At 72.3% G+C, this 57442-nt stretch carries 52 protein-coding genes and 2 pseudogenes (1 of these 54 only partly in view); 31 read left to right on the top strand and 23 right to left on the bottom strand.

Annotated features, from left to right (window positions below; translation table 11 throughout):
* Both TOK_RS29245 and TOK_RS29240 read left to right on the top strand, forming a co-directional pair.
* On the top strand, positions 1-247 hold the 3' portion of the coding sequence (locus tag TOK_RS29245) for a UDP-N-acetylmuramate dehydrogenase (RefSeq protein WP_253258728.1). 773 nt of this gene lie to the left of the window's left edge; 247 of the gene's 1020 nt are visible here — the last part of the coding sequence; its start codon lies off the left edge, out of view; the stop codon is at positions 245-247.
* Between the two features lie 137 nt (positions 248-384).
* Positions 385-1572, top strand: coding sequence for an Ig-like domain-containing protein (locus TOK_RS29240; protein WP_098961204.1), 1188 nt, complete (start codon positions 385-387; stop codon positions 1570-1572).
* On the opposite strand, the gene TOK_RS29235 is transcribed toward TOK_RS29240, so the two are convergent.
* From TOK_RS29235 to TOK_RS29225, 3 genes are read right to left on the bottom strand one after another with little or no spacing between them, the layout of a single operon-like run.
* Entirely contained in the window at positions 1569-2582 is a 1014-nt protein-coding gene (locus tag TOK_RS29235; RefSeq protein WP_098961203.1) for an NADPH:quinone reductase, read from the bottom strand. The two genes, TOK_RS29240 and TOK_RS29235, sit on opposite strands and share 4 nt — an antisense overlap.
* 1 nt (position 2583) lies before the next feature.
* Entirely contained in the window at positions 2584-3330 is a 747-nt protein-coding gene (locus TOK_RS29230; protein WP_098961202.1) for an SDR family NAD(P)-dependent oxidoreductase, read from the bottom strand.
* 20 nt (positions 3331-3350) lie between these two features.
* On the bottom strand, positions 3351-3602 hold the full coding sequence (locus tag TOK_RS29225; RefSeq protein WP_098961201.1) for a DUF2530 domain-containing protein: 252 nt from the start codon (positions 3600-3602) through the stop codon (positions 3351-3353).
* Between the two features lie 189 nt (positions 3603-3791).
* Here TOK_RS29225 and TOK_RS29220 point away from each other — a divergent pair, with 189 nt between their 5' ends.
* Both TOK_RS29220 and TOK_RS29215 read left to right on the top strand, forming a co-directional pair.
* A complete protein-coding gene (locus TOK_RS29220) occupies positions 3792-5222 on the top strand; it encodes an NCS2 family permease (RefSeq protein WP_098961269.1) in 1431 nt (476 codons plus the stop codon).
* 55 nt (positions 5223-5277) lie between these two features.
* A complete protein-coding gene (locus tag TOK_RS29215; protein ID WP_098961200.1) occupies positions 5278-6588 on the top strand; it encodes an MFS transporter in 1311 nt (436 codons plus the stop codon).
* 295 nt (positions 6589-6883) lie between these two features.
* On the opposite strand, the gene TOK_RS29210 is transcribed toward TOK_RS29215, so the two are convergent.
* The 3 genes from TOK_RS29210 to TOK_RS29200 form a co-directional block, all read right to left on the bottom strand.
* Positions 6884-8065, bottom strand: coding sequence for a hypothetical protein (locus TOK_RS29210; RefSeq protein ID WP_098961199.1), 1182 nt, complete (start codon positions 8063-8065; stop codon positions 6884-6886).
* A complete protein-coding gene (locus TOK_RS32135) occupies positions 8062-8553 on the bottom strand; it encodes a hypothetical protein (RefSeq protein ID WP_141566605.1) in 492 nt (163 codons plus the stop codon). The genes TOK_RS29210 and TOK_RS32135 overlap by 4 nt, the downstream gene beginning before the upstream one ends.
* Before the next feature lie 809 nt (positions 8554-9362).
* Positions 9363-10871, bottom strand: coding sequence for a hypothetical protein (locus TOK_RS29200; RefSeq protein ID WP_098961197.1), 1509 nt, complete (start codon positions 10869-10871; stop codon positions 9363-9365).
* A gap of 161 nt (positions 10872-11032) precedes the next feature.
* On the opposite strand from TOK_RS29200, the gene TOK_RS29195 reads away from it, so the two are divergent.
* Together TOK_RS29195 and TOK_RS29190 are read left to right on the top strand one after the other, a co-directional pair.
* A complete protein-coding gene (locus TOK_RS29195; RefSeq protein ID WP_098961196.1) occupies positions 11033-11839 on the top strand; it encodes an RNA methyltransferase in 807 nt (268 codons plus the stop codon).
* Between the two features lie 312 nt (positions 11840-12151).
* Positions 12152-12718, top strand: a complete 567-nt coding sequence (locus tag TOK_RS29190) for a DUF2537 domain-containing protein (protein WP_098961195.1) — start codon at positions 12152-12154, stop codon at positions 12716-12718.
* Positions 12719-12733: 15 nt separating this feature from the next.
* On the opposite strand, the gene sepH is transcribed toward TOK_RS29190, so the two are convergent.
* The 3 genes from sepH to TOK_RS29175 form a co-directional block, all read right to left on the bottom strand.
* Positions 12734-14104 (bottom strand): septation protein SepH, encoded by a 1371-nt coding sequence (gene sepH / locus TOK_RS29185; protein ID WP_098961194.1) that lies wholly within the window; start codon positions 14102-14104, stop codon positions 12734-12736.
* A gap of 337 nt (positions 14105-14441) precedes the next feature.
* Positions 14442-15575 (bottom strand): phosphoserine transaminase, encoded by a 1134-nt coding sequence (gene serC / locus TOK_RS29180; protein ID WP_098961193.1) that lies wholly within the window; start codon positions 15573-15575, stop codon positions 14442-14444.
* A gap of 48 nt (positions 15576-15623) precedes the next feature.
* Positions 15624-16622, bottom strand: coding sequence for a GlxA family transcriptional regulator (locus TOK_RS29175; RefSeq protein ID WP_098961192.1), 999 nt, complete (start codon positions 16620-16622; stop codon positions 15624-15626).
* Between the two features lie 137 nt (positions 16623-16759).
* Between TOK_RS29175 and TOK_RS29170 the strand changes: the two genes are divergently transcribed.
* Positions 16760-18013, top strand: a complete 1254-nt coding sequence (locus TOK_RS29170) for an MFS transporter (RefSeq protein ID WP_253258727.1) — start codon at positions 16760-16762, stop codon at positions 18011-18013.
* Between the two features lie 59 nt (positions 18014-18072).
* Here the strand turns inward: TOK_RS29170 and TOK_RS29165 are convergent, their stop codons facing one another.
* Entirely contained in the window at positions 18073-19245 is a 1173-nt protein-coding gene (locus TOK_RS29165; RefSeq protein ID WP_098961190.1) for a citrate synthase 2, read from the bottom strand.
* Between the two features lie 261 nt (positions 19246-19506).
* Between TOK_RS29165 and pdxH the strand changes: the two genes are divergently transcribed.
* The 5 genes from pdxH to TOK_RS33625 all read left to right on the top strand — a co-directional run bounded on the left by pdxH (position 19507) and on the right by TOK_RS33625 (position 25618).
* A complete protein-coding gene (pdxH, locus tag TOK_RS29160; protein ID WP_098961268.1) occupies positions 19507-20178 on the top strand; it encodes a pyridoxamine 5'-phosphate oxidase in 672 nt (223 codons plus the stop codon).
* 271 nt (positions 20179-20449) lie between these two features.
* Complete coding sequence (locus TOK_RS29155) at positions 20450-21718, top strand: MFS transporter (RefSeq protein ID WP_374754946.1); 1269 nt, start codon at positions 20450-20452, stop codon at positions 21716-21718.
* Between the two features lie 131 nt (positions 21719-21849).
* A complete protein-coding gene (locus tag TOK_RS29150; protein ID WP_098961189.1) occupies positions 21850-23154 on the top strand; it encodes a citrate synthase in 1305 nt (434 codons plus the stop codon).
* A 210-nt stretch (positions 23155-23364) separates the two neighbouring features.
* A complete protein-coding gene (locus tag TOK_RS29145; RefSeq protein WP_098961188.1) occupies positions 23365-24753 on the top strand; it encodes a deoxyribodipyrimidine photo-lyase in 1389 nt (462 codons plus the stop codon).
* 55 nt (positions 24754-24808) lie between these two features.
* Positions 24809-25618: a hypothetical protein gene (locus tag TOK_RS33625; RefSeq protein WP_216362137.1), complete on the top strand. Its 810-nt coding sequence runs from the start codon at positions 24809-24811 to the stop codon at positions 25616-25618.
* Between the two features lie 60 nt (positions 25619-25678).
* Here TOK_RS33625 and TOK_RS29135 read toward each other — a convergent pair whose 3' ends face one another.
* The 4 genes and pseudogenes from TOK_RS29135 to TOK_RS29125 form a co-directional block, all read right to left on the bottom strand.
* Positions 25679-26866 (bottom strand): ABC transporter permease, encoded by a 1188-nt coding sequence (locus TOK_RS29135; RefSeq protein WP_098961187.1) that lies wholly within the window; start codon positions 26864-26866, stop codon positions 25679-25681.
* Positions 26863-27147, bottom strand: coding sequence for a DUF4162 domain-containing protein (locus TOK_RS35575; RefSeq protein ID WP_374754945.1), 285 nt, complete (start codon positions 27145-27147; stop codon positions 26863-26865). The genes TOK_RS29135 and TOK_RS35575 overlap by 4 nt, the downstream gene beginning before the upstream one ends.
* Positions 27148-27201: 54 nt before the next feature.
* A pseudogene (locus tag TOK_RS35570) lies at positions 27202-27765 on the bottom strand (ABC transporter ATP-binding protein); the annotation flags it as partial.
* Between the two features lie 42 nt (positions 27766-27807).
* Positions 27808-29661, bottom strand: coding sequence for a sigma-54-dependent Fis family transcriptional regulator (locus tag TOK_RS29125; RefSeq protein ID WP_253258712.1), 1854 nt, complete (start codon positions 29659-29661; stop codon positions 27808-27810).
* A 421-nt stretch (positions 29662-30082) separates the two neighbouring features.
* Here TOK_RS29125 and TOK_RS29120 point away from each other — a divergent pair, with 421 nt between their 5' ends.
* The 7 genes from TOK_RS29120 to TOK_RS29090 all read left to right on the top strand — a co-directional run bounded on the left by TOK_RS29120 (position 30083) and on the right by TOK_RS29090 (position 39017).
* On the top strand, positions 30083-31720 hold the full coding sequence (locus TOK_RS29120; RefSeq protein WP_172457856.1) for a methane monooxygenase: 1638 nt from the start codon (positions 30083-30085) through the stop codon (positions 31718-31720).
* 102 nt (positions 31721-31822) lie between these two features.
* Positions 31823-32878 carry an FAD-binding oxidoreductase gene (locus tag TOK_RS29115; protein ID WP_098961183.1) on the top strand — a complete coding sequence of 352 codons (1056 nt, stop codon included), beginning with the start codon at positions 31823-31825 and terminating at the stop codon, positions 32876-32878.
* Entirely contained in the window at positions 32875-34062 is a 1188-nt protein-coding gene (locus TOK_RS29110; RefSeq protein ID WP_098961182.1) for an aromatic/alkene monooxygenase hydroxylase subunit beta, read from the top strand. Before TOK_RS29115 ends, TOK_RS29110 begins: the two co-directional genes overlap by 4 nt.
* Positions 34059-34433 (top strand): propane 2-monooxygenase effector subunit MimD, encoded by a 375-nt coding sequence (mimD, locus tag TOK_RS29105; RefSeq protein WP_098961181.1) that lies wholly within the window; start codon positions 34059-34061, stop codon positions 34431-34433. Before TOK_RS29110 ends, mimD begins: the two co-directional genes overlap by 4 nt.
* A 133-nt stretch (positions 34434-34566) precedes the next feature.
* Positions 34567-36252 (top strand): chaperonin GroEL, encoded by a 1686-nt coding sequence (gene groL, locus TOK_RS29100; RefSeq protein ID WP_098961180.1) that lies wholly within the window; start codon positions 34567-34569, stop codon positions 36250-36252.
* Between the two features lie 79 nt (positions 36253-36331).
* Positions 36332-37474, top strand: a complete 1143-nt coding sequence (locus tag TOK_RS29095; RefSeq protein WP_098961179.1) for an amidohydrolase family protein — start codon at positions 36332-36334, stop codon at positions 37472-37474.
* A 190-nt stretch (positions 37475-37664) separates the two neighbouring features.
* Positions 37665-39017 carry an MFS transporter gene (locus TOK_RS29090; protein ID WP_098961178.1) on the top strand — a complete coding sequence of 451 codons (1353 nt, stop codon included), beginning with the start codon at positions 37665-37667 and terminating at the stop codon, positions 39015-39017.
* Here TOK_RS29090 and TOK_RS29085 read toward each other — a convergent pair.
* Complete coding sequence (locus TOK_RS29085; RefSeq protein WP_253258711.1) at positions 38989-39714, bottom strand: gamma-glutamylcyclotransferase; 726 nt, start codon at positions 39712-39714, stop codon at positions 38989-38991. The genes TOK_RS29090 and TOK_RS29085 overlap by 29 nt on opposite strands.
* A gap of 26 nt (positions 39715-39740) precedes the next feature.
* On the opposite strand from TOK_RS29085, the gene mtnA reads away from it, so the two are divergent.
* The 3 genes from mtnA (at position 39741) to TOK_RS29070 (ending at position 42350) form a co-directional block, all read left to right on the top strand.
* Positions 39741-40706, top strand: a complete 966-nt coding sequence (gene mtnA, locus TOK_RS29080) for an S-methyl-5-thioribose-1-phosphate isomerase (protein ID WP_216362144.1) — start codon at positions 39741-39743, stop codon at positions 40704-40706.
* On the top strand, positions 40703-41890 hold the full coding sequence (locus TOK_RS29075) for an MFS transporter (protein WP_098961176.1): 1188 nt from the start codon (positions 40703-40705) through the stop codon (positions 41888-41890). The genes mtnA and TOK_RS29075 overlap by 4 nt, the downstream gene beginning before the upstream one ends.
* A gap of 97 nt (positions 41891-41987) precedes the next feature.
* Positions 41988-42350, top strand: a complete 363-nt coding sequence (locus TOK_RS29070) for a hypothetical protein (RefSeq protein WP_098961175.1) — start codon at positions 41988-41990, stop codon at positions 42348-42350.
* Between the two features lie 110 nt (positions 42351-42460).
* Here TOK_RS29070 and TOK_RS29065 read toward each other — a convergent pair whose 3' ends face one another.
* The gene (locus TOK_RS29065; RefSeq protein WP_098961174.1) at positions 42461-43096 is read right to left on the bottom strand and encodes an MBL fold metallo-hydrolase; all 636 of its coding nucleotides are present in this window, start codon (positions 43094-43096) and stop codon (positions 42461-42463) included.
* A complete protein-coding gene (locus TOK_RS29060) occupies positions 43096-44181 on the bottom strand; it encodes an S-(hydroxymethyl)mycothiol dehydrogenase (RefSeq protein ID WP_098961173.1) in 1086 nt (361 codons plus the stop codon). The genes TOK_RS29065 and TOK_RS29060 overlap by 1 nt, the downstream gene beginning before the upstream one ends.
* A gap of 101 nt (positions 44182-44282) precedes the next feature.
* On the opposite strand from TOK_RS29060, the gene TOK_RS29055 reads away from it, so the two are divergent.
* Both TOK_RS29055 and TOK_RS29050 read left to right on the top strand, forming a co-directional pair.
* A complete protein-coding gene (locus tag TOK_RS29055; RefSeq protein WP_098961172.1) occupies positions 44283-45032 on the top strand; it encodes an enoyl-CoA hydratase/isomerase family protein in 750 nt (249 codons plus the stop codon).
* A 101-nt stretch (positions 45033-45133) separates the two neighbouring features.
* Positions 45134-46294, top strand: coding sequence for a fumarylacetoacetate hydrolase family protein (locus tag TOK_RS29050; protein WP_098961171.1), 1161 nt, complete (start codon positions 45134-45136; stop codon positions 46292-46294).
* Positions 46295-46490: 196 nt separating this feature from the next.
* Here the strand turns inward: TOK_RS29050 and TOK_RS29045 are convergent.
* The 3 genes and pseudogenes from TOK_RS29045 to TOK_RS29035 form a co-directional block, all read right to left on the bottom strand.
* Positions 46491-46724 (bottom strand): annotated as a pseudogene (locus tag TOK_RS29045) (oxidoreductase); the annotation flags it as partial.
* Between the two features lie 45 nt (positions 46725-46769).
* The gene (locus TOK_RS29040) at positions 46770-47189 is read right to left on the bottom strand and encodes a thioesterase family protein (RefSeq protein ID WP_098961266.1); all 420 of its coding nucleotides are present in this window, start codon (positions 47187-47189) and stop codon (positions 46770-46772) included.
* A complete protein-coding gene (locus TOK_RS29035; RefSeq protein WP_098961170.1) occupies positions 47182-47508 on the bottom strand; it encodes a cupin domain-containing protein in 327 nt (108 codons plus the stop codon). Before TOK_RS29035 ends, TOK_RS29040 begins: the two co-directional genes overlap by 8 nt.
* 110 nt (positions 47509-47618) lie before the next feature.
* Between TOK_RS29035 and TOK_RS29030 the strand changes: the two genes are divergently transcribed.
* Complete coding sequence (locus TOK_RS29030) at positions 47619-47831, top strand: hypothetical protein (RefSeq protein WP_246115450.1); 213 nt, start codon at positions 47619-47621, stop codon at positions 47829-47831.
* A 17-nt stretch (positions 47832-47848) separates the two neighbouring features.
* Here the strand turns inward: TOK_RS29030 and TOK_RS29025 are convergent, their stop codons facing one another.
* A complete protein-coding gene (locus tag TOK_RS29025; protein WP_098961169.1) occupies positions 47849-48562 on the bottom strand; it encodes a MerR family transcriptional regulator in 714 nt (237 codons plus the stop codon).
* 91 nt (positions 48563-48653) lie between these two features.
* Between TOK_RS29025 and TOK_RS29020 the strand changes: the two genes are divergently transcribed.
* From TOK_RS29020 to TOK_RS29010, 3 genes are all read left to right on the top strand, one after another.
* Positions 48654-49874, top strand: a complete 1221-nt coding sequence (locus TOK_RS29020) for an acetyl-CoA C-acetyltransferase (RefSeq protein WP_098961168.1) — start codon at positions 48654-48656, stop codon at positions 49872-49874.
* Position 49875: 1 nt separating this feature from the next.
* Complete coding sequence (locus TOK_RS29015; protein ID WP_098961167.1) at positions 49876-52035, top strand: 3-hydroxyacyl-CoA dehydrogenase NAD-binding domain-containing protein; 2160 nt, start codon at positions 49876-49878, stop codon at positions 52033-52035.
* A 138-nt stretch (positions 52036-52173) separates the two neighbouring features.
* On the top strand, positions 52174-52809 hold the full coding sequence (locus TOK_RS29010) for a DedA family protein (RefSeq protein WP_253258710.1): 636 nt from the start codon (positions 52174-52176) through the stop codon (positions 52807-52809).
* 16 nt (positions 52810-52825) lie between these two features.
* On the opposite strand, the gene TOK_RS29005 is transcribed toward TOK_RS29010, so the two are convergent.
* A complete protein-coding gene (locus TOK_RS29005; RefSeq protein WP_098961166.1) occupies positions 52826-53917 on the bottom strand; it encodes a glutamate--cysteine ligase in 1092 nt (363 codons plus the stop codon).
* 105 nt (positions 53918-54022) lie between these two features.
* Here TOK_RS29005 and TOK_RS29000 point away from each other — a divergent pair, with 105 nt between their 5' ends.
* Positions 54023-54796 carry an ANTAR domain-containing protein gene (locus TOK_RS29000; protein WP_098961165.1) on the top strand — a complete coding sequence of 258 codons (774 nt, stop codon included), beginning with the start codon at positions 54023-54025 and terminating at the stop codon, positions 54794-54796.
* On the opposite strand, the gene TOK_RS28995 is transcribed toward TOK_RS29000, so the two are convergent.
* Positions 54744-56108 (bottom strand): acyltransferase, encoded by a 1365-nt coding sequence (locus TOK_RS28995; RefSeq protein WP_098961164.1) that lies wholly within the window; start codon positions 56106-56108, stop codon positions 54744-54746. The two genes, TOK_RS29000 and TOK_RS28995, sit on opposite strands and share 53 nt — an antisense overlap.
* A gap of 135 nt (positions 56109-56243) precedes the next feature.
* Between TOK_RS28995 and TOK_RS28990 the strand changes: the two genes are divergently transcribed.
* Entirely contained in the window at positions 56244-56534 is a 291-nt protein-coding gene (locus TOK_RS28990) for a Dabb family protein (protein ID WP_098961263.1), read from the top strand.
* A gap of 91 nt (positions 56535-56625) precedes the next feature.
* The coding region (locus TOK_RS33065; protein WP_253258708.1) for an ATP-binding cassette domain-containing protein at positions 56626-57442 on the top strand (817 nt) is incomplete at its 3' end.

Here is a 57442-nt window from a genome sequence, read left to right as displayed (position 1 = left end):
GGCGTCCGATCGGGTGAAGCTCTCGGCCGCCTGGCTCATCCAGCATGCCGGGTTCGGCCGCGGACACGCCGGTCCGGGTGGGCGCGTCGCGCTGTCGGGCCGCCACGTCCTGGCGCTGACCAACCGCGGCCCGGGCACGACCGAGGACCTCCTGTCGCTGGCAGCGGAGGTGCGCGGCGGGGTCGCCGACCGGTTCGGCGTCGTCCTGCACCCCGAGCCGGTGCTCGTCGGCTGCCGCTTGCCCTGAGCCCTCGGCGGTCGCGCCCACTGTCGGCGCCGCCGCGTAACGTCGTGCACCGGGCCGGGTGACATCGCCGGCCGTTCCCCGACGCACGCAACCGCCCACGGCGGTCGTACGTCTTCTGGACGGGGAGGAAGGTCGCAATGGGGGAGCGAATGCGCAGAATCCTGCTCGTCCTGGCCATCGTGGTGGTCGGGACGGCGGGGGCCGTCACGGCGGCCACGGCGGCGGGACGCGGACCGGACGGGGGCGGTGGGGGACCGCTCGCGATCCTCGGGCCGAAGGCCGCCGTCAGCTACACGCCGGCGGCCGACGCGACGGGGGCCAACCCGGCCACGGCAGCGAAGGCATCGGTCGACGAAGGCACGTTCGACGAGGTCGGCCTCGTCGACGGCGCGGGCAAGGCGGTGAAGGGCGAGCTGGCAGCCGACAAGAAGTCGTGGACGACGACGGCGCCGCTCGACTACGCCACCAGCTACCGCTGGAAGGGCACCGCCACCGGCACCGACGGCAAGCAGGTCCCGCTCGCGGGCGGGTTCGCGACGCTGAAGCCGGCCAAGGAGGTCCGCGGCACCCTCAACATCGGGGACGGTCGCACCGTCGGCATCGCCGCGCCGATCCAGATCCAGTTCAACAGCCACGTCTCCGACAGAGCCGCCGCGGAGAAGGCGCTGTCGATCACGACGTCGGCGCCCACCGAGGGCGCCTGGGGCTGGCTGCCCGACGAGAACGGCGGCTCCCGGGTGCACTGGCGGCCCAAGGAGTACTGGAAGTCCGGCACCGAGGTCACCGTGAAGGCGAACCTCTTCGGTGTCGACTACGGCAACGGCGCGTACGGCGCGAGCAACGTGAGCTCGACGTTCACCATCGGCCGGGCGCAGGTCGTCAAGGCCGACGTGAACTCGTTCCAGATGGTCGTGATGCGCGACGGGCAGCAGATCGCCAGCTACCCGGCCTCCTACGGGCTGGGGACCGACCCGAACCGCAACACCCGCTCCGGCGTGCACGTCGTCAGCGAGAAGTTCACCGACAAGCGGATGGTCAGCGAGCAGTACGGCTACGACGTCGTCGAGAAGTGGGCCGTGCGGATCAGCAACAACGGCGAGTTCATCCACGCCAACCCGGCGTCGTCGGGGGCGCAGGGCTCGTCGAACGTGACCCACGGCTGCGTGAACCTGTCGATCGACAACGCCAAGGCCTACTACGACACCGCCATCTACGGCGACCCCGTCGAGGTCACGGGCACCCCGGTCCAGCTGTCGGCCAAGGACGGCGACATCTGGGACTGGACGCTGAACTGGAACCAGTGGAAGGCGCTGTCGGCCCTCTAGCAGTCGATCAGGACCTTGCCGACCGTGCCGGCCTCCACGGCGTCGTGGGCGGCGCCGGTCTCCGCGAGCGGGAACCGGGTGAGCGGTAGCCCGTGCTCGGCGCCGACGCGCAGTGCGCCGTCGGCGAGCGCGGCCGACACAGCGGCGACGGCGTCGGCCTTCTGCCGGTCGGTCACCGTGTAGGTCATGACGAACTGCAGCCGCATGTTCGGGACCATCGCCGGCCGCACGGGCATCGTCAGCGGCTGGTCGGTGTCGACCGCGTAGACGGCGACCGTGCCGCCGGGCGCGATCACCTCGATGTCGGTCGCGATGTTGGCGACGACCGCGACGTCGACGACCACGTCCACCCCGCGCGGGCTTACCTCGCGCACGGCGGCGGGAACGTCGTCGGTGCGGTAGTTGATCACGTGCTGGGCGCCGGCGCGGCGGGCGAGCTCGGCCTTCTCCTCGCCGGACACGGTCGTCAGTACGGTCGCGCCGGCCCAGCGGGCGAGCTGGATCGCCGCGTGTGACACCGCACCCGCACCACCGGTGACCAGCACGACCGTCCCGTCGAGCGCGCCGGGGGACAGCCGCGACGGGCCGTCCTCGTGCGCGGTCAGGGCCCGGTGCGCGGTGAGCGCCGGGATGCCCAGCGACGCCCCGGTGTCGAACGACTCGCCGTCGGGCAGGGCCACCACCCGCTCCTGTGGCACGACGACGAACTCCTGCGCGGTGCCCTCGTCGGTCTGCCAGGCGACGTCCCACAGCCACACCCGGTCGCCCGCGGAGAAGGCCGTGACCCCGGCGCCCACGGCGTCGACGGTCCCGGCGCCGTCCTGGTTCGGCACCTTCGGTGCCGCGAGCGGGGCCGCGGTCGCGCCACTGCGCGACTTCCAGTCGGTCGGGTTCACCCCGGACACCGCGACCCGCACCCGGATCCCTCCCGGGCCGGGCTCGGGCAGTGGGCGCTCCCGCACCTGGAGGACCGACGACGGTCCGGTCCGCTCGTAGACGGCTGCTCGCATCTCAGGACTCCCGGTGGGCGCGCATCGCCGACGCCTGGGCGCGCGGCTTGATGACGATCTGGTCGATGTTGACGTGCGAGGGCCGCGTGGCGGCGAAGACGATCGTCTCGGCGACGTCCTCGGCGGTCAGCGGCGTGATCCCCTTGTAGACGTTCTCGGCCTTCTCGGCGTCGCCGTCGAAGCGGACGAGGGAGAACTCCGTCTCGACCATCCCCGGCGCGACCTCGGTGAGCCGCACCGGTTGCCCGAGGAGCTCGCCGCGGAGGGTGCGGTGCACCATGGCCTGCGCGTGCTTGGCCCCGGTGTAGCCGGCGCCGTTGTCGTAGGCCTCCAGCGCGGCGATCGACGTCACCGTCACGATGTGCCCGTCGCCCGACGCGACCAGTGCCGGCAGCAGGCCCTTCACCATCCGCAGCGTGCCCAGGACGTTGGCCTCCCACATCCAGCGCCAGGCGTCCTCGTCGGCGGCGGCGACGGGCTCCAGGCCCTTCGCCCCGCCCGCATTGTTGACCAGCAGCCGGCACTCCGGGACCGCCGCGACGAAGGCGGACACCGAGTCGGGGTCCGTGACGTCGAGACGCACGGCGGTGCCGTCGATCTCGCGGGCGATCGCGGCGCACCGGTCGACCCGGCGGGCCCCGAGGACGACGTGGAACCCCGCGGTGGCGAGGCCGCGGGCGGTGGCGGCGCCGATGCCGCTGCTCGCTCCGGTGACGACAGCGGTCGGGCGCTCACTGGGGAGGCTCATGCCGTCACCTTAGGAGCGGATCAGCGCAGGCCCTCCTGCGCGGTGCGTGAGCCTCGTCGCGCCGCCGAGCGCTGCCACCGGAAGACGCCGTAGCCGATGGCGCCGAGCACGGCGCCGGCCGCACACGTCGTGAACCAGATGTCGAGCGGCCGGTGCGCGGTGAGGTGCGCGACGTAGAAGACCACTGCGCCGGCCAGCCACAGGACCGTGCCGATCGGGACGATGAGGGACACATCGGACAGTCGCTGCGGCAGCGCCGGCGGGTTGCGCATGACAGCAGTATCACGGATGGGAACGAGCACATGACGGATCGGGCGGGACGCCGTTCCCGGATCTACCGTGTCCGCGTGCAGCGTCCGACGCCGGATGACGAGCCGGCCACCCACGCCCCTGCCTCCGGCGAACCCGCACCGACCGACACCGACGCCGCCGCTCCCGCCTCCACCGGGCCGAGGTCGGGCATCGACCGCTGGTTCACGCTGACCGAGCGCGGGTCGACCGTCGGGCGCGAGGTCCGCGGCGGCGTGGTCACGTTCGTGACGATGTCCTACATCGTCGTGCTCAACCCGCTGATCCTCGGCAGCTTCAGCCCGACCGGCCCCGGCGCCAAGGCCGACGTACTGGGCAACGTGCTGTCGGTGCCGCAGGTCGCGGCCGCCACCGCGCTCGTCGCCGGCGTGCTGACGCTGCTGATGGGCCTCGTCGCGAACATGCCGTTCGCGCTGGCCACCGGCCTCGGTATCAACGCCCTCGTCGCGTTCACCATCGCGCCGCAGGTCAGCTGGCCCGAGGCGATGGGTCTGGTCGTCGTCGACGGCATCATCATCGTCATCCTCGTGCTCACGGGGTTCCGGACGGCCGTGTTCAACGCCGTGCCGCCCGCACTCAAGGCGGCGATCGGCGTCGGCATCGGGCTGTTCATCGCGTTCATAGGGCTGGTCGACGCGGGATTCGTCCGCCGCCTGCCCGACGCCGCCAACACGACCGTCCCCGTCGGGCTGGGCATCAACGGCTCCATCGCCTCCTGGCCGACGTTCGTCTTCGTCCTCGGCCTGCTGATCTCCGGCGCCCTGGTCGCGCTGCGGGTGCGCGCCGGGATCCTGCTGGGCATCGTGCTGACGACGGTCGTCGCGATCGTCGTCGAGGCCATCGCGACGGTGGGCCCGTCCAACGGCACCAACCCCAAGGGCTGGAACCTGGGCTACCCCGGGCTGCCCGGGTCGATCTTCGGGCTGCCCGACCTGTCCCTCGTCGGCGACGTGTCCTTCGGGGCCTGGACGCGGCTGCCCGCGATCACCGCGACGCTGCTCGTCTTCACGCTGGTGCTGGCCAACTTCTTCGACGCCATGGGCACCATGACGGGCCTCGGCAAGCAGGCCGGGCTCGTCGACAAGGACGGGAAGCTGCCCAATGTCGGGCGCGCGCTGTTCGTCGAGGGCACGGGCGCGGTGGCCGGTGGTGCGGCGTCGGTGTCGTCGAACACGGTGTTCATCGAGTCGGCCTCCGGCATCGCGGAGGGCGCGCGGACGGGGCTCGCCAACATCGTCACCGGTGTGCTGTTCCTCGCCGCGATGTTCCTGACGCCGCTCTACGCGATCGTGCCGGTCGAGGCGGCGGCGCCCGCCCTGGTGATCGTCGGCGCGCTGATGATGCGGCAGATCACCGACATCGACTTCACGGACTTCCGGATCGCGCTCCCGGCCTTCCTGACGATCATCGTCATGCCGTTCACCTACTCGATCGCCAACGGCATCGGCGCAGGCTTCATCTCCTACGTGTTCCTCGCCGCCGTCTCTGGCCGGGCGAAGACGGTGCACCCGCTGATGTGGGTCGTCGCGGTGGCGTTCGTCGGGTACTTCGCGGTGGGGCCGATCGAGGCGCTGTTCCGCTGAGGTGGGGGAGCGTCCGGAGGTGCTCCTGATTTAGTTGCTGTACGATAAGCAACAGATGAGCGCTGTCGTCGACACCCCTGGGTTCACCCCGCCGCCCGCTCCCGCGCCACCTCCCGGTGACAGGCCCCGCGGCGGGACCTTCGCGTCCCTGCGGGTGCCCAACTACCGCCTCTACGCGGGCGGGCAGGTCGTCTCGTTGGTCGGCACGTGGATGCAGCGCATCGCGCAGGACTGGCTGGTCCTCGACCTCTCCGGCGGCAGCCCCGCCGCCCTCGGCATCGCGACGGCCCTGCAGTTCGCGCCCACGTTGCTGCTGTCGCTCTGGGGTGGCGTGCTCGCCGACCGGGTCGACAAGCGGCGGATGCTGATGCTTCTGCAGATCGGCATGGGACTGTGCGCGCTCGTGCTCGGCCTGGCCGTCGTCACCGGGTTCGCGGCGCTGTTGCAGGTCTACATCTTCTGCGCCGTCCTCGGCTGCTTCTCCGCACTCGACATGCCGATGCGCCAGTCGTTCGTCTCGGAGCTCGTCGGCCCCGGCCAGGTCACCAACGCTGTCGCGCTGAACTCGATGACGTTCAACCTCGCCCGCATCGTCGGCCCCGCCGTCGCAGGCGTGCTGATCGCCGCCGTCGGCAGCGGCTGGGTGTTCCTGATCAACGCGGCGAGCTTCGCCGGCGTCGTCACCGCCCTGCTGCTCATGCGGCCCGAGCGGCTCTTCCGTTCCGAACGCGTCCGCCGCGCGCCCGGCCAGCTCCGCGAGGGGCTGCGCTACGTTCGTGCACGGCCGGACCTCGTCGGCGTGCTCGCCATGGTCTTCCTCGTCTCGGCCTTCGCGATCAACTTCCCCGTGACGATCCCCGTGCTCGCCCGCAACGTCTTCGGCGGTACGGCCGAGTCCTACGGCCTGATGACGACGCTCATCGCCGTCGGCTCGGTCGTCGGCGCCACCGTGGCGGCCCGCCGTACCTCCGTCCCGCCCGTGCGCTTCGTCGTGCTGACGGGGGTGGCGTTCGGCGTGCTGCTCGCAGTCGTGGGCCTGATGCCGACGTTCGCGTCCGCCGGCGTGGTGCTCGTCGCGGTCGGACTCTCGGCGCTGCTCTTCACGACGGCCGCCAATGCCTTCGTCCAACTCTCCGTCGCGCCCGAGGTCCGCGGCCGGGTCATGGGCCTCTACATGATGCTGTTCCTCGGGTCGACGCCGCTCGGGGCGCCGCTGCTCGGGATCGTGGCCGAGCAGTGGGGCGGACGCGCTCCGCTGCTGCTCGGTGGCGCGCTCACCGTGGTGTCCGTGCTGATCGTCGCCGTCGTCCTCGCCCTGCGCGGGAGGGCCCGCGTCGAGCGTTCCCAGGCGGAGGCTTGCGCATAAGGCAAGGCTAGGCTAACTTCATTCCCGTCGCTTCGTGGTGGGAGCGGCGCGTCAGTTCGGGACACACGGGAGCCCCGGCCCAAGTGGCCGGGGTTCCCGTGTGTCCGGGCTCTGTGTCGTTGCGGCCCGGCGGAAATCAGGGCTTGCGTAAAGGAGTAGGTGAGGCTAACCTAAGACACGTTGCTTCGTGGTGGGAGCGGCGCGTCAGTTCGGGACAACGTGGGCCCCGGCCATCAGGCCGGGGCCCACGCCGCTGTCCGGCGCCCGCTGTCCGGCGCCCGTTGTCGGGGCCCGTTCACCGGGTCCGGGGCGCGAAGTCCCGCACGTGGTCGACCTCCAGCGTCGCGACGCCCTGCCTCGCGCCCTCCGGCCGGATCGCCTGCAAGCACAGGTGCAGCGGCCCGCGTGGCAGCAAGGCCCGGGCGTCGGCGCGGAACCACTCCCGCCCGTCGACGAGCCCCACCGCCGACTCCGCCGTCCACTCGACCGTCCACACGTGCCAGGCCGAGCCGTCGACGGGTGCCGATCCGCGGGCGGTCCCGTCGTCGCCGCGGACGACGTACCGGGCCTGCGAGCCGGCCAGCTCGACGAAACGGACCTGGCCGGCGCCGGGGCCGGTGCCGACGAGCAGCGCGGAGCCCGCCGACGCCGGGGCCCTCATCCGCACCTCCCAGCGCCCGTACGTCCGTGCGCCCGTCCAGCAGAGCGCAGCGGCGCCCGAGGGGGACGACAGCGTGAGGACACCGTCGGCCACCGACACCCGCCCCGCCGAGCGCACATCGCGGGCGGGCGGAGCGGTGTCGAACTCCGCGGCGCGGATCGGGGCGTCCGGGGCCGGCTCACCGGCACGTCCCGAGGTGTCGCTGCGGGGCGTGCGGGGATCGTCGGTGCGGCGGCTGTCGGTCAGGCGCGTATCGGTCGTGCGGTCTGCCGTCGGGGAGGTGGTCGGGGGTGGTGGCCGGTGACCGGGATCGGGAGATCGGTCGGGTGGAGGGACGGGTGGCCGGGGTCGGACGGCGGTCGGTGTGACGACGGTCGGCCGGGCTACCGGCGGTTCGGCGGCCGGCGGCCTGGCGGCGGGCGGGTGGTCGGTCGGCGGGAGACCGGGCGGGAGGCCGGCCGGAGGGATACCGGGATCGACCGGCGCCGGGTCCGTGCGCGGCGGATCGGCCGGTGCCGGATGGACAGGTGCCGGGTCGAGGGGCCCCGGCTCGCGAGGAACCGGCTCGCGAGGAACCGGGTCGAGAGGAACCGGGTCCATGGGGGTGTCCGGCGGCATCCCGGTCCAGGGCATGCCGTCCCAGGGCATGCCGTCCCACGGGGCCGCGTCCCAGGGCAGGGTGGAGCGGGAATCCTCGGCGCGCGGGGGCGGGTCGGCGGGACCCGCCGGCAGGACGTGCCCGACGGACAGCATCACGCCGGTGATCCCCGCCGACACGGCACGGTGGATCAGGCCGACGAGGTCGATGGTGCTCACGACGGTCTCCTGGGCGCGGTCGGGTCGGGCTGCGCCGCGGGAGCAGCCGGTGCGAGCAGCTCTTCGTCGGGTTCGGCGACGAGACGGTCGCCGTCGTGGGTCACCGGGACGCTGACCCGCACCCACGACGCCGCCCGTCCCGCCCAACCGGCGCCGTCGGGTGGCGGCGCCGACGACGGTGGGCCAAGCGCGGGCGCCGGGGGCGTGGCGTCGGCGGCGGGGAGTGGCCGGCAGGCCCGGACGTACGGCGTGACACGGACCCGGACGTCGACGAGAAGGCGCCCGTCGTCGTCGGTGCCGACCGTTCCGGCCAGGCTGATCTCGGCCCGTTGCCGGCCCTCGCCCGTCCAGCCGGGTCCGGGCCCGCCGCGGGTGAGGTCGCGCAGGCGCTCGGGCAGGTGCTCGGCGAGGACGTCACCGCGGCGGGTCGGGTCGTCCTCGTCCCAGGAGAGGTAGTCGGCGGCGAACGCGGCTGCCAGGCATCGCACCTCCGCGATATCGACGGACCGGCCGCGGATCGTCGTCGGAGGGCCGGTGCCGCCGTGATCGTCAGGACCCAGCAGGCCGCTCGTGTACGGGACGACCTCGGGGCCGGAGCTCTGTGCCGGGAGGACGGGGATGCTCGCGGGCCGGCGGAGGGACCCGGCCGGCGACTCCCGGGAACCGGCAGCCGATCGGCGGTCCGGACGTGGGGCCGGACCGCTTTTGCCGGGTGGCGTCGGCATCCGGCTGACGACGGGGAGACCGAGCGGATCGGTCGCGGGACCGGAGGGGTCGAGGGCACGGCTCCCGCTCGGGGAGGGCCCGCGAACCGCGCCGTACCGGGCCGCGGGGGGAACGGCCGGGTGGACGGCTGGGTAGGCGGCCACCGCGGTGGAATCGCCCGGACGCGGGCCGGCCCCCGTGTCGGGTCGCGCTGCGGGGTCGGGTCGTCGGGACGGTCGGACGCCCCGGGGGCCGTCGACCCGCGAGCCCCCGGCTCGGGAGCTGTCGCCCACGCGGCGGCCGCTCCGGGGCCCGTTGCCCGGGGCGTCGTGAGCCCGGACCTCGGCGGCCCGGACCTCGGCGGCCCGGACGTCGTCGTCCCTGGGGCTGTCGGCCGGGCCCGGTGGCCCGACCCGGCCCGGGGTCCACCGGGGCTGTTCGTCCGGGCGCGCGAACAGCCGGAACCTGCCCACGCTCAGGCCTCGCCGGGAGAACCGGGCACGATCGTGCGACGCATGGCGCGGGACGCTACGTACCCCGCTCGTCCTCGCGGGCCGCTTCGGGCGATCCGTTCGCGCCCGCTAACCCCGGCTCAGGACGGCAGCGACCACGAGTGGACGGGCTCGTTGGCGATCGACTGCTCCAGGTAGCGCGCCAGCATGCCGTGCAGGGCGGCGTCGCGGTCGGCGCCGCGGGCCTCGAGGGCAGCGACGGCGTCGAGCTGCCACACGGCACCCGTCCGGCGCGTGACGCAGCGTCGCTCGATGACCGACAGATACCGGTCGACGACCTCCCCGCTGACGCCCCACCGGGCCAGGCCCTCCTGTGCCTGCGGGAGCAGCTTGCGCAGGACGAGCTCGTCGGGACGCATCCAGCCCGACCCGGGCCAGTACAGCGGACCGTCGAGGCCGTGCCGGGCGGCCGTCATGAAGTTCTCCTCGGCCGCCTCGAACGACATCGAGCTCCACAGCGGCCGTTCGGCCTCCACCAGCACCCGCAGCAGCCCGTAGAAGAACAGGGCGTTGGCCACCATGTCGACGGCCGTGGGCCCGGCGGGCAGCACCCGGTTCTCGACGCGTACGTGCGGGGTGCCGTCGGAGACGTCGTAGACCGGGCGGTTCCAGCGCCAGATGGTGCCGTTGTGCAGCCGCAGCTCGTCGAGCCCAGGCACGCGGCCGGCTTCGAGGTCGGCCAGCGGGTCGCTGTCGTGCGTGAGCGGCATGAGTCCGGGGAAGTAGCGGGCGTTCTCGGAGAACAGGTCGAGGATCGAGGTGATCCACCGCTCGCCGAACCACACCCGCGGACGTACGCCCTGGTTGTGCAGCTCGGGGCTGCGGACGTCGCAGGACTGTTCGAACAGCGGGATCCGCGTCTCCGCCCACAGCCGCGAGCCGAGCAGGAACGGGGAGTTGGCGCCGACGGCCAGCTGCACCCCGGCCAGGCACTGCGCCGCGTTCCAGTACGAGGCGAACGAGTCCGGCGACACCTGCAGGTGCAGCTGCATCGACGTGCAGGCGGCCTCGGGGATGATCGTGTCGAAGTCGGCGACCAACCGGTCGGCTGCGACGTCGTGGCGGCCGGAGGCGTCGTCACCGGTGATGTCGACGCGGATCGGCTCGCCCCGCGCGGTCAGCATCTGCTCGTTGAGCACCGTGTAGCGCTCGTCCTGCGAGATGGCCTCGGCGACCAGGTCCTCGCGGCGCAGCGTCGGCAGGATGCCGATCATCACGAGTTGCGACGCACAGTCGCGGGCCTTGGCGCGGGCAACGGCGAGCTCGTCGAGGAGGTGGTGTTCGAGGTGGCGCCATTCGTCGCCCGGCAGCGGACGGGGCGGCAGGTTGAGCTCGAGGTTCCAGCGGCCCAGCTCGGTCTGGAACTCGGCGGAGCCGATGGCGTCGAGGACGTCGCCGCCGGTGAGCGCGGGGCGCAGGTCGGCGTCGACCAGGTTGAGCTCGACCTCGATGCCGGTCATCGGTTCGTCGTGTGCGAACGGGTGTTCGCGCAGCATCGTCGCGAGCGCGTCGAGACAGCGATGGACTTTCACCCGGTATCGCTGCCGGTCCCGTCGACTGAACGTAGTCCGGTCGACGCCCTGGCCCATGCGGTCACTGCCTCCGATCCTCGGACCCGAGCAGCGCCCCACCAGCGCCGATCGTCGTCACGAGCGGTCATCCACCGTGTCACACGGTCGTGGACAGCGGTACCGGCTGACCGGATGACGGAGCGAGAGCGTTCGATGGCGACCTGCGACGATGGCACGCCGTGGCCACCATCACGAGGGTCGACGACCCCACCGACCCGCGTATCGACGACTACCGCGACCTCACGCACTCCGACCGCCGCCCCGACCGGCCCGGCGGCCGCGGCCTCGTGATCGCAGAGGGTGTCGTCGTGGTGCGGCGGCTGCTCGACTCGCCTTACCCGCTGCGGTCGCTGCTCGGCGTCCCGCGGCGCATCGCCGAGCTCGCCGACGACCTCTCCGGTCTCGATGTCCCCGCCTACGAGGCCGACGCCGACACGATGGCCACCGCCGTCGGCTTCCACCTCAACCGCGGGGTGCTCGCCGTGGCCGACCGCGCGCCCGAGCCCGACCCGGTCGCGCTGGTGCGGGACGCACGCGTCGTCGCAGTACTGGAGGGCGTGAACGACCACGAGAACCTCGGCGCGCTGTTCCGCAACGCCGCCGCACTCGGTGTCGACGCCGTGCTCCTCGGCCCCCACTGCTCGGACCCGCTGTACCGGCGGAGTGTGCGGGTGTCGATGGGGCACGTCCTGCGGGTGCCGTTCGGTCCGCTCACCGGCGACTGGCCGGCATCGCTGGACATCCTGCGGGCCAACGGGTTCCGCGTCGCTGCGCTGACCCCGGCCCCCGACGCCGTGCCCATCGGCGCGGCCGGGCTGGTGGGGGAGCGGGTCGCGCTGCTGCTCGGCGCGGAAGGTCCCGGCCTGACCGACGACGCCCTCGCCGCGGCCGACGTCCGCGTGAGCATCCCGATGGCGTCCGGGGTCGACTCGCTCAACGTCGCGACGGCCGCGGCGATCGCCTTCCACGCGGTCGCGGCTCCCTGAGCACGGCACGCCGCCGTCGGGGCCGGTCCTGGCGGGCGGCCGCGTGTCGGTGGGCGATCCCGATCGACGGTCTCGCGCGCGGGTTGACGATTCCGGCCCGGAACGGGCGGGGATGTCGGAGAAGCGTCAGGTGCTGGCCGCGATGGTGGGTCGGGTCGGTGGCTCGGGACCGGGATCCACTCGCCGGACGCAGCCGCGTCCACAGATGCCGATCGCGCCGGACCGCGGACCCGGATCCGGACGCGACCCGCACACGCCGCCGACCGGCTGACGGTGCGCCGCGTCGGAGTCGATGCCGCATAGGCTGATCCGGTGCGTCTGGCCGAGGGGGGAGAGGTCGAGATCGGCGGGCGCCGCCCCGACGACCCGGAGCTCCCTGCCGACCTCGTCGTCGCCCTGCGGGAATGGGGCGAGGTCGCGTCCCGGCCCGACGTCGCTCGCGGGCCCGACGAACAGGACCTCGTCAGCCGGCGGGGCCGTCAGCTCGCGGGGCGGTGTGCCGAGGCGCTGGGCCGCCCTGTCGACTTCCACGATCCCGTCACCGGCCGTGTGGAGATCGTCAGTGGCCGGCTCGCGGCGCGACGCCCGGCCGCGCCCGGGGCCGCACCACCACTCGAGCCGGTGCCGTGGGCGACCGGACTGCCGATCGCGTTGTTCTTCGGTGTGCTCGCCGCTGCGGTCGTGGTGGTGCTCTCGACCGCCGTCGACTCCGCGTTCGGGCTGCTCTGGCTGCCCGCCAACGTGCTCATCGGCGCGGGGCTGGCCCCGTCGCTGTGGCTGCTGCGGAGGGTACCGCTGTGGCGCTGGGTCGCCCTCGGCGTCGCGGCAGGCGTCGTCATCGCCTGGGTGTGCCTGCTCGCGAGCCTGTTGGGGCGCTGAGGGAGCGGCCCGGGGTCAGCGTTGGCCGCGGACCCCGAGAAGCACCTCGTCCCACGACGGCATGACCGGCTTGCCCTTCTTCGTCCGGCGCGAGGACGCAGACCGGGCGGCGGGACGTGCGGTCTCACCGTCGGCGGCGCTGTCGTCCTTGGCGGGGGCGTCGTCCTCGGACGCGTCATCGTCCTTGGAAGAGCCGGCGTCCTTGGAAGAGCCGGCGTCCTTGGCAGGGGCCTCGTCCGTGGAGGGGGAGTCGCTGCCGGAGGCGGACTCGGAGACGGCCGGCTCCTCCTCGACCTCGACGACATCAGGGGCAGTCGCGTCCGCGGACTCCTCGACGTCGGCGGTCCCGTCGGCGGCACCCTCGACGTCGTCGACCTGGACGGTCTCGACGGTCTCGGCCGCCGGTGCGCTCTCCCGCTCGACCCGCGGTGCAGCAGCAGCGGATGTGCCGGGACGTTCGGCGGGAAGGTCGGCAGGCGTCCGGGCCGCGCTGCGCTCGGCAGCGGGCCGGTCGGCGGGGGTCTCGGCAGCCGGCCGCTCGGGAGCAGCCGTCGGAGTGGGGCTGTCGGCGACCGGGCGCGCGGGCTCGGGGTGCCGCACAGGTGCGGTCTCGGCCGAGCGGCGCGGCTCGGGTGTCGCGGGCCGGGTGGGCCGGGAGTCGTGCCGGGGCTCGGGCGCGGCAGGCATCGACCGTTCCCGCAACGGGGCACCGACAGCGGCACGGACCACGGCGGGTTCGGCGTGGTCGGGCGCCTCGTCGGGACGGCCGTTGAGCTCGATGACGGGGCCGACGGTCCGCAGCGGGCGCGCGGGCAGGCCCTCGACGAGGTCGCTGGCGTGCTCGTCGAGCGCGGTCACGGTGCCGCCGTGGGCGCCGGGCTGGAATGTCCAGTGGGCCCGGTTGTCGGAACGGCCGGCGTGCCAGTTCAGGGCGACGACCCAGCGGCCGTCCTCACCGCGCCAGGAGTCCCACTCGGCTTCGAGGTACTCCTGCCCGCGCAGGCCGAAGGTGTGCGCGACGGTCTCGCCGAGGGTGCGCACGTCGGGCCCGTCGGCGCGCAGCGGGTGCGCGCCCTGGGCCATCTCCGCAGTCCGGGATCGCTCCAGGAGGACCGGGTAGGCGAAGCGTTCGATCTTCTGCAGCGGAACTCCGGCCGCGGCGGCGACCTGCTCCACGGACGCTCCGGCGCGGATTCGGGCCTGGATCTCACGTGGTCGCAACTGGCTCTCCAACTCGATCGCGATCTGGCCGAGCCGGGTCAGGTCGCCCCGGGCGGCAGCGCGCAACTGCTCGTCGGCGGCCACTGTGAACCGTTCGGAGCGACCGGGGTCTTCGAGGACGACCCCGCCGTCCTCGGTGATCCCGACGACCCGCAACGCCCGCATCGGCGGCCTCCCCCGTTCTCCGTTCTCCCCGTCCGGGTGACGGTAGTTGCCGAATCGCAACCGGCCGTGGAGGCGCGCCGGGCCTGAAATCTCCCAGGTCGACACCGGTTCCTGCCACGATGCGCCGTTCTCCCTGCGGGGTTCGTGATCAGCGTGTCATGCCGTGACCGTTTGGTAAAGCTGGGACTCATGTTGCTGATGTGACTACTCTGGGTGACGAAAGGTCGAGACGACCGTTCGGCGAATTCGGCTCCCACAGGGACACGCCGGCACCGGACACGACGATGCCGGGCGACCCTGTACGGGCCGCCCGGCATCGGGTCGGGTTCGGACAGGCTCAGCCGAGGCGCTCGACGACGTGGTCGATGCAGGCGGTCAGTGCCGAGACGTCGTCGGGGTCGACGGCCGGGAACATGCCGATCCGCAGCTGGTTGCGACCCAGCTTGCGGTACGGCTCGGTGTCGACGATCCCGTTGGCACGCAGGGTCTTGGCCACGGCGGCGGCGTCGACGGCGTCGTCGAAGTCGATCGTGCCGACGACCTGCGAGCGGTGCGCCGGGTCCGCGACGAACGGCGTCGCGAAGGTGGACTTCTCGGCCCACTCGTAGAGCCGGCCCGAGGAGTCGGCGGTGCGGGCGACGGCGGCGTCGAGCCCGCCGAGGCCGTTGAGCCAGTCGATCTGCTCGGCGAGCAGGATCAGTGTCGCCACGGCGGGGGTGTTGTAGGTCTGGTCCTTCACCGAGTTGTCGACGGCCGTGGCCAGCGACAGGAACGGCGGGATCCAGCGGTCGCCCGCGGCGAGCTCGGCGACGCGGTCCTGCGCGGCCGGGCTCATCAGTGCGATCCACAGGCCACCGTCGGCGGCGAAGCCCTTCTGGGGTGCGAAGTAGTAGGTGTCGACCTGGGTCGGGTCCAGCGGCAGGCCGCCCGCGCCGGACGTGCCGTCGATGACGACGAGCTGTCCGTCGGTGGTGCCCTCGGGGCGCACGACGGGGACGGCCACGCCGGTGGAGGTCTCGTTGTGGGCCCAGGCGATGACGTCGACGGACTCGTCGGTGCGCGGCGCGGGCGCGGTGCCGGGCTTCGACGGGACGACGATCGGGTCCTCGAGGAAGGGGGCGCCGGTCGTGGTGTCGGCGAACTTGGCCGAGAACTCGCCGTAGGCGAGGTGCAGCGAGCGCCGGCGGACGAGGCCGAACGCGGCGGCGTCCCAGAACGCCGTCGAGCCACCGTTGCCCAGGACGACCTCGTAGCCGTCGGGAAGGGAGAACAGCTCGGAGAGTCCGGCGCGCACCCGGCCGACGAGGGACTTGACGGGCTTCTGCCGGTGGGAGGTTCCCATGACCGAGCCGGAGTCGGCGAGGACGGCCAGCTGCTCCGGCCGGACCTTGGAGGGTCCGCATCCGAAGCGCCCGTCCTTGGGCTTCAGGTCGGCGGGAATCTGCAGGTCGTTGCTGGTCGAGGACGTCACGGTTCCCAAGTTTGGCAAGCGCCGCCCGGCTCCGGGGCGGCGGGGCCGTCAGCCGGCGGCTTTCGTGACCGACGACACCACGGGTGTACCGCGGTATACGCGGCGGTACGCGAGGGGCGCCATGCCGAGCGCGGTGTGCAGGTGCTGGCGCAGTGACGTCGTGGTCCCGAAGCCCGCGCGGGTGGCGACCTGCTCGACGGGCAGGTCCGTCGTCTCCAGGAGTCGCCGTGCGAGATCGAGGCGGCGGCCGACGAGCCAGCGCTGCGGGCTCTCCCCGGTCTCGTCGCGGAAGCGCCGGGTGAAGCTGCGGACGCTCATCCGGGCGTGTCCTGCCAGGTCGGCGAGGGTGAGCGGGTCGCCGAGGCGGGTCAGCGCCCAGGCCCGGGTGGGGCCGGTGTCGCCGTCGACGTCGGGGACCGGCGGCTCCTCGGCGAACTGGGCCTGGCCGCCGTCTCGCCACGGGGCGACGACGGTGCGGCGCGCGACCCGGTTGGCGACGTCGGCCCCGTGGTCGCGGCGGATGACGTGGAGCAGCAGGTCGATGCCTGCGGCGTTGCCGGCGGAGGTGAGGACGTCGCCGTCGTCGACGAACAGCACGTCGGGGTCGAGGTCGACCTGCGGGTAGAGGCGACGGAACCGCGCGGCGTGCAGCCAGTGGGTGGTGGCCGGGCGGCCGTCGAGGACGCCGGCCGCACCGAGCACGAACGCGCCCGTGCAGATGGAGACGATCCGCGACCGGCGGTGGGCGGCGGCGAGGGCGCTGCGCAGGGTGTCGTCGATGGGCTCGCCGCGCATGGCCGGGCCGCTGTAGTGGCCGGGGATCACGACGGTGTCGGCACCCTCCAGGATCGAGACGTCGAACCGGGGGAGCACCTCGAACCCCGCCGACGACATGATCGGCCCACCGTCGAGCGTCGCGACGCGGACCTCGTAGAGCGGGGTGCCGTCGTCGTCGACCGCGCTGCCCATCAGCCGGTGCGGCAGGCCGAGCTCGAACGCGACGACGTCGTGCAGGGCCAGCACCGCGACCTGATGAACTTGCGTCATGGCCGGATTCTTTCACAATGTGGCTGTCGGGCCACTGGTGTTCCGCGGCGGCGAACCGCAGGCTGTCCGACGTGAGCGACACCGTCCCCGAGGTCGGCACCGCCGGACCCGCCGCGCGCGACCCGCACCGCCACCGCATCCACCCCGCGTGGGGCGTCGCGGTCGTGACCTTCCTGGCGTTGCTCGGTGCCGCGGCCTTCCGGTCGACGCCGAGCGTGCTCATCGAGCCGCTGCACCAGGAGTTCGGCTGGACCGTCGGAACCATCTCGGCCGCGCTGTCGGTGAACCTCGCCCTGTTCGGGCTGACCGCGCCGTTCGCGGCGGCCCTCATGGAGCGCTTCGGCATCCGCCGGGTCGTCGCCTGCGCGCTGCTGCTGGTCGCGGTCGGCAGTGGCCTCACCGTCTTCATGACGGCGGCGTGGCAGCTCATCCTGCTGTGGGGCGTCGTCGTCGGGCTCGGTACCGGGTCGATGGCGATGGCACTGGTGGCGACGGTCGTCGGCCGCTGGTTCGTCGCCCGCCGCGGGCTCGTGTCCGGGCTGCTCACCGCCGCCAGCGCCGCGGGCCAGCTGGTCTTCCTGCCCCTCATCGCCTGGATCGCGACGTCGTCGGGCTGGCGCCCCGCCGCGCTGACGACCTCGCTCGTCGCGCTCGGCGTCGTGCCCCTGGTACTGCTGCTGATGCGGGACCGGCCGTCCGACATCGACGTCCTGCCCTACGGCGGCACCCCCGCCGACGTCGTCGACCCGCTGCGCTCCGGCGCGGCCCGCATCGCGATCGACGCCCTGCGCAACGCCGCCCGGGTCCCGACGTTCTGGCTTCTCATGGGTGGTTTCTTCATCTGCGGAGCCACCACCGCGGGGCTGGTGCAGTCGCACTTCGTGCCCGCCGCGCACGACCACGGAATGCCCGCGACGACCGCCGCCGGACTGCTCGCCCTGGTCGGGGTGTTCGACCTCGTCGGCACCGTCTGCTCGGGCTGGCTCACCGACCGCGTCGACGCCCGCATCCTGCTCGGCATCTACTACGCGGGCCGTGGCGTCTCGCTCGCCGTCCTGCCGCCGCTGTTCGGGACCGACCTGCAGGCCAGCATGCTCGCGTTCGTCATCTTCTACGGCCTGGACTGGGTCGCGACCGTCCCGCCCACGCTGGCGCTGACCCGGCAGGTGTTCGGCGCGCAGGCCGCCGTCGTCTTCGGCTGGATCTTCGCCGCCCACCAGGTCGGTGCGGCGTTCGCGGCGCTCGTCGCGGGGCTGATCCGCGACGCGCTCGGCAGCTACGACGTCGCCTGGTACGGCGGCGCGGTCCTCTGCGTGCTCGCGGCGGTCATGTCGATCTCGATCAGGACCTCGCGCCGGACGACGGACCAGGTCGGCACCGCGCCGGCGTGACGACCCGACCGGCGCCGCGGGGAGGAGCCCCGGCGGCGGTCGGGCCGGTCGGACGCCGGTCAGGCCTTGCGGCCCACCGTGTCCCAGCCCTCGACGTCCTCGGGGCTCCGCGGACCCGGGCCGATGTACTGGGCCGACGGGCGCACCAGCTTGCCCTCGCGCTTCTGCTCGAGGACGTGCGCCGACCAGCCTGCGGTCCGGGCGCTGGTGAACATCGCGGGCATCATGTGCGGCGGCACCTCGGCGAAGTCGAGGATCACCGCCGCCCAGAACTCGACGTTCGTCTCGATCGGGTGGTCCGGGCGGCGCTCCCGCAGGATCGACAGCGCGGCCTGCTCCAGGCCGGCGGCTGCCTCGTAGCGGCTCGCGTTCAGCTCCTTGCAGGTGCGGCGCAGCACTCGCGCACGCGGGTCCTCGGCCCGGTAGACCCGGTGCCCGAAGCCCATGAGCTTCTCCTTGCGGTCGAGGATCCCCTTCACGAGACCCTCGGGGTCGCCGGTCTTCTCGACCTCGGTGATCATCGGCAGCACCCGCGCCGGGGCGCCACCGTGCAGCGGGCCGGACATCGCGCCGATGGCGCCCGACAGCGACGCCGCGACGTCGGCACCGGTCGAGGCGATCACGCGGGCGGTGAACGTCGACGCGTTCATGCCGTGCTCGGCGGCCGACACCCAGTAGGCGTCGACGGCACGCACGTGCGCAGGGTCGGGCTCGCCGCGCCAGCGGACCATGAAGCGCTCGGTGATCGTCGACGCCTCGTCGACACGGCTCTGCGGGACCGCGGGCACGCCGATCCCCCGTGCGGACTGCGCCACGTAGGACAGCGCCATCACCGAGGCGCGGGCGAGCTGGTCGCGGGCCTCGGCGTCGTCGATGTCGAGCAGCGGGCGGTAGCCCCAGTACGGCGCCAGCATCGCCAGCGCGGCCTGCACGTCGACCCGCACGTCGCCGGTGTGCACCGGGATCGGGAACGGCTCGGCGGGCGGCAGCCCGTCGCCGAACCGGCCGTCGACGAGCAGGGCCCAGACGTTGCCGAACGTGACCCGCCCGACGAGGTCCTCGATGTCGACGCCGCGGTAGCGCAGCGCCCCACCGTCCTTGTCCGGCTCCGCGATCTGGGTGCGGAAGGCGATGTGCCCCTCGAGGCCGGACTTGAAGCCCGGCGGGGGCGGAGGAACGTCGGATCCATCCGTAGGGGCCGGTCCTGCCGGCGCGGTGGGCGCAGTCGCCACGCGTCCTCCTCGAAGTCGTCCCCCGGCGACGCGGATCGCGGTGCGGCGCCGGGTGGCGCCGTCGTGCGTCCGCGGGCGTGTCCGGAAGGTGGTCCGGACATGCCTGCCTGCCACGGCCCGGGTCTGATGGTTACCGTGGTTGGGCAACACTGCCCTCGGGCAGGGTGCACAGGCAACCTGGGACCCGGGTGGTCTCGATCACCGAAACGGCCCTACCAGGGGCCTGACCAGCGACGACGTGTGTCGTCGACGGAGGAGACGATGTCCGATCCGACCGCTTCGGTGGTGCTCGCGGCGCTGCGCGTCGACTACGACACGGCCGGTTTCGACGTGGCGGACCTGGCGCCGACATGGCACGAGCAGCTCACCCGCTGGCTCGCCGCTGCCCTGGACGCGGGCCTGCCCGAGCCCAACGCGATGGTCCTCGCCACGGCCGACGAGCGCGGCCGCCCGGCCTCGCGCACCGTGCTGTGCAAGGGCGTCGACGAGCGCGGCGTCGTCCTCTACACCAACCTGACCTCGGCGAAGAGCCACGACATGCGGCTGACGCGCGCGGCGTCGGCGACGTTCCCGCTCTATGCGATGCACCGCCAGATCCACGTCCGCGGCGAGGTCGAGGAGGTCGCGCCGGAGGAGTCCGACGCCTACTGGGCGAGCCGCCCGCGCGGCGCCCAGATCGGGGGCTGGGCGTCGGCGCAGTCGGCCGTCGTCAGCAGCCGCCTGGCGCTGGAGGACGCCCGCGTCGCCACCGAACGTCGCTTCCCCGAGAGCGAGCCGGTGCCGCGGCCCCCGCACTGGGGCGGCTGGCGGATCGTGCCCGACCGGGTGGAGTTCTGGCAGGGCCGCCGCGACCGGCTCCACGACCGGCTCCGGTTCGACCGCGACCGCGACCGCGACGACCGTACGTGGCGGGTCCGCCGGCTCGCCCCCTGACGACCCTGGTGACGTCTGTCTCATCGGGGGCGCACGGTTGTCGCCGCCGCGTGGTCCGTGCCCGGATGGATGGTTGCGGCACACGAACCCGCGGGCCCGGGCCGGGGCGGCATGTCAGGCTGGGACGGTGATCGTGCCCGGCCCCGACGAGTCCAGCCGGCCCGGCAGCCCACCGGAGCCCCCCACCCGCAACCTGCGTCGTCCTGACGCGCAGGAGCGGGAGCCCACGGATCGGCTGCCCGCCGGCGACGGCCCGACGGTTCCCGTCGCGGTGGGGCCGACCCGCCGGATCGGCGCCCTCATCCGCGGCACCCTCGCCGACACCACCCCGCTGCGTACCCCCGCCTACCGGCGGCTGTGGGGCGCGGGCGCCGTCACCGTCATCGGCGCGCAGCTGTCCGTCGTCGCGGTGCCGACGCAGATCTACCAGCTCACCGGCTCGTCGGCCTACGTCGGGCTGACCGGCCTCTTCGGTCTCGTCCCCCTCGTCGTGTTCGGCCTGTGGGGCGGCGCGATCGCCGACGTCATGGACCGCCGGGTCCTGCTGATGCTCACCGGCGCCGGGATCGCGACGACCTCGCTCGCGCTGTGGGTCACCTCCGCCACCGGCGCCGGCAACGTCTGGGTGGTGCTGTCGCTGCTCGCCGTGCAGTCGGCGATGCTCGCGATGAACCAGCCCACCCGCAACGCCGTCATCCCGCGCCTGCTGCCCGCCGACCAGCTGCCCGCCGCCAACGCGCTCAACATGACCGTCTTCCAGCTCGGCGCCGTCGCCGGACCGCTGCTCGCCGGCGTCCTCATCCCCGTCGTCGGGCTGTCGACGCTCTACCTGATCGACGCCTGCGCGCTGCTCGCCACCCTCTGGGCGACCTGGAAGCTGCCGCCCGTCCCGCCTGACAGGGGTACCTGCAGGCGCGCCGGCATCCGCGACGTCCTCGACGGCTTCCGGTACACCGCGACGCAGAAGATCCTGCTCGTGTCGTTCCTCGTCGACGTCGTCGCCATGGGCTTCGGCATGCCCCGCGTCGTGTTCCCCGAGATGTCGGAGAAGACGTTCGGTGACCCGCCCGGCGGGGGCGTCGCGCTCGGCCTGCTGTTCGCGGCGATCCCCGTCGGCATGGTGATCGCCGGCCTGTTCTCCGGATGGCTGCAACGCATCCGCCGCCAGGGCGTCGCCGTCGTCGCGGCCGTCGTCGTGTGGGGTGCGGGCGTCGCGCTGTTCGGGCTCACCGGCTCGCTGTGGATCGCCGTCCTGTTCCTCGCCGTCGCCGGCGCGGGCGACCTCGTCAGCTCCGTCTACCGCTCCTCGATGCTGCAGACCGTCGCCACCGACGAGATGCGCGGCCGCATGCAGGGCGTGTTCATCGTCGTCGTCGCGGGTGGGCCGCGGCTGGCCGACCTCTGGCACGGCTCCGCCGCCGCGGCCGTCGGCCCCGGCCTCGCCGCCACCGTCGGCGGCGTCGCCGTCATCGTCGGAGTGGTCGTCGTCATCGCGCGGTTCCCGGAGTTCTGGCGCTACCGCGGCCCCGCATCCGGCTGAGACGCGTCCTCGCCCAGGGGGAGTGACGCACGTCCACCTCTCTCGGGCGCTGCGGATCCGCTCCGGCGGTCTAGCGTTGCAAGTGGGTTGACACATAACCGATGTCCACGAGTGTGAGAGGGAACCTCCACATGGCAACCGAGTCCGCCGGCGACAGCGCTGTCCTGAACTACCCAGGCGGCGAGTTCGAGATGCCGGTCCATTCCGCGACCGAGGGCGCGGCTGCGGTCGACGTCAGCAAACTCCTCGGCAAGGCCGGCCTGACCACGTTCGATCCGGGTTTCAACAGCACCGCCGCCTGTTCGTCCGCGATCACCTACATCGACGGCGACGCCGGCATCCTGCGGTACCGGGGCATCCCGATCGAGCAGCTGGCCGAGCGGTCCAGCTTCCTCGAGGTCAGCTACCTGCTCATCTACGGCGAGCTGCCCACGCAGGCGCAGCTCGACTCGTTCACCAGCAACATCAGCAGGCACACCCTGCTGCACGAGGACCTCAAGGGCTTCTTCGACGGCTTCCCCCGGGACGCCCACCCGATGCCGGTCCTGTCGAGCGCGGTCAGCGCGCTGTCCACCTTCTACCAGGACAGCCTCGACCCGTTCGACGACGACGCCGTCGAGCTGTCGACGGTGCGCCTGATGGCCAAGGTCTTCACCATCGCGGCCTACGCCTACAAGAAGTCCGTCGGCCAGCCGTTCCTCTACCCGGACAACTCGCTGGGCCTGGTGGAGAACTTCCTGCGCATGACGTTCGGCTTCCCCGCGGAGCCCTACGAGATCGACCCGGTCATGGCCAAGGCCGTCGACACGCTGCTGATCCTGCACGCCGACCACGAGCAGAACTGCTCCACGTCGACGGTCCGGCTCGTCGGCTCCTCGCAGGCCAACCTCTTCGCCTCGATCTCCGCCGGGGTCAACGCCCTCTTCGGTCCCCTGCACGGCGGCGCCAACCAGGCCGTCCTGGAGATGCTCACCCGCATCAAGGACGTCGAGGACGGCAACGTCGACGCCTTCGTCGAGCGGGTCAAGAACAAGGAGCAGGGCGCGAAGCTGATGGGCTTCGGGCACCGGGTCTACAAGAACTACGACCCGCGCGCCAAGATCGTCAAGCAGAACGCCGACGAGGTCCTCAAGGCCCTCGGCGTGAGTGACCCGCTGCTCGACATCGCGATGAAGCTCGAGGAGAAGGCGCTCGCCGACGACTACTTCGTCGAGCGCAAGCTCTACCCGAACGTCGACTTCTACACCGGCGTCATCTACCGGGCGATGGGCTTCCCCACGCGGATGTTCACGGTCCTGTTCGCGCTCGGCCGGCTTCCCGGCTGGATCGCGCACTGGCGGGAGATGATCAACGACCCGCAGACCAAGATCGGTCGCCCGCGTCAGCTGTACACGGGCCCGACCGAGCAGAACTACGTCGCGATGAGCGAGCGCTGACGCAGGGTTCTTCCTCACACGGCCCGGACGGCATGGTCACGCCGCCCGGGCCGCGTCGTGTCCGGCAAGCCGACCCGGCGAACGAACGGCACAGTCGCGCCACCGAGTTGCGTGAAAGGCCGTTCGTTCGATTCGGTGTGCGAACCCGCACACGTCCTGGGCACGTTCTCCCGGCGCGCGGCGGCGGCAGGTCGCCGCTAGCGTCGGCGCATGGGTGCCGACTCCGTCGTGTGGTTCCGGCGCGACCTGCGTGTCCGTGACCAGCCGATCTTCCTCGCCGCGGCCGACACCGGCCCCGCCGCGCTCGCACTGTTCGTCCTCGACCCCGCGCTGCTCGACCCGTCGGGCCCCGCCCGGCGCACGTTCATGTACGGCTGCCTGCGATCACTCGGCGAGGCGCTCGGCGGCAGGTTGCTCGTCGTGCGTGGCGATCCCGCCGACGTCGTGCCCCGCGTCGCCGCGGCCGTCGGCGCCAGGGCGGTGCACATCGCCGCCGACTTCGGCCCTTACGGCGTCCGCCGCGACGAGGACGTCGAGAAGGCGCTCGCCGCGGGTGGCCGGGAGCTCGTCCGCACCGGCTCGCCCTACGCCGTGGCACCCGGGCGCGTCACCAAGGACGACGGCGACCCCTTCAAGGTCTTCACCCCGTTCCGGCGTGCCTGGGCCCGGCACGGCTGGCGCGGCCCCGCCGATACCTCGGCCGCCACCGTCGGGTGGATCGACCCCACCGGGAAGGACGGCGGGCCCCGGGCGGTGGGCATCCCCGAGGACGAGGCCGTCGGTTCCACCCTGCCCGACCCCGGTGAGGACGCCGCCCTCGTGCGGTGGGCCGCCTTCCGCGACGACGACGTCGACGACTACGGCGAGCGCCGCGACCGCCCCGACGTCGCCGGCACCTCGCGGATGTCGCCGTACCTGAAGTGGGGCTGCATCCACCCGCGGACGATGCTGCACGACCTGTCGCGCAAGCGTTCCGACTCGGCCGAGACCTACCGCACCGAGATCGCCTGGCGTGAGTTCTACGCCGACGTCCTCCACCAGCGGCCCGACTCCGCGCGGCGCAACTACGACAGGTCCTTCGACGCGCTGCCCACCGCCTCGGGCGAGGAGGCCGACGAGCTGTTCGCCGCCTGGCAGGAGGGCCGCACCGGCTTCCCGATCGTCGACGCCGGGATGCGGCAGCTGCGCGAGCAGGCCTGGATGCACAACCGGGTCCGGATGATCGTCGCCAGCTTCCTGGTCAAGGACCTGCACCTACCGTGGTGGTGGGGAGCCCGGCACTTCATGCGGCTGCTCGTCGACGGCGACCTCGCGTCCAACCAGCACGGCTGGCAGTGGACCGCCGGGAGCGGTACCGACGCCTCCCCCTACTTCCGCGTCTTCAACCCGATCACGCAGGGGGAACGGTTCGACCCCGACGGTCGCTACGTACGAAAGTTCGTGCCCGAGCTCGCCGCCGTGCCCGGCAAGGCCGTCCACCAGCCCTGGAAGCTGCCCGACGGTGTTCCTGCCGGGTATCCGGAGCCGATCGTCGACCACAAGGCCGAGCGCGAGGAGGCTCTCGCCCGCTACGAGAGGGTGAAAGCGGCCCGTCGCTGAGAAAGTGGATCACGGCCCCTCTAGGCTCGGGTGACGTCCGGAACGGAGGCACCTGATGGCCGACGAGTCGACCCGGCGACGCCGCCGGTGGATCCTTCCCGCGCTGCTGCTCGGGGCAGGTGGTGGGTGGGTCGCCTACCGCCGGTTCGCGACGGCGACGCCCGCCCCCGGGCCCGGCGACGGTGTGGCCGCCGCCGCGCCCGGCGCCCCCTCGCCCGCTGAGCTGCGGCCGGCCGAGCCGGCTGTCGACGCCCCGTCCGCGACCGTGACGCCCCTCCGTGCCGCGGCTGCGACGGTCCCGACGGTCGCACAGGGCGCCGGGCACGCCGAGCAGACGGCTGCCGCGGAGAAGGCGGCAGACCGGAAGGCCGCGGAGAGGGCGGCCGCGGAGAAGGCCGCTGAGCAGAAGGCCGCTGAGCAGAAGGCCGCGGAGCGGAAGGCCGCTGAGCAGAAGGCCGCTGAGCAGATTGCGGCGGAGCAGAAAGCCGCAAGGGACGCGGCTGCGGCTGCGAAGGCCGCCGACAAGCAGGCTGCAGCCGGGCCACGAGCCGCGGGCGCGGGTGGACCGGATCCAGCCGCGGCGGGGCCCGCGGAGGCGGAGCAGCCGATCGGGGCGCGGACGCTCGTCGCCACGCCCGCGGCATCGCCCGAGGAGCCCTTCGGCCCCGGGTCGGCGGTGCCACTGCCCGACGGTTCGGCACCCGGCCCCGAGTACACGATCAAGGGCAACGCCGACTCGATGCTCTTCCACACCCCGGCGAGCCCGTACTACGGCAGGACCAAGGCCGAGGCGTGGTTCTCCTCGGCGGAGGCCGCGACCCGGGCAGGCTTCACGGAGTGGAAGCCCAAGCGTCGCAAGGCCTGAGAGACGCGGCGCGCAACCCCACGGCTGTGCCGGGAGCTGTGGGGTCGCGCGCGGCGGAGGTCAGCTGCGCGAGCGCAGGGCCTCGCGCAGGCCGACGCGGGAGCCCGTGCGCAACACCGAGTTCCGGTAGATGCGGGCCGCGAGCAGGACGACCCCGATGATCGCCAGGATCGTCAGGCCGATCGCGACGAGCACCTGCCACATCGGTGCGACACCCATCGCGGCACGGGCGGGCATCAGCGTCGGGGAGAACAGTGGGATGAAGGACAGGATCGTGCCGAGGGTGTTGCGCGGGTCGTTGGGCAGCACGCTCACGGCGAAGATGAACGGGATGAACAGCGGGAACATGATCGGCGCGACGGTCGACTGCAGCTCCTCCTGCCGCGACACCAGCGACCCGGCGGCCGCGTAGATCGAGGCGTAGAGGAAGAAGCCCAGCAGGTACCAGATCACGGCGGACACGAGCGCGCCCGCGGCGGCGGTGGGGATCGTGAGGATGCCGACGGTCAGCGCGCCGACGAGCCCGATGGCGCTGAGTATCAGCAGCTGGACGAGTCCGACCAGGCCGAGCCCGAGGATCTTGCCGCTGAGCAGGTGCACCGGGCGGATCGTCGACAGCAGGAGCTCGACGACGCGGCTGGACTTCTCCTCGACGACGCCCTGGGCGACCGCGCTGCCGTAGCCGACGAGCGACATGAACAGCAGCACGGCGACGACGATGGCGAGCACGAGGCGTTGCCCGCGTTCGGGATCGAGCGGTTCCTGGGTGTCGACGGTGACGGTGCCGCGGGCGGCGACCGCGGCCGGGTCCTGGCCGGCGGAGGTGAGGGCGTCGGTGAGCGTCGCCTGTTGGACGGTGCCGGCGACCAGCTGCTGCAGCGAGGAGTCGACGGTGTCCTTGCCGAGCAAGGAGTAGCTGCCGGGGCTGCCGTCGAAGAGGGCGTCGAGGTCGCCGTTCGCGACCTGGGCCTCGCCGGCGGCGCGGTCGACCTGCGTGATCGTGAGGGTGCGGTCCTGGGCCTTCGCGGCGGCCTGCAGCGCGGGTTCGAGCGCGGCCGTGGACGAGGTGACGCCGAGGCTGTTGCTGGAGCTCTGGCTGCCGATGAAGCTGAACAGCGCGATGTAGATCGCGAAGATCGCGATGGTGACGAGCAGGCCGATGACGAAGCTCTTGGACCGCACCTGGGTGGTGAACTCGCGGCGGGCGACGAGCATGACGGCCCGGCCGGGGGTCAGCGGGGCGGTCACGCGCCCTCCTCGGTGGCGGCGGGGGCGGCGACGACGTCGCGGTAGAGCTCGGTGAGCGGCGGTCGGTGGGGGGCGAAGGAGTGGACGGGGCCGGCGGCCATGGCGGCGCGCAGGACGTCCTGGTCGGAGGTGCCGTCGAGCTCGACCCGGGTGGTGTGCTGCCCCGACTCGAGGACACGGACACCGGGTAGCGCGTCGGCCCAGCCGGGCGGAGGTCCGGAGACGTCGATGCGTTCGGCGTTGCCGGTGCGCAGCTCGTCGACGGTGCCGGCGGCGACCATGCGGCCGCCCGAGATGATCCCGACGCGGTCGCAGAGCCGTTCGACGAGGTCGAGCTGGTGGCTGGAGAAGATGACCGGCACCCCGGCGTCGGCCTTCTCGCGCAGCACGGTGCTCATGACCTCGACGGCGACGGGGTCGAGCCCGGAGAACGGCTCGTCGAGGACGAGCACCTCGGGGTCGTGGACGAGGGCGGCGGAGAGCTGCACGCGTTGCTGGTTGCCGAGGGAGAGCTTCTGCACCTCGTCGCGGATCCGGGCCTCGACCCCGAGCCGGGAGGTCCAGCGTTCGACGGAGGCGCGGGCGTCGGCGGCGGCGAGGCCGTGGAGGCGGGCGAGGTACTCGAGCTGCTCGCCGACCTTCATCTTCGGATAGAGCCCGCGTTCCTCGGGCATGTACCCGATCCGGCGGCGCACGTCGGCGTCGATGGGCCTGCCCTTCCACCGGACCTCGCCGCCGTCGGCGGTCAGGACGCCGAGCACGATCCTCATCGTGGTGGTCTTGCCGGCCCCGTTGCTGCCGACGAACCCGAAGAGCTCCCCGGGCTGGACTGTGAAGGTGACCTGGTCCAGAGCCTGGACCTGGCCGAACCTCTTGCTGATCCCCCCGATCTCGAGCATGGGGGGAACCCTATCGGGACGGGTGGAACCGGGCAGGCCGTGTCAGCGCGAGTCGGCCAACTGCGGCAACGAGATCCCGTAGCCGCGGATCTTGCGGTAGATCGTCGCGCGCGACATGCCGAGCTGGCGGGCGGCCTCGGCCTTGTTGCCGTCGGTGTCGAGCAGCGCGTCGACGATGGCGTCGCACTCGATGGCCTCGAGCGGGGTGAGCACGCGCCGGGTGGTGGCCCGGGTCTCGGCGGGCAGGTCGGCCGGCGCGATGGTGCCGGACCGCTTGCGCGCCACGATCTTGCGGAGCACCTGGTAGAGCTGGTCGACGTTGCCGGGCCAGCGGTTGCGCATCAGGACGCGCATGGCCTCGGGGGAGCAGGTGAGGTCGGCGCCGCGGGTGAGCCGGGCGATGAGGTGCGGGACGAGCTCTGCGACGTCCTCGATGTGGTGCCGCAGCGGCGGTACCTCGATGGTCCGTGGGAACGAGTCGAGCAGCTCGATCATGTCGACGGCCGTGTCGGCGTGCGCGCGGTCGACGGTGGCGACGACCCAGGGCCGTTCGGGGTCGGTCGACTCCCGGTGGGGTTCGAGCACGTCGCCGAGGGCGCGCAGGGCCTCGGGCGGGAGCGAGTCGACGTGGCAGAGCACGAGGGTGCCGCCGTTGCCGGTCTCGAGCTCCTCGCCGACGTCGGAGAGCCAGCGCGGGCCGAAGTCGGAGGCGTCCATGACCCGCAGGTGGGCGGCGGGGTTGCGCAGCTGGTGGGTGGCGCGGGCGAGGGTGCGTTTGCCGGAGCCGGGCTCGCCCTCCAGGACGAGCCACTCGCGGGCCTGGAGGTGCCGGTCGACGGCCTGCACGCACTTCGTCCACAACGGACCGGAGCCGACGGCGGCGGGCAGCGACGTGGGCGGGGGCAGCGAGAGCGAGCGTGTCGGCGCGGTGTCGGCCGACACGAGCTGGACGTGCAGCACCCCGCCGGTGACGCCGTGCTCGCCCCAGCTGGGGCGCGTCTGCACGCGGGCGATGGCACCGCTGGGCAGGTCGACGAGCAGCTGCCGGCGACGGCCGGTGGCGAGTGCCTCGGCGCCGTGGGAGAGCAGCGAGCTCTGGTCGTTGGGGTCGACGAGCTGGCGGGCCTGGTCGTTCATCATCAGCAGGTCGTCACCCATGGCGATGACGGCGCCGCGGTTGCGCTGGCAGGCGGCCAGGTAGTCGTGGAGCAGGGAGAGCTCGCGGCGGCCGGAGTGCTCGAGGAGGGTCTCCTCGATGCGCCGGGCGATGTTCGTCGCGACGGCGACCATCATCCGGTTCGCCTCACGTCGCCAGCAGGTCAGGTCGATGACGCCGATGAGCTTGCCGCTGACCGGGTGCCGGATCGGGGCACCCGCGCAGGCGAAGTCCTCGAGGTGCTCGACGTAGTGCTCGTGGCCGAACACCAGTGCGGGGCCCCGACCCTCCAGGGCGGTGCCGATGCCGTTGGTGCCGACGTAGCGCTCGGCGTAGCTGAAGCCGGGGGCGAGCCAGATCCGGTCGAGCCCCTGGTTGAGCTTGCTGTCGCCGCTGCGTCGGTCGAGGACGACTCCCTCGTCGTCGCACAGGATGACGCTGACCGGCTCGGTGGCGAGCTGGTCGCTCGTCTCGGTGAGGATCGGCCCGGCGGCCCGCCTGAGCAGGGAGTCGATGTCGAACTCGGTCTCGTAGGGCAGGTCGAGGTGGTCGACCGGGACCTGGAAGTTCCGGGACCGCGTCCACGACGCGAGGATGGGCGCACGGACGACACCGGGCTCGACGTTGTCGTCGGTGAGGAAGGCGGAACGGGCCTCCGCGACCCGGGCGGCCGCAGCACCGACCGGCACCCTTGCCACGTCGCTGTCGGCGTCGGCCGACTGCGTGGGACGGGTGTTCACGTGTTCCGCCGAGTGGCCCAATCGGTTGCCCTCCTGGATGCAGCCACCTGCCACGTCTTCGCGGCAGGAGCCATCGATCCGGACGGTACCGCCCGGACGAGACGAACGATAGGGGCCCGTGAACCACCCACCGTCTCATATTGAGACCGCAGGTCAGGCCCAGCGGGGGTGTGATTCCCGGCACGAGAGGCAGTGGTTCTGGGACCCGCGAAACCCTTGATCACCTCCGCTCGTGTCCGAGCCGCCACCGAGGGCGCCCGCGCTGTCTCCCGGTGAAGGCACGGGCTCGCGGTCACGAGACGCCCCGGCGGCATTGCCAGCAGCCGGCGGCTACGAGGCCGCGAGGGCAGTGGGTGTCGATGCGGTCCGCGCGTCGAACCCGATACCCACCACGTGAGGAGACGATGTGAGTCGGCAGAGTCTGGCTAAGGCTCACCAGAAGATCCAGGAACTCTCCTGGGAGCCGCAGTACCACGAGCCGTACATGAAGTACGGAACCGACTACACCTTCCGCAAGGCCGCGAAGAAGGACCCGCTCAAGCAGGTCCTGCGGTCTTACTTCCCCATGCAGGAAGAGAAGGACCACCGCGTCTACGGCGCCTCCGACGGCGCGATTCGCGGCAACATGTTCCGCCAGGTGCAGGAGCGCTGGCTGGAGTGGCAGAAGCTGTTCCTCAGCATCATTCCGTTGCCGGAGGTCTCGGCCGCACGGTCGATGCCGATGCTGTTCCACGTGGTTCCGAACCCGGAGCTGCACAACGGCCAGGCCATTCAGATGATCGACGAGGTCCGTCACTCGACGATCCAGCAGAACCTGAAGCGCCTGTACATGAACAACTACATCGACCCGGCGGGCTTCAACAACAGCCTGCGGAACTTCCACAGCGACTACTGCGGCACCATCGGCCGTCAGTTCGCCGAGGGGTTCATCACCGGTGACGCGATCACCGCGGCGTCGATCTACCTGACCATCGTGGCCGAGACGGCGTTCACCAACACGCTGTTCGTGGCCATGCCGGCAGAAGCAGCCGCCAACGGCGACTACCTGCTGCCGACGGTCTTCCACTCGGTGCAGTCCGACGAGTCGCGGCACATCTCCAACGGCTACGCCACCCTGCTCATGGCGCTGTCGGACGAGGACAACCGCCAGCTGCTCGAGCGCGACCTGCGCTACGCGTGGTGGAACAACCACCGCGTCGTCGACGCCGCGATCGGTACCTTCATCGAGTACGGCACGAAGGACCGCCGCAAGGACCGCGAGTCCTACGCGGAGATGTGGCGCCGCTGGATCTACGACGACTACTACCGCGCATACCTGATCCCGCTCGAGAAGTACGGCCTGGTCATCCCGCACGACTTGATCGAAGAGTCGTGGAAGCAGATCTGGGAGAAGGGCTACGTCCACGAGGTCGCGCAGTTCTTCGCCACCGGTTGGCTCGCCAACTACTGGCGTATCGACGGCATGACCGACGAGGACTTCGAGTGGTTCGAGTACAAGTACCCGGGCTGGTACGACAAGTACGGCAAGTGGTGGGAGAACTACAACCGCCTCGCCACGCCGAACGGGCACAACCCGATCGTCTTCGAGGACGTCGACTACGTCTACCCGGCCCGCTGCTGGACCTGCATGGTCCCGTGTCTGGTCCGTGAGGACATGGTCATGGCCGACGTCGACGGGGTCACCCGTACGTACTGCCACGAGGTCTGCCGCTGGACGGACGTCGAGGCCTTCCGCCCGACGTACCAGGGGCGCGAGACCCCGAACATGGGTCGCCTGGTCGGCCACCGCGAGTGGGAGACCCTGTACCACGGCTGGAACTGGGCCGATGTCGTTTCCGACATGGGCTTCGTTCGGGACGACGGGAAGACGATGACGGCGCAGCCGCATCTCAACCTCGACCCCAAGAAGATGTGGACTCTCGATCACATGCGGCGTTGCCCCCCGCTGGGCAGCCCGAACGTGCTGCTCAACGAGATGGACGACGCCGGCAAGGCGGCGTTCCACGCTGACTACATCCGTCAGGGTCCCGCCGGACGACCGGCACCTGAGAACGCCTGAGCGCGGGTCAGGTGAGGGGGAAGGGCCGGCGGCGCCACCGTCGGCCCTTCCTCTGCCAGCCCGAATTCAGTTCATGAAGCTGGTCGACCGGTAAAGGGAGTCATGGGTAAGAAGCACATCGTGCGGTTCGAGCCGGTGGGCATCGAGATCGAGGTCGACGAGGACCAGAACATCCTTCGTGCCGCAGCCGAGCAGGGTGTCCAGCTCATGCACGGATGCAAGGAAGGCCAGTGCGCCGCCTGCAAGTCCTTCGTGCTCGAGGGCGAGGACATCGACTACGACTCGTACTCGACGTTCGCGCTCCCGGACTACGAGAAGGAGGAGGGCTCGACCCTCCTGTGCCGGGCACACGCGTACGAGGACCTGGTCATCGAGCTCCTCAACTACGACGAGGAAATCATCCGGGGCGGTCTGCCGCTGAAGAAGGGCGTCGCGGAGGTGGTCTCCAACGAGGCCGTCACGCACGACATGCGGCATCTCGTCCTGAAGCTCCTCGAACCGGAGGAGATCAAGTTCTTCCCCGGTCAGTACCTCGATCTGATGGTGCCGGGCACCGAGGAGAGCCGCTCGTTCTCCATGGCGAACGTTCCGGGCCGCGAAGGACACTTCGAGTTCGTCATCAAGATCTACCCCGATGGTCTGTTCTCGGAGTTCCTCGCCAAAAAGGTCTCGGTCGGCGACCGGCTCGACGTGGAGGGGCCCTTCGGGACCTTCACGTTGCGCGAGAGCCGCAACTCGCCACTGATCTTCGTCGGTGGCGGGGCGGGGCTGGCTCCGGTTCTGGGTCTGCTGCGTTCGATGGCGGATCGAGGGGTCGAGCGTGAGGCCGTCTTCTACTACGGGGCCCGTGGGCAGCGGGACCTGTGTTTCGAGGAGGAACTGCGGGCGCTCGAAGAGCGGATCCCGAAGTTCCGGTACGTCCCAGCCTTGTCGGAGCCGGCGGACGGCGACGACTGGCAGGGCGAGGTCGGGCTGATCACCGATGTGGTGAAGCGGCTCGAACCCGACCTGGCCGGGCGGGACGCCTATGTCTGTGGACCGCCGCCGATGGTGGACGCGGCGATCCCGGTGCTCGAGGCACTCGGTGTGCCTGAGCAGAACATCTTCTACGACAAGTTCACCACCACCGGTGAACAAGGAGGCGAGGACGGCCAATGACGACCACTCAACGTCCGGAACGCAGCGTTCCGAAGCCTACTTTCACCGACGCCGAGGCCGGCGCCCAGGAATTCCCCGACTCCAGCGCGAGCGCACGCCGCTACAACTATTACAAGCCTGCCAAGCGGAAGCAGACGCACTACGAGGACGTCACCGTCGACGTCCAGCCGGACCCGCGTCACTACCTCTCGCAGGGCTGGATCTACGGCTTCGCGGACGGATCCCGCGGCTACCCGCTGACCTGGACGAAGCTCAAGGCCTGGGGCGTCGACGAGCCGGAGCCCGAGCGCGGCCCCGGCTCCGGCGGGCGTCACGTCGCGGACTGGCCGGCCCACGGCTGGCACGAGTTCCGTGACCCCAACGAAGAATGGGAGATGACGTTCTACCGCTACAACGCGAACGTCGTCCGCCAGGTAAACCAGAACATCGAGAACGCCCGGATGTCGAAGGCGTTCGACCAGTGGACCCCCAACTGGGTGCAGTTCGTCGAGCGCAACGTCGGTGCGTGGATGCACGTCGAGCACATCCTCGGCCTGTACGTGTTCGCCGCGTGCAACCGGTCCGCGCCCACGAACATGCACAACACCGCCATCGCGGTGAACAGCATGCACAAGATCCGGTTCGCCCAGGACCTCGCGCTGTACAACCTGACTCTGAGCGAGGAGGTCGAGGGCTTCGACGGAACCGCTCACCTCGACGCCTGGAACAACGACGCCGCCTGGCAGGGCGTCCGCAAGGTGACCGAGGCGCTCACGGCCGTCGACGACGACTGGGGCGAGATGATGTTCGCCGCGAACGTCGTCTTCGAGCCGCTGATCGGTGAGCTCTTCCGGTCGCAGCTCGTGATGCAGGCCGCGGCCGGCAACGGCGACTTCGTCACCCCGACGGTGATGGGTGCGGCAGAGTACGACTTCGCTCAGCGCGACCTCCGCTGGACGCAGGCCTGCTTCGGTCCGCTGACCCAGGACCGCGAGTTCGCCGACCACAACAAGCAGCTCATGCAGGGCTGGCTGTCGCACTGGGTGCCGCAGGCGCTCGAGGCGGCTCGCGCCCTGCAGCCGATCTGGTCGCTGCCCGATGCCAAGCCCCCGCGATTCGAGGACAGCCTCGACCGCGCCAAGAACCGGTTCGCCGGAATCGTCTCCGATCTCGGCCTGGAAGCCCCGAAGGAGCTGAACCTGTGACCAGTTTCAAGACGGCAGAGAGCCCGTTCAAGGCTGACAACACCCCGTCCGGCAAGGCCGGCGTGACCCTGATGAACAACCAGGTCGGGGTCGTTGTCGCGGACGTCATGTCGAAGCAGGAGAACGTCACCGTGACGCAGCTCCCCTCGATGATCCGCGTGGACTGCGTCGGGCGCATGGACTTCGTCTACGACGAGATCTCGGAGGCGCTGGGCGAGGAGCCCGGCTTCTACGACGCCTCGGAGTTCGAGGAGAACATGTCCACGCACTACGGCAAGATGATCCACATGGACGACCGGACGGTCATGTTCGGGAATCTCGAGGAAGCGGCCGAGTTCATCGGCGACATGCTGCCGCCCGAGGTCAGCTGACCCCGTAGGGCGCCTCGACGTCACCATCCCCGGGTCGCCGACCGCGCACGCCGGCGCGGCCGGCGACCCGGGCCGTTCCACCCTTTCTCTCACCCCGCGCAGCTTTGTAGAGATCTGAGTCCAGGAGGGCCTTGTGGCCAAGGAACTGAAGTTCGGACAGGAAGCCCGCGACCTGCTGCAGGCAGGCGTCGACCAACTCGCCGAGGCCGTGAAGTCCACGCTGGGCCCCAAGGGGCGCAACGTCATTCTGGAGAAGATCACCGGAACCCCCGAGGTCACCAACGACGGTGTGACCATCGCGCGTGAGATCTACCTGCGTGACCCGTTCGAGAACATGGGCGCGCAGATCCTCAAGGAAGCCGCGATCAAGACCAACGACACCGTCGGCGACGGCACGACGACGGCGACGGTCATGGCGCAGGCCATCGTCCGCGAGGGCATGAAGGCCATCACCCGCGGCGGCAACCCCGTCCTCGTCAAGCGCGGTATCGACATGGCCGTCGCGGCGATCGTGGAGCACCTGTCGCGGGTGGCACACCCCGTCGACAGCCTGGAGCACCTGTCCCGCGTCGCGGCCATCTCCGCCAACGACGACGAGTCCATCGGCACCGTCGTCGCGAAGACGCTCTACACCGTCGGCGACGACGGCGTCATCTCCGTCGACGACGGCCCCACGCTCGGCCTCACCGTGAACTTCGTCGAGGACTTCGAGTTCGACAACGGCTACGTGTCGCCGTACCTGGTGACCGACCCCGGCCAGATGCTCGCCGTCCTCGACGACCCGTACATCCTGCTGTCGGCCGAGAAGATCAACGACGTCCGCCAGCTCATGCCGATGCTCGAGCGCGTGATGCGTGACCCGAGGCCGCTGGTCATCGTGGCGGAGAAGGTCGAGGGCACCGCGCTGCAGATGCTGGTGCACAACCACGTCAACGGCCACCTCAAGGTCACCGCCATCCAGGCCCCCGGCTTCGGTGAGAAGCGAATCCACCTGCTGGAGGACATGGCCGCCCTGACCGGGGCGAAGGTCCACTCCAAGGCGTCGTCGTTCTCGCTCGAGCAGATCACCGTCGAGCACCTCGGCCGCGCGACGCAGGTCCGCGCCACCAACGAGCACACCGCGATCATCGGCGGCGCCGCCCCGCGCGAGGCCGTCGAGCTGCGGCTGAGCCAGCTGCGCGCCGAGATGAACCGGGCCACGATCGGCACCGACGAGGACTGGCTGGGCGACCGCATCGCGCGGCTGTCGGGCAAGGCCGCGATCATCTCCGTCGGGGCTCCCACGAACGCCGAGCTCAAGGAGATCCGCCACCGCGTCGACGACTCGCTGCAGGCGACCCGGGCCGCGATGGCCGAGGGCATCGTCGCGGGCGGTGGGTCGGCGCTGCTGCACGCCGAAGAGGTCCTCAACGGGCTGAGCGTCTCCGGCGACTACGAGATCGGCGTCGAGATCGTCCGCCGTGCGCTGACCGAGCCGGTGCACCTCATCGCCACCAACGCCGGCTACGACGGCGCCGACGTCGTCAAGCAGGTCACCGACCTGGGCGTCGACGAGGGCTTCGACGCTCTCGAGGGCCGCTACGGGAACATGATCGACCTGGGCATCATCGACCCGTTGCGGGTCGTGCGGTCCGCGCTGCAGAACGGCGCGTCGGTCGCCGGCCTGATCCTCACCACCAACTCGCTGGTGGCCGAGGAGCAGACGCCGTGGAACAAGGCACTGATGACCGAGTACGGGCCCCTCGACGAGGGCATCCCGCAGCCCTCGCCCGACTCGTCCACCCCGCAGTCGATGGGCCTCGGCCCGTCGATGGGCTGACCCGACGCCCCGTCCCGCCCCGGACCTCACGCCGGGGCGGGCGGGCCGGGTCGACGACGGATGCCGGGAGGAGGCCACGATGTACCGCACCGCGACCGCCGACTTCGTCGTCGTCGACGCCCAGGTGCACGCGTGGGACGGCAGCCCGTCCAACCAGGCCGGCCCGTCCGGTGAGGCCTACGTCGCCGAGCTGTACCGGCGCCACCGGCTGCTCGACCGGCAGCCCAACGCCGTCGGCGCCGACGAGTTCGCCCAGGTCACCCGCGAGAGCCTGCGGGCCGACGTCATCGGCGGGCACGTCGACAGGGCCGTGCTGCAGCCGCTGACGCTCGACGACCTGTTCGTGCTCGGGTTCAGCCCCACCGCCTGGCACGCCGAGCTGTCCGAGGAGCTCCCCGGCCGGTTCGTGCTCACCGGGGAGGTCGACCCGGCACTCGGGTCGGCGGGAGCGCGGGGCCTCGCCGCCCGGGTCCGCAACGCCGACCTCCGCGGCCTGCACCTCGCGCCCGTGCACCGGCCCGGCGCCCGGATCCCGTTGGGGGAGCCGTGGCTGCGCCGGGTCCTGGCCCGGGCCGAGCAGTCCGGCGCGACCGTCGTCCACCTCGGGGTGGGGCCGTCGACACCGTCGTGGCCGGGGGTGCCCGGCTGGGCCATCCCGCGCCGCGCGGACGTCGCCGCGGCAGCCGCCCGCCCCCGGCGCTGGCCCGACTGGGCACACCCCGTCCGTGCCGGGTCCGCCCTGCCGGTGCGCTCGCCCGACCGTTCCGCGGGGCAGGGCGGCTTCGACCCCGTCCAGCTGCGCGACCTCGCCGCCGCACTGCCCCGCGTCCAGTTCGTGCTGGGTGCGGCCTGCATGCCGACGGCGAGCCTGTGCCGTCTCGCCCGGCTGCCCAACGTGCACGTCCTGCTCACCGAACTGCTGGCCGGGCTGCGGCTGCACCGCGTCGAGGCCGCCCGGGCGTTCGGGTCGCTGCTGGAGGCGTTCGGCGTGCACCGCATGCTCTTCGGGAGTGGATACCCGCTGATCAGGCCCGCGCGCCTGGTCCGGGAGCTCGTCGACTTCCGGTTCCCCGACGAGCTGTGCGGGCGCTACGCCGACCTCGACGACATGGGCAGGCACGCCATCCTCGGTGGCAACGCCGCGCGGATGTACCGCATCCCGCTGCCCGCGGGCGCGATGCCCGCCGCCCCCGCCGCGATGCGGCCCGGCGCCGGCTCCTGACACCTGCCCGACGGCCGGGCGGTGTGTGGACGCGTCCGAAAGGGGGTACGCCCTCCGCGGTGTCGCCGTGCTCGGCGACGCCGGCCGTCGATCAGGACCGGGCCGTCGTCGCCGACGCGCTCGCCCGTGCTCCCGAGCGCCGGTCGTCATCGCCCCGCTCGACGCGGGGCGGCTCTCGGGGAGGTAAGGCATGTCCACGACCGGCGAAGCCGAACATCGGCAGGACGGTCCGGCGCAGAGCGAGGTACCGGAGGCGACCGTCCGCAAAGCGGTCGGCGCGGCGGCGATGGGCAACCTCGTCGAGTGGTTCGACTACGGCATCTACAGCTATGTGACCGTCTACATCGCGGCGAGCATCCTCGGCGGCGACAACGCCTCGAACGTCGGTCTCGTCCTCGCGCTGTTCGCGGTCGCCTATCTGGTCCGGCCCTTCGGCGGGATCGTCCTCGGACCGCTCGGCGACCGCATCGGGCGCAAGAAGGTCCTGGCGATGACGATCGTCACGATGTCGGGCGCCAGCTTCCTGCTCGGCTGCCTGCCGACGTTCTCCGTCGCAGGCTGGGGTGCACCGGTCCTGCTGATCCTGATCAGGCTGGTCCAGGGGTTCGCGACCGGTGGTGAGTACGGCGGCGCGGCCGCGTTCATCGCCGAGTACGCCCCCGACAAGAAGCGCGGCTTCTACTGCAGCTTCCTGGAGTTCGGCACGACCGGCGGCTTCGTGCTGGCCGCGGGCATGGTCACGATCCTCGAGGTCAGCCTGTCCGACGCCGCCATGCACGCCTGGGGCTGGCGCATCCCGTTCCTCGTCGCGGGCCCGCTCGGCCTCGTCGGGCTGTGGCTGCGGTCGAAGCTGGAGGACACCCCGGCCTTCAAGGCCCTGGAGGAGAAGGCCGAGGTCTCGGACTCGCCGCTCAAGGACGTCCTCACCAAGCACTGGCGCCCGATCCTCGTGTGCATCGGCCTGGTGCTGTTCTACAACGTCGCCGTCTACACGGTGCTGTTCTACATGCCCACCTACCTGCAGACGACGCTCGAGCTCGAGGCGACGCCCGCGCTGCTCTACGTGCTCGGCATGATGCTGGTGATCATGTTCGTGATCATCCCGGTCGGCGCGCTGTCCGACCGGATCGGCCGGAAGCCGCTGATCATCACGTCGTGCATCGGCTTCATCGTGCTGTCCTACCCGGCGTTCCTGCTGCTCGACTCGTCGACGGCGTGGGGCACGGTCCTCGGCCTGGTCATCCTCGCGCTGCTGCTGGTGATGCTGCTCGGCACCATGTCGGCGACGCTGCCGGCGCTGTTCGACACCGAGGTGCGCTACGGCGGCTTCTCCATCGGGTACAACATCTCGACGTCGATCTTCGGTGGTACGGCGCCCGCGATCCTCGCCTGGCTGGTCACCTCCACGGGGAACAACGCCTTCCCCGGCGTGTACCTGGCGGTGGCGTCGCTGCTCTCGCTGGCGGCGGTCTTCGTCGTCAAGGAGAGTGCGGGCAAGCCGCTGCCGGGCGCGGTCACGACCTCGGTGTCGACGACGGCCTGAGCTGTGGGCGGCGACAGCCGCTGCAGCGGCTGTCGCCGTTCACGAGTACCTGAGACCGTCCGACGGCGCGGGCTCCCCGCCGAGCGACCGTGCGGCATCCTGCGACACAGCGCACCACCGCGCCGTCGACCAGCAGCGGCCGGCGGATCGGCGTCGCACCCACATAGGCGCGGACCTCCGGCAGGAGCGTCCCCTCGTCGGTGCGGACGTCCCCGGTGCGCAGCCGGGCCAGGCGGTAGCGGCCGTCACCCTCGCGGGAGGCGCCCTCGCACACGTCGAGGACCGCGACCTGCTCCGGGGTCGCCAGCCACACCGCGTGCTGCTCCTCGACGCCCGGCGCCGCAGCCAGCACCGCCGGCCGGGCCCCGTCACGCGTGCGCAGCCCGTGTGCCCACACCGCGGCCAACCCGTGCGTGCGCACCCGCAGCACGACCACCGGTTCCCGGCCCAGCCCGAGGAACTCGCGCAGCCAGCTGATCTTCGACGGGTTCCGGTTGGAGCCGTAGGCGAGCACAGCCATCCGGTCCGAGGTCGGCGGCGTCCCGCGGGCGGTGAGCCAGCGGTCGATCGGCTGGCCCCCCACCTGGCCCGCGACGAGCGGGAACCCCGTCCTGTCGACGTGCACGAACGACGTCGGCGGCACCGCGCCCGGGTAGGGGTCGGCGGGAAATCTCTCGTCCGCGTACACCCCGTCCATCAGCGCGAGCCTAGGCTGTTCCGGTGTTGCCCCCCACGATCTCCTGGGCGGACGGCCGGATCGAGATGCTCGACCAGACCGCCCTGCCGCGCCTGCGCACCGTCTCCGTGACGACGGTCGACGGCGTCGTCGACGCCATCCGCCGCCTCGTCGTCCGTGGCGCCCCCGCGCTGGGGGTGGCGGGCGCGCTGGGGGTGGCGCTCGCCGCGCGCACCCTCGACGGTGACGCCCTCGCCGAGGCCGCCGCCCGCATCGGCGCCGCCCGTCCCACCGCGGTCAACCTGTCCGTCGGCGTCCGGCGCGCGCTCGCGGTCGCCGACCGGGGTCCCGACGCCGTCCTCACCGAGGCGCTCGCGGTCCGCGACGAGGACATCGCCGCCTGCCACGCCATCGGTGCCCGCGGCGCGGGCCTGCTCACCGAGCTGTGCGGGCGCGAACCCCTGCGGCTGCACACCCACTGCAATGCGGGCGCGCTGGCCTGCGTCGAGTGGGGCACGGCGCTCGGCGTCGTCCGGTCGCTGCACGAGGACGGCCGCGTCGCCCACGTCGTCGCCGACGAGACCCGCCCGCTGCTGCAGGGGGCCCGCATCACCGCCGTCGAGCTCGCCTCGATCGGGGTGGCGCACCGGGTCGTCGTCGACGGGGCGGGCCCGTCGATCATCGCCCGCGGGCTCGTCGACGCGGTCGTCGTCGGTGCGGACCGCATCGCCGCGAACGGCGACGTCGCCAACAAGATCGGCACCTACCCGCTCGCGCTGGCCGCTGCCCGCGCCGGGATCCCGTTCGTCGTCGCGGCGCCCGAGTCGACCGTCGACGTCGCCACCCCCGACGGCGACGCCATCGAGATCGAGGAGCGCGACCCCGCCGAGGTGCTCGGTACCGGGACCGTCCTGACGTCGACGCAGGCCTGGAACCCGGCCTTCGACGTGACGCCACACGACCTGGTCACCGCTGTCGTCACCGAGCGCAGGACCTGGCGGCCCGGCACGTGAGGAAGGGCCTGCAGAGCATCACGTTCTGGCTGTTGCTCGTCGCGACGGTCCTGGCGTTCGGTGGCTACTCGCTGCTGCTGCCGATCGTCCCCCTGTGGGTGACCGAGGGCGGCGCGGGCCCGTTCGGCGCCGGCGTCACGACGGGCGTCCTGATGGCCGTCACCGTCGCCACCCAGTTCGCCGTCCCGTGGATGCTGCGCCGGATCGGGCACCGGTGGGTGCTGGTCGTCGGCATGGTGCTCATGGGGGCGCCCGCGCCGCTGCTCGCCCTGTCGTCGGATCTGGCTCCGGTGCTCGTGGTGACGACGGTGCGTGGCGTCGGGTTCGGCATGGTCACCGTCGCGGGCAGCGCGCTCGTCGCGGAGCTCCTCGACCCCGCCGAGCACAGCCGCGGCGCGAGCCGGTTCGGGCTGGCCATCGGGCTGCCGCTGGTCGCGCTGCTCCCGACGGGCGTCGCCGTCGTCGACTGGTTCGGGTTCACCGCGGTATTCGCGGCCGGCGCGCTCCCGCTCCTGGGCGCCGCGCTGATGCTGTTCATGCGTCTCGGCCGGTCGCCCGCCGCTGTGACCGTCGACGACCCCGATGCGGCCACCGCCGGCATCGTCGGTGCCGGCTCCGGCGCGGTCCCCGACACCGCCCGGTGGCGCGGCGAGACCGGCCCGCTGCTGGCCATGCTCGCCTGCGCGACCGCCCAGGGCGGCCTCATCACGTTCCTGCCGGTCACCGGGACCGCGGCGGCCGCGGCACTGGCCCTGTTCGCGATGGCCGTGGGCACGCTCGTCGGCCGGTTCCTGGCCGGGGAGCTGGCACACCGCCGGAACCTGGGCGGGAGGCTGCAGGTTCCCGGCGTACTGCTCGGTGTGGTCGGGATGCTGGCCGAGGTCGGGGCGTCGCTGCCGTCCGGTGGTGGGGAGGCGCTGTTCGTCGTCGGCGCGCTGCTCGTCGGGTTCGGGTTCGGCATGGTGCAGAACGACTCGCTCGTGCAGCTGTTCGCGCTCGGTGGCCGCGCGGGGTACGGGCGGGCAAGCGCCCTGTGGAACGCCGCCTTCGACGCGGGCGTCGGCCTCGGGGCGGTCGGGCTCGGCGCGGTCGCCGGTCCGTTCGGGTTCGCCGTGGCCTACGGCGCGGGCACGGCATTCCTGCTGCTCGTCGCCCCGTTCGCCCGGAGACCGGCCCGGAGATGACGGTTCGAGCACGAACGCTCCGGTCGGGGGTCGCTCGTCAGGGTGGATGACGGTTCGCGGAGCGCCCACCTGGGCTTCCGCTTCGTACCGTGATGGAGTGACCCCACGTGACCTGGCCGCGGCGCTCGCCTCGCGGCTCGACGACGTCGTCCCCGCCGGGCTGCACGTGCGCGCCGACGGGGCCAGGGTCGTGGTGCTGCGCGGCGACGCCGTGATCGGGGGATCGGCCGCGGCCAGGCTCCTCGACGGCGACACCGGTGACCGTCAGGTGGCCACCGCCGCCTACGCGACGATCAACGCCGTGCAGGAGGTCGTGGCACACAGCGTCGCGTCGCCGTGGCCCGCCCGCACGGGCGCCCGCCCGATCCCGCAGGCGCGGCTCGACGGGCGGATCCTGCGCGCCTGGTACGGCCCCACCGAGCGCCCGGTCCTGGCCCTCGACCCCGTCCCGGTGCGCTGACCGGTCAGGACGTGCGGCCGGGCATCGCGGCCGGGCGCCCGTGGGCGGCAGCGGCCGCGGCGGACCTGTCGTCGTAGGTGACGACGGCGCCGAGACCGCCACTCACGGGGTCAGTTGCCCCGGCGGATCCATTCCTCGAGGTGGGGGAGCTCGGCGCCGATCGTCGTCGAGTCGCCGTGGCCGGTGCGGACCACGGTGTCGCCGGGCAGGGTCAGGAGCCGGCCGCGGATGGAGTCGATGATCGTGTCGAACGACGAGTAGGAGCGTCCCGTCGCTCCGGGGCCACCGTTGAACAGGGTGTCACCGGAGAACAGCACGCCCAGGTCCTCGGAGTACAGGCACGTCGAGCCGGGGGAGTGTCCGGGCGTGACCAGTGCCCGCAGCTCGACGCCGCCGGCGCGCAGGACGTCGCCGTCGGTGATCTCGCGGTCGGGCCTGCGGTCGGGGTGGGTCATCTCCCACAGCGGCGCCTCGGCCGGGTTGAGCAGGATCGGGGCGTCGAAGCGGTCGGCGACGTGCGGGGCCTGGTTGACGTGGTCGTCGTGGGCGTGGGTGCACACGACAGCGACGACGCGGCGGCCGGCGACACCCTCGGTGATCTTCTCCAGGTCGTGCGCGGCGTCGATGACGATGACCTCGTTGTCGTCGCCGACGATCCACACGTTGTTGTCGACGTCCCAGGTGCCTCCGTCGAGGGAGAACGTTCCGGAGGTGACGACGTGGTCGACCGGTCCGGCGGGGGTCATCAGAGGACCACGACCGAGCGGAGGACCTCGCCGCGTTCCATGCGGTGGAAGGCTTCCTCGACGGCGTCGAGGCCGATCTCCTCGGACACGAACTTGTCCAGGGGGAGCCGGCCCTGCAGGTAGAGGTCGATGAGCATGGGGAAGTCGCGTGCGGGGAGGCAGTCGCCGTACCAGGAGGACTTGGTGGCGCCGCCGCGGCCGAAGATCTCGATCATCGGGATGTCGAAGGTCATGTCCGGGGTGGGGACGCCGACGAGGACGGCGGTGCCGGCGAGGTCGCGGGCGAAGAATGCCTGCTTGAGGGTCTCGGGGCGGCCGACGGCGTCGATGACGACGTCGGCGCCGTTGCCGCCGGTGAGTTCCTTGATGGCCTCGACCGCGTCGACTTCACGGGAGTTGATGGTGTGGGTGGCGCCGAAGCCCTTGGCCCACTCCAGCTTGGTGGGGTCGACGTCGACGGCGATGATCGTGGTGGCGCCGACGAGGTTGGCGCCCGCGATGGCGGCGTTGCCGACGCCGCCGCAGCCGATGACGGCGATCGAGTCGCCGCGGGAGACGCCGCCGGTGTTGATGGCCGCGCCGATGCCGGCCATCACCCCGCAGCCGAGCAGGCCGGCTGCTGCGGGTCGGGCGGAGGCGTCGACCTTGGTGCACTGGCCCGCCGCGACGAGGGTCTTCTCGGCGAAGGCGCCGATGCCCAGGGCGGGGGAGAGCTCGGTGCCGTCGGCGAGGGTCATCTTCTGGGTGGCGTTGTGGGTGTTGAAGCAGTACTGCGGCTTGCCCTTACGGCAGGCGCGGCATTGTCCGCAGACGGCGCGCCAGTTGAGGATGACGAAGTCGCCGGGGGCGAGGTCGGTGACGCCGTCGCCGATGGACTCGACGATTCCGGCGGCTTCGTGGCCGAGGAGGAACGGGAACTCGTCGTTGATGCCGCCTTCGCGGTAGTGCAGGTCGGTGTGGCAGACGCCGCAGGCCTGGATCTGCACGACGGCCTCGCCGGGGCCGGGGTCGGGGACGGTGATCGTCTCGACGGAGACGGGGGCGCCCTTGCTGTGGGCGACGACCGCGCGGACCTGTTGCGACATGGTTTCTTCTCCCGGGGGCTCGGCGTCGAGGCGGGGGCGTCCCCGCGATTCATGCAGAGCTTTTCATGTCCGGGTCGACCTTCGCGGGTTAGGTTCCGAGGGTGATCGAACGAGTCGACGACGACGGGGTCGCGATCCTGACGATGGCCCACGGGCCGGTCAACGCGATGGACATCGAGCTGTGCGAAGGGATCACCGAGACCTTCCGCGGGCTCACGGCCGACCCCGCCCGGGCGGTCGTGCTCACCGCGGGCGGCGGCTCGTTCTCCGCGGGCGTGGACCTCAGGCAGTTCCTCGACGGCGGCGCACCCTACGTCGAACGCTTCCTGCCCGCGCTCGCCGCCTGCTTCCGCGCGGTGTTCGACCTGCCCAAGCCGGTCGTCGCCGCCGTCAACGGGCACGCCATCGCCGGCGGGTGCGTCCTCGCCGCGTGCGCCGACACCGCGATCATGGCGGACGGCAAGGGCCGCATCGGCCTCGCCGAGCTCCAGGTGGGCGTGCCGTTCCCGCGGATCGCGCTGGAGGCGATGCGCAACGCGGTCGGCGAGGTCACGGCGCGCCGGCTCGTCATGGGCGCGCGCACCCACCCGCCCGCCGAGGCGCTCACGCTCGGCCTCGTCGACGAGCTCGTCGCCCCGGACACGTTGCGGGAGAAGGCCGTCGAGATCGCGCGCGGGCTCGCGGGCATCCTGCCCGACACCTTCGCAGCGACCAAGGCCGCGCTGCGCCGCGAGGCCACCGACCGGGCCGACCGCTACACCGTCGACGACGAGGTCGCGCTGCGGCTGTGGACCAGGCGCGCCACCGACGGCCACGTCGCCGCCTACCTGGAGCGCGCCACCGGACGCTGACGGCGCGTTCGTCCGACCCGCGCCGGCCGGGACGATGGGCGCATGACCGGACTGACCGGGGTGAGCGCCGGAGCCCGCGCGGACGGCTAGCGTCTGCGGGCATGGGATCACCGGCGATCGGGACGGGACTCGCACTCGGGGTCGTGGCCGGGACGGGCCGCCCCGGACCGTCGCGGATCGCGGCACCCACCCCGGACGGCCTGCTCGACGTCGGCGCCCTCGCCGCGACCGAGAACGTCGCCTTCGCCGAGGTCCTCGGTCACCCCACCCTCGACGCGCTGCTCGCCACGAGCCGTGCCTTGTGGGGCGACGTCGTCGGCTGGCTCGGCGAACGGCTCGCCGACCCCGACCGGATCGGGCCGTTCCTGTTGCCCGGCAACGGGGTCGTGCCCGTCCTGCCGTTCGCCGTCGCCGACTACGTCGACTTCTACGCCTGCGAACAGCATGCGGTCAACGGCGCGCAGATCCTGCGGCCGGGCAGCGCGACGACCGCGCCGAACTGGCGGCACCTGCCCGTCGGCTACCACGGCCGGGCGGGGACGGTCGTCGTCAGCGGGACACCCGTGACCCGGCCGGCGGGGCAGCGCGCGGCCGGCGACTGGGGTCCGACGCGGGCGCTCGACGTCGAGGCCGAGCTGGGGTTCGTCTGCGGCGGACCGGTGCAGGGCCCCGTGTCGATGGACGACGCGCTGGACCACGTCTTCGGCGTCGTCCTGCTCAACGACTGGTCGGCCCGCGACGTGCAGGCCTTCGAGTCGAGGCCACTCGGGCCGATGCTGGGCAAGTCGTTCGCGACGGCCGTGTCCGCCTGGGTCACCCCGCTCGACGTCCTCGCCGGCGCCTGGGTCGACCCGCCCGCACGCGACCCCGAGCCGCTGCCCCACCTGCGGGGCAAGGCCGACCGCGGTCTCGACGTCACGATGGAGCTGCGCCTCGGCGGTGCGCTCGTCTCCACCCCGCCCGCCGCCGACCTCTACTGGACCCCCGCCCAGCTCGTCACCCACCTGACGTCGAACGGCGCGAGGCTGCGACCCGGCGACCTGCTCGGCTCCGGCACCGTGTCGGGCGCTCGGCGCGAGCAGTGGGGGAGCTTCCTGGAGCTGTCGTGGGGTGGCGCCGACCCGGTCGCGCTGCCCGGCGGACAGACCCGCACCTACCTCGAGGACGGGGACGAGGTCGTCATCACCGCGACGTTCCCCGGCCCCGACGGCACCCGGCTCGCCCTGCCGGAGGTGCGCAACCGGGTGCTTCCGGCGCGGTGAGCCACGCAGCCCAGCGCGACCATGTCGCCGTGGCCCAGGTGGCCCAGGTGGCCCAGGTGGCCCAGGTGGCCCAGGTGGCCCAGGTGGTCCAGGTGGCGCTGCAGCGGCGTCATGATGCCGCCGTGGTTGCCGAGGACGCCCGGACGCCGCTGTCGCGGGGGATGGTGTCGAGGTGCGGCGTGAACAGGGCGTTCGTACCGGCGGTCCCCGCGAGTGCCTCCCGGGCGACGTCGGGCCGCCGCGCCGGGACGACGACGTGTGCACCCGCGTCGACGAGCGCGCGGGTCGCCTCCAGACCGATCCCGGAGTGCCCGCCCCTCATCACGACGAGCTTGCCGGTGAGGTCGATCCCGTCGAGGACGTCGGCTGCGGTGCTCGTGGCGCTGAACGGGGAACCGATGCCGTGCTGCGCTGTGGTGGTGCGTGTCATGCGATCGACGCGAGGGGCTGGAGCGCGCTCCAGCGCAAGCCCCGTTCAGAGCGGGCGCAGCGGCATCGGTGCGCCGAGGGCGTCGGCGAGCATCGGCGGGATCTCGCGTGTGCCGGAGCCGTCCGTCGCGATCACGACGTAGGTGGTCCGGCCCCCACAGGTGATCTCCTCGTCGCGCAGCACGTCGAAGTCGAGCACGAAGCTGGTGCGGCCCAGGCGCGCCGTCGACACCGCGACGGTGATCTCGTCGCCCCAGCCGACGCCCGACCGCCAGTCGATCTCCGAGCGGACGAGCTGGACGTCGTGGCCCGCCTCGAGCATCTGCTTGTACGGCAGCCCCCGGTCGGCGAGGAACGCCGCCATCGCCTCGTCGAACCACGCCAGGTACCAGGAGTTGAAGACGACGTTCTGCGCGTCGACCTCCAGGTAGCGCACCGTGACCGGGAAGCGGAACGCGTCAGTCACGGGCACCTTCCGGCGGCGCGAACACGACGACGATCGAGAGGTCCTCGCTGACGTCGACGAACTGGTGCCGCTCACCGGCCTGGACGAACACGACGGTGCCCGGGCCGACGGGGTACTCGCCCTCCTCGCACCGCAGCGTCGCCCGCCCGCGCGCGACGAGGTAGACCTCGTCCTCGCCGTGCGGGTGCTGCCCGTCCTTGCCACCCACCGGGATGCAGTAGGTGCCGACCGACAGGTCCCGGGATCTCACGTGCTCGCGGTACTGGTTGGGTTCGCCGTCGCGAACGGCGAAGACGCCGGCGGCTCGCAGGACCTCCACGGGGTGAACGTATACCGGCCCGGGGACCGGAGCGCCTCCACCGACCGGGCGTTGCCGCACCATCGACGGCGTGCGAACATGTGTTCGAGTTCGGTCTCGGGGGGAGTGTCGTGGCGACGGAGATCCTGCGGATGCACTGCTGCGGAGTCGAGTGGGTGGGCGCCGACCGCGCGCACTGCTGCCGGCGCACGGGCGGCTGCGGCGCGCTGTTCGACGACGCGAAGCTCTGGGACGCGCACCGGCGTCGCGGGCGGTGCCACGATCCCCGGGAGCTCGGGCTGGTGCAGACGCGCAACGGCATCTGGCTGCGGCCCGCCGCCTGAGCGCAGGTCCGGAGGGCTCAGCCGACGCGGTCGCGGATCGTCCGGTTCACCGCGCGGCCGAACGCGGCGACGACGCCCTGCACGGTGATCGGCTTGAGCCGCTCGAGGGTCTCGGCGAGGCGGGCCCGTTGCGAGGCGGGGCGGCCGGCGTCGCGGTAGGGCTGCAGGACGTCGCGCTGGAACAGTGCCATCAGGTCCTCGGCCAGCGCGGTCGTGTGCTTCGCGATCAGCTCGTGGGACGCGCGCAGCAGGTCGGGCGGCAGGCCGGAGTCGAGCATGTCCAGGCCCGGTCCGAGTGCGCCGTGCAGCCGGACGCGGCCGTCGTCGAGGAGCTCCAGTACGCCGAGGGTCTCCAGGTCGGCCAGTGCGGCGTCACCGAGGGGGCGCCCGGCGCGGCGGTCGAGCTCGGCGCGGTCCACGTCCTCCAGGTACTCGGGCACCCAGGGGGTGAGCAGTGCGCGGTGCAGGGCGAGGTCCTCGGGGGTGACGCCGTGCGGCACGCGTTCGAGATGGCGCTCGATGGCGGCGAGGGTGAAGCCGAGCGCCGACATCTCGCCGATCAGCTCCAGGCGGGCGACGTGCTCGTCGCCGTAGAGGCCGGTGCGCCCGCGCAGCGTGGGCGGCCCGACGAGCCCGCGCCCGGCGTAGAAGCGGATGGTGCGCACGCTGAGCCCGGTCCGTCGGGCCAGCTGGTCGATCGTCAGCTGCCGGGGGGTCTCGTGCACGTCCATGTGAGGAGGCTACGACGACCTTGACCTATGTGACAGTGCTGCTGTAACAAAGATGGTGCCGACATTGCCGTCCTGCAGCCGAGAGGTCAGCATGAGCCAGATCCCAGAGGCCTACATCTACGACGCGATCCGGACCCCACGTGGCCGGGGCAAGGCCTCGGGCTCGTTGCACGAGGTCAAGCCGATCGCGCTGGTCGTGAGCCTGATCCACGAGCTTCGAGAGCGCTTCCCCGGACTCGACCCCGCGGTCGTCGACGACGTCGTCCTCGGCGTCGTGACCCCGATCGGCGACCAGGGCGGCGACATCGCCAAGGCCGCCGCGATCGCCGCCGGCCTGCCCGACACGGTCGCCGGCGTGCAGCTCAACCGCTTCTGCGCCTCCGGCCTGGAGGCCGTGAACACCGCCGCGCAGAAGGTCCGCTCCGGCATGGAGGAGATGGTCCTCGCCGGTGGCGTCGAGGCCATGTCGCGCGTGCCGATGGGGTCGGACGGCGGTGCCTGGGCCATGGACCCCGAGACCGCCTACGACACCGGGTTCGTCCCCCAGGGCATCGGCGCCGACCTCATCGCGACGCTGGAGGGCTTCTCCCGCACCGACGTCGACACCTTCGCCGTCGAGTCGCAGACCCGGGCCGCCAAGGCCTGGGCCAACGGGTACTTCGCCCGCTCGGTCGTGCCGGTCCGTGACCGCAACGGCCTGCCCGTCCTGGAGCGCGACGAGCACGTCCGCGCCGGCACCACCCTCGACAACCTCGCCGGGCTCAAGCCGTCGTTCGAGATGATGGGCGCCGAGGGCGGCTTCGACGCCGTGGCCCTGCAGCGCTACCACTGGGTCGAGAAGATCGACCACGTCCACCACGCCGGGAACTCCTCCGGCATCGTCGACGGCGCCGCGCTGACGCTGATCGGGACCGAGGCCGCCGGGAAGGCCGCGGGGATGACGCCGCGCGCCCGCATCGTCGCCACCGCGCTCTCGGGCGCCGACCCGACGATCATGCTCACCGGGCCCGCGCCCGCCAGCCGCAAGGCGCTGGCCAAGGCCGGGCTCACCGTCGACGACATCGACCTCTTCGAGATCAACGAGGCGTTCGCCGCCGTCGCGCTGCGCTACATGCGCGACATGGGGATCTCGCACGAGAAGACCAACGTCAACGGCGGCGCCATCGCCATGGGGCACCCGCTGGGCGCCACCGGGGCGATGATCATCGGGACGTTGATCGACGAGCTGGAACGCCGGGACCTGCGCCGGGGCCTCGCCACGCTGTGCGTCGGCGGCGGCATGGGAATCGCGACGATCGTGGAGCGTGTCTGACATGGCCGATCTTTCCGGCAAGGCCGTCCGCTGGGAGAAGGGCGCCGACGGGATCGCCGTCGTCACCCTCGACGACCCGGGCAAGAGCGCCAACACGATGAACGACGCCTACAAGGCGGCCATGGGCTCCACGGTGGACGAGCTGGTCGCCGCCCGTGAGGACCTCGTCGGCGTGATCGTCACGTCGGCCAAGAAGACGTTCTTCGCCGGTGGCGACCTGGAAGCGCTGTCGGCCGCGCAGCCGTCGGACGCGGGTGCGGTCATGGAGAACGTCACCGAGATCAAGGCGCAGCTGCGCAGGCTGGAGACGCTCGGCAAGCCGGTCGTCGCGGCCATGAACGGCACCGCGCTCGGCGGCGGCCTGGAGATCGGCCTCGCCTGCCACCACCGCATCGGCCTCGACAGGCCCGGCGTCGTCTACGGGTTGCCCGAGGTCACGCTGGGCCTGCTGCCCGGCGGCGGTGGCGTCACCCGGATCACCCGCATGCTCGGGATCATGAACGGGTTCATGCAGGTCCTGGCGCTGGGACAGCGGCACAAGCCCGCGGCGGCGCTGGAGATCGGGATCGTCGACGAGCTCGCGGCAACTCCCGAGGAGATGCTGGAGAAGGCCCGCGCCTGGATCGCCGCCAATCCGGACGCCGCACAGCCGTGGGACAGGCCCGGCTTCAAGGTGCCCGGCGGGACCCCGGCGCAGCCGAAGCTCGCCTCGATCCTCCCGGCGTTCCCGGCCAACCTGCGCAAGCAGCTCAAGGGCGCGCCCATGCCGGCGCCGCGCAACATCCTGTCGGCGGCCGTCGAGGGCACCCAGGTCGATTTCGACACCGCGCTGCGCATCGAGTCGCGCTACTTCGTCGAGCTCGTCTGCGGCCAGGTCTCGAAGAACATGACGAAGGCGTTCTTCTTCGACCTGCAGGCCATCAACGGCGGCCGCTCCCGCCCGGACGGCCACGAGAAGTGGCAGCCGCGCAAGGTCGCCGTCCTCGGCGCCGGGATGATGGGCGCCGGAATCGCCTACACGTGCGCACTCTCGGGCTGGGACGTCGTGCTCAAGGACGTCTCGCTGGAGGCTGCGGAGAAGGGGAAGGCCTACTCCGAGGGGCTCGTCGCCAAGGGTGTCAAGCGCGGGAGGACCACGCTGGAGAAGGGCGAGGCGCTGCTGCAGCGCATCACCCCGACCGACGACTACAACGACCTCGCGGGCTGCGACATCGTCATCGAGGCCGTCTTCGAGTCGGTCGCGCTCAAGCAGGAGGTCTTCCGCGAGGCGATGAAGGTGATCGAGCCCGACGCGCTGCTCTGCTCGAACACCTCCACGCTGCCGATCACCGAGCTCGCCGCGGGGCTCGACCGCCACGGCGACTTCATCGGGCTGCACTTCTTCTCGCCCGTCGACAAGATGCCGCTCGTCGAGATCATCAAGGGCGAGCAGACGTCCGACGCGACCGTCGCCAAGGCGTTCGACGTGACGCTGGGGATGCGCAAGACCCCGATCGTCGTCAACGACAGCCGTGGTTTCTTCACCTCGCGCGTGATCGGGACGTTCATCAACGAGGGCGTCTCCATGATCGCGGAGGGCATCGACCCGCAGACCGTCGAGCAGGCGTCCTCGCAGGCCGGCTACCCCGCGCCCGTGCTCCAGCTGCTCGACGAGCTGACGCTGACGCTGCCGCAGAAGATCCGCAAGGAGTCCCAGGCCGCGGCGGGCGACTCGTGGGTCGCGCACCCGGCCGACGCGATCGTCGACAGGCTGGTGGACCTCGGGCGGACCGGGAAGTCCGGCGGCGCCGGATTCTACGAGTACGTCGACGGCAAGCGGACCGGGCTGTGGCCGGGGCTGCGCACCGAGTTCGGCGCCACGAACCACGACGTCGACCTGCACGAGCTGTCGGAGCGGATGCTCGTCATCGAGGCACTGGAGACGCAGCGCTGCTTCGACGAGGGCGTGCTGGAGACCGTGCCCGACGCCAACATCGGCTCGATCTTCGGTATCGGCTTCCCGGCCTGGACCGGCGGGGTCGTGCAGTACGTCGAGGGCTTCCCGGGCGGGGTCGCGGGCTTCGTGGCCCGGGCCGACGAGCTCGCCGCGAAGTACGGCGACCGCTTCAGTGTCCCGGACTCGCTGCGCGCCAAGGCGTCCGGCCCCTCAGCGGCGGCGTAGGCCCTCCGAACGTCAGGAACGGCACTTCCCGCAACTGGACTGCGGGAAAGTGCCGTTCCTGCATGTCGAAGGGTCTGCCGGGCGCGGGGCCGCGCGGTTTCTCAGGCTTGATTCAGGCAAATCGGGCACGGTGAAGGGGTGGCCGACTGGATTTTCTCGATCGTCGACCGGCTGGGTGCCGTCGGAGTGGGGCTGCTCATCCTGCTGGAGAACCTGATCCCCCCGATCCCGTCCGAGCTGATCCTGCCGCTGGCAGGGTTCCGGGCCCGGGCCGGTGCGATGGACGTCGTGCTCGTCTGGGCGTGCGCGACCGCGGGCTCGCTGCTCGGCGCGCTCGTCCTCTACGCCGTCGGCGCCGGACTGGGCTACGAACGGCTGCAACGGTTGGCGTCGAAACGCTGGTTCGTCCTGGTCGGCGTGTCCGACCTGGAACGCGGGCGCACGCTGTTCGAGCGCCGGGGCGGCTGGATCGTGCTGCTCGGCCGGTGCGTGCCGGTGGTGCGCAGCGCGGTGTCCGTGCCCGCGGGGCTGGCGCGGCAGCCGATCGGCCGCTTCGTGGCGCTGACCGCGGTCGGCAGCGGCGTCTGGAACGCCGTGTTCATCGGTGCCGGCTGGCTGATGGGGGAGCACTGGGACCGAGTCGAGGCCTGGCTCGGGCCGGTGAGCTACGTCGTCGTCGGGCTCGTCGTGGTCGGGGTCGTGTGGCTGGCGGTCCGGAAGCGCCGGGCCGCGAAGGGTGTCCGCCGCGGGGGAGCGCATCGCCTGCGCCGCTGACCGCTCGTCCGCGGGGTCAGAGGGTTGCGGAGAGGGCGACGTCGCGCAGGTCGCCGCCGCGGGCCAGGACGGCGCGCTGGGCGACCGCGCCCGTGCCGCGAGCCCGGAGGTCGGTCAGGAGCGTCTTCACCGTCCCGGTGTCGCCGGCCTCGTCGAGCGCGTCGCCCACGTGGTTCAGCAGCAGGTCGACGACGTCGTCGGCGGGGGAGGGCAGCCAGCTGCCGGGGTCGAGCAGGGCGCCGTCGAGGCCGGTCCGCGACGCCCGCCACGACGCGAGCCGCAGCACCTCGACACGCACCTCCGGCGCCGGCTCACCGGCCCGCCACGACCGCACCGCGGTCTCGACGAGCGCCCGGGTCAGCGCCGCGACGAGGACCGCGTCGCCGGGCTCACGACAGACGTCGGCCACCCGGATCTCCAGCGTGGGGTGCCGGCGCGACGGGCGGACGTCGAAGTAGACCATCCCCTCGTCGAGGACGGTGCCGCTCGCCACCATGGCGTCGACGGTCTCGCGGTACGCCGCGACCGACCCGAACGCGGGGGTGGGCCCGGCCGTGGGCCAGCGCGACCACACCTGCTGGCGGTAGGAGGCGTAGCCGGAGTCCGCGCCCTGCCACAGCGGCGAGTTGGTGCTGAGCGCCAGCAGCGGCGCGAGCCACGGACGGACGCGGTCGAGCGCGGCGACCGCCTCCTCGTCGGAGTCGACCCCGACGTGGACGTGGCAGCCGCAGGTCATGTTCTCGGCCACGGCCAGCCCGAACCGCTCGGCCATCCGCCGGTAGCGGTCGCCCTCGGAGACGGTGGGGTCGGCGGGCAGCGGAGACGTCGCGATCGCGGCCGGGACGGTCCCGGCGGAAGCGGCCGCCTCGACCGCCGCGGCCCGGGCCGCGCGCACGCCGCGGTCGAGCTCGTCGAGGGTGGCCGCCGGACGGGTCCCCGTCTCGAGCATCTCGCGGTGCAGCTCGCCGGTGACGTCGGGTGCCTCCGCCGGCGGTGGGGGCTGTGCGTCCAGATGGCGCAACACGACCCCGCCGACGGCACGCGGCCGCCCCGAAGCAGGGTCCACCAGGAGAAACTCCTCCTCGACACCAACGGTGCGTACTGTCACGAGACGAAACGTAGTCGGCGCACGTGACGGCAAACCTGCTCTCACCCCGTTGCCCACACGAAGCCGTCACGCCATAGTTCTCCGGCGGGACGGAGAAGGAGCGGTGTGGTCACGGAGAACGACTGGGCCAACGACCGGTACGCATTCGTCGAGGGCCGGGAGGGGGCCTCGACAGGACTGCTCGCCGGGCAGTTCGTCAGCCTCGCCGAACGGCTGCTCGAGGCGACGACCGTCCACGAGGTGCTGACGCGGGTCGTCCACGCGGGCAAGGCCGTCATCGCCGGGGCGGACCTGGTGAGTGTGACGATGCGGTCGCCGGAGGGTGGTTTCCACACCCCCGTCGAGACCGACGCGCTGGCCACCCGGCTCGACGAGCTGCAGTACTCGCTCGACGAGGGCCCCTGCGTGGAGGCGACACGGACGCCCGGGCTGGGCCTGGTCGCGAGCGCCGACCTGCGGTCCGGTGCGCAGTTCCCGAAGTGGGGGCCGGCCGCGGCGGGCGCGGGGGCGCGCAGCGTGCTCGCCGTCGGACTGTTCCCGGCCGGGGAGACCCCGCGGCTCGGGGCACTGAACTTCTACTCGTTCGCCGTCGACGGCTTCGCGGCCGCCGACCCGGACGTCGCGCTCGTGCTGGCCGCGCACGCGTCGACGGCGCTGGCGGCCACCAAAGCCACCACCGCCGCCGAGCTGGAGGTCGCGCAGATCAAGCAGGCCCTGGCCAGCCGTGACGTCATCGGCCAGGCCAAGGGCATCCTGATGGAGCGCCGGGGGATCAGCGCCGCCGAGGCGTTCGACGTTCTGCGCTCGGCCTCACAGTCGCTCAACGTCAAGCTCGCGCAGGTCGCCGAGACGCTCGTGTCGCGGCGCGCGGAACTGTGAACCCGCGCGTCGCCAGCAGGTAGCCGACGGCCACGACCGCCGACCAGACCGCGGGCTCCGCGACGACGGCGAGCAGCCCGGCGTCGACGTCCGGCGCGAACCCGCGGGCGGCCAGCCCCAGCATCCCCGCGGCGGCGAGGACCAGCCCGACGTACACGGCGACGGGGTGGGCGCCACGCCGGCCGGCCGCCGCGGACCGCGTCTCCAGCGACCCGAAGGCACGGACCAGCACCACGAGCGCCGCGAGGAGGCCTGCGATCCACAGCGGCGCACCGGCCAGCCACAGCGGGCCGAACGGGTCGGGGGTGTGTGAGCCGAAGGCCAGCGTCAGCACCCCGACCCCGACGACGAGCGCGCTCATGTGCCACAGGAACACCGTCATCGTGCGCGGGGCCAGGACGGTGAGGCCGCGTTCGACGGGCCGCCACGTCGCGAACCGGACCAGCGCCGGACGCAGGGCGAAGAGGAAGCCCAGCTGCGCGATCGCCAGCGTGACCAGGCACAGCGTGGGCGGGCTCATGTTGGAGACGGGTGCGCCCGGCATCCCGATCATCGACGCCGGGTAGGGCCCGAACCCGACGAGTGCGGCCGTCGCCGCCAGGCCCACGACCCCGGCCAGCGCCGCACCCCGACGGCCCGTCGCGGCGAAGCGGCCGTCGGCGTACGCGACGCCGACCTGGTGGACGGCGACCCAGACCAGGACGGCGTTGACGTAGCCGACGAGCGGCACCCCGGCGAACCGCAGCGCGTCGACGGCCGCCGCGCCCACGACGAGCGGGACCAGCACGGCGAGCCCGAAGCGGCGGTGCAGGGCGACGGTCAGCGGCGTCAGCGCGACCAGGATCAGCTGGACGACGAGGAACCACAGCAGCTGCGGCACCGTGCTCGCCGCGAGGTGCAACGGCTGTCCGGGCACGCCGAGCGCGAGGAGCACCACCGGCAGCGGCAACCACACCACGACCAGCGCGGCGACGGGCAGGACCAGCCGGTGCAGGCGGCCGACGAGCCAGCCCGCCGCGTCGCCGCCCTTGGCACTGGTCCGTGCCCACGAGATCGCGGCCGCCGCGCCGGACGCGAAGAACACCAGCGGCATGACCTGCCCGACCCACGTCCACGCCCAGGCGCCCGGCGCCGACAGGGCGTTGCCGGCGACGAGCGCGGCACCGTCGCGGGTGATCACCGGCATCAGCCAGTGCTGCACCACGACGAGCGCGATCGCGCCGCTGCGGATCAGGTCGAGCAGCACGTCACGGCCCACGCCGGGGCGTGCCGCGACCCGGTCGGGCGGGGGCGTGGCGGTCTGCGTCGTCATGCATCGAGCGTGTCGTCGGGGAGCCCGGAACACAGCGGGGCCACCAGGCGTCGTCGCAGCGGCTGACCCGACGCCGGTGGTGGGGCTGGCCCCACCCTTGCCGGGGTGGCCGGACCGTGTGACAACGTGAGCCTCGTGATCCGAAACGTTGTGGTGGGAACCGTCAAGGACGGCGTGACCGTGGACCAGATGGAGGAGGCGCTCGCGGCGATCCGCGGGATGTCCGTCCCCGGTGTCGAGCTGACCGTGGTGACCGGTGTCGACCTCGGCCTGCGCGAGGGGAACGCGAACTTCGCGATCACCGTCGACCTCGCCGACGAGGACGCCTACCGCACCTACGACTCCGACGACGAGCACAACCGCATCCGACGCGAGCTGTTCGCCCCGATCAGCGCGTCGATCCAGCGGATCCAGATCCGTCTCTGACGGCGCGGGCGCCCTTTGGGCGCAGCGCAGCGGTCCGCCCGGCGCAGCGCCGTCCCGCTCGGTGCCGGACCCGGGGCACGATGACCGCGTGATGCGTCTCGAGGGGGTGCGCAAGCGATACGGCCGGCGATCGGCGGAGGTCCTCGCGGGGATCGACCTCGACCTCGAACCCGGCCGTCCCGTCGTGCTCCGAGGCGGCAACGGCTCCGGGAAGTCGACGTTGCTGCGGATCGCCGCGGGCGCGTCGTCGCCGTCGGCGGGACGGGTCGTCGGACGGCCCCGGGTCGTCGGCTACGTGCCCGACCGGTTCCCCGCGCAGCTGCGCATGCCCGTCGGGGTCTACCTGCGCCATCTCGCCGCGATCCACGGTGCCGGGCCCGGCGCCGTCCGGGAGGCCACCGAGATGCTGGCCGAGATGGCGTTCTCGGCGGGCGCCGGCACGCCGTTGCTGCAGCTGTCCAAGGGCAACGCGCAGAAGGTCGGCCTGGCCCAGGCGTTGACGTGCGGGGCGGGCCTGGTCGTCCTCGACGAGCCCTGGTCGGGTCTCGACGCGGAGTCGTCCCCGCGGCTGTCCGCTCGGCTCGCCGCGATCGCTGCGGCAGGCACGACCGTCCTGGTCGCCGACCACACCGCGCACGGCCCGCGGCTCACCGGCGCGACGGTCCTGCGCGTCGAGGCCGGAACGCTGCGGCCCGAGGAGGCCGCGCCCCCGGTCGACGAGGTGACCGTCATTGAGCTCGCGGGCGACGGCGACCCGCGCTCGGCGGTGCCGTCGCTGCCGCCCGGCTCCGAGTCGCGCGTCGTGCCCGGCCCCGGGCCGGCGTCGTGGCGGCTGCGGGTGCGCCTCCCGGCGACCGCGGGCGACGCCGTTCTGGCCGGGGCCATCGCCCGCGGGGCCACGGTCCTGT

This window comes from Pseudonocardia sp. N23, assembly GCF_002583555.1.
Lineage (GTDB): Bacteria > Actinomycetota > Actinomycetes > Mycobacteriales > Pseudonocardiaceae > Pseudonocardia.
Note: the sequence above shows the minus strand (reverse complement) of the source record. Positions and strands in the feature narration are given on the sequence as shown.

What these genes read in the sequence shown, in the direction of transcription:
- TOK_RS29200 (WP_098961197.1), bottom strand. Translation starts at nt 10,871, where the DNA reads ATGGGCCAGGGCGTCGACCGGACTACGTTCAGTCGACGGGACCGGCAG.
- TOK_RS29115 (WP_098961183.1), top strand. Translation starts at nt 31,823, where the DNA reads ATGGGTAAGAAGCACATCGTGCGGTTCGAGCCGGTGGGCATCGAGATC.
- TOK_RS29150 (WP_098961189.1), top strand. Translation starts at nt 21,850, where the DNA reads ATGGCAACCGAGTCCGCCGGCGACAGCGCTGTCCTGAACTACCCAGGC.
- TOK_RS29230 (WP_098961202.1), bottom strand. Translation starts at nt 3,330, where the DNA reads ATGAGCCTCCCCAGTGAGCGCCCGACCGCTGTCGTCACCGGAGCGAGC.
- TOK_RS29235 (WP_098961203.1), bottom strand. Translation starts at nt 2,582, where the DNA reads ATGCGAGCAGCCGTCTACGAGCGGACCGGACCGTCGTCGGTCCTCCAG.
- TOK_RS29240 (WP_098961204.1), top strand. Translation starts at nt 385, where the DNA reads ATGGGGGAGCGAATGCGCAGAATCCTGCTCGTCCTGGCCATCGTGGTG.
- TOK_RS33625 (WP_216362137.1), top strand. Translation starts at nt 24,809, where the DNA reads ATGGCCGACGAGTCGACCCGGCGACGCCGCCGGTGGATCCTTCCCGCG.
- TOK_RS29015 (WP_098961167.1), top strand. Translation starts at nt 49,876, where the DNA reads ATGGCCGATCTTTCCGGCAAGGCCGTCCGCTGGGAGAAGGGCGCCGAC.
- TOK_RS29175 (WP_098961192.1), bottom strand. Translation starts at nt 16,622, where the DNA reads ATGACGCAAGTTCATCAGGTCGCGGTGCTGGCCCTGCACGACGTCGTC.
- TOK_RS35575 (WP_374754945.1), bottom strand. Translation starts at nt 27,147, where the DNA reads ATGGTCGCCGCCGGCACCGTCGACGAGCTGCGCACCGGCAACGCCGAA.
- TOK_RS28995 (WP_098961164.1), bottom strand. Translation starts at nt 56,108, where the DNA reads ATGACGACGCAGACCGCCACGCCCCCGCCCGACCGGGTCGCGGCACGC.
- TOK_RS29110 (WP_098961182.1), top strand. Translation starts at nt 32,875, where the DNA reads ATGACGACCACTCAACGTCCGGAACGCAGCGTTCCGAAGCCTACTTTC.
- TOK_RS29060 (WP_098961173.1), bottom strand. Translation starts at nt 44,181, where the DNA reads ATGTCGCAACAGGTCCGCGCGGTCGTCGCCCACAGCAAGGGCGCCCCC.
- TOK_RS29215 (WP_098961200.1), top strand. Translation starts at nt 5,278, where the DNA reads ATGAGCGCTGTCGTCGACACCCCTGGGTTCACCCCGCCGCCCGCTCCC.
- TOK_RS29050 (WP_098961171.1), top strand. Translation starts at nt 45,134, where the DNA reads ATGGGATCACCGGCGATCGGGACGGGACTCGCACTCGGGGTCGTGGCC.
- TOK_RS29225 (WP_098961201.1), bottom strand. Translation starts at nt 3,602, where the DNA reads ATGCGCAACCCGCCGGCGCTGCCGCAGCGACTGTCCGATGTGTCCCTC.
- TOK_RS29145 (WP_098961188.1), top strand. Translation starts at nt 23,365, where the DNA reads ATGGGTGCCGACTCCGTCGTGTGGTTCCGGCGCGACCTGCGTGTCCGT.
- TOK_RS29025 (WP_098961169.1), bottom strand. Translation starts at nt 48,562, where the DNA reads ATGGACGTGCACGAGACCCCCCGGCAGCTGACGATCGACCAGCTGGCC.
- pdxH (WP_098961268.1), top strand. Translation starts at nt 19,507, where the DNA reads ATGTCCGATCCGACCGCTTCGGTGGTGCTCGCGGCGCTGCGCGTCGAC.
- TOK_RS29085 (WP_253258711.1), bottom strand. Translation starts at nt 39,714, where the DNA reads ATGGACGGGGTGTACGCGGACGAGAGATTTCCCGCCGACCCCTACCCG.
- TOK_RS29095 (WP_098961179.1), top strand. Translation starts at nt 36,332, where the DNA reads ATGTACCGCACCGCGACCGCCGACTTCGTCGTCGTCGACGCCCAGGTG.
- sepH (WP_098961194.1), bottom strand. Translation starts at nt 14,104, where the DNA reads ATGCGGGCGTTGCGGGTCGTCGGGATCACCGAGGACGGCGGGGTCGTC.
- TOK_RS29090 (WP_098961178.1), top strand. Translation starts at nt 37,665, where the DNA reads ATGTCCACGACCGGCGAAGCCGAACATCGGCAGGACGGTCCGGCGCAG.
- TOK_RS29065 (WP_098961174.1), bottom strand. Translation starts at nt 43,096, where the DNA reads ATGACCCCCGCCGGACCGGTCGACCACGTCGTCACCTCCGGAACGTTC.
- TOK_RS29020 (WP_098961168.1), top strand. Translation starts at nt 48,654, where the DNA reads ATGAGCCAGATCCCAGAGGCCTACATCTACGACGCGATCCGGACCCCA.